We start from the raw sequence: 55,339 nt of genomic DNA, 5'->3' as shown, positions 1-55,339 counted from the left end.
AATGGCATAAGCCCGCCTGACTGCAAGACTGACAAGTCGAGCAGAGACGAAAGTCGGCCATAGTGATCCGGTGGCTCCACGTGGACGGGCCATCGCTCAACGGATAAAAGGTACGCCGGGGATAACAGGCTGATGACTCCCAAGAGTCCATATCGACGGAGTCGTTTGGCACCTCGATGTCGGCTCATCACATCCTGGGGCTGGAGCAGGTCCCAAGGGTTCGGCTGTTCGCCGATTAAAGTGGTACGTGAGCTGGGTTTAGAACGTCGTGAGACAGTTCGGTCCCTATCTGCCGTGGGTGTCGGAGTTTTGCGAGGATCTGTCCCTAGTACGAGAGGACCGGGATGGACATACCTCTGGTGCACCGGTTGTCACGCCAGTGGCATGGCCGGGTAGCTAAGTATGGACGGGATAACCGCTGAAAGCATCTAAGCGGGAAACCCACCTCTAAACCAGAGCTCCCTTGAGAGCCGTGACAGACCATCACGTCGATAGGAGGCATGTGGACGGGCAGCAATGTCTGAAGCTAAGCCTTACTAATCGCTCGATCGGCTTGATCTCGACCCCACTAACCGCGCCATGCGCAGCAGCAAGCCTGCTCAAAACAGCAGCCTTGACAGCACGCACCGCAGTTCGATACATCCTCCCTCACTTGCACTGAACAAGCGAAGCTTTCGGATAAGCGTCGGTCTTGAGCCTTGGTGACCTGGTGGTCATGGCGAGGTGTCAAACACCCGATCCCATCCCGAACTCGGCCGTGAAAAGCCTCCGCGCCAATGGTACTGCGTCTTAAGACGTGGGAGAGTAGGTCGCCGCCAGGTCACTCAGGCTCAAGAGACGCTAATCCATAAGCTCAAGCTTGCATTTTCATCAATTCAGAAACGCCCCGGCTCCAACGAGCCGGGGCGTTTCGGCATTCGGGCCTCATCGCAGCAATTCGAAAGCAAGCGGCGGAGTGTGCCGACCCGCCTGACAGCTCACATTGCTCCCTCATCTCGCCACCGAGCCTGTAAGCTTCATGCAGGGAGAGGGACACATGACCGTTGCACCCGACACGACCATCTTCGCAGCAGGCATCTCCGCAGCGGCCAACTCCGAAATGGATCGCTGGGAAGCGTTGCGCCGCCGCGACCCTGCTGCCGACGGACGCTTCGTTTATGCGGTTCGCAGCACCGGGGTCTATTGCCGGCCGAGCTGCGCCGCGCGCCCAGCCCGTCCCGAGAATGTCGTGTTCTATGCCAGCAATGCCGAGGCGGAGCAGGCGGGGTTCCGACCCTGCAAACGCTGCCGGCCGGATGGGCCGAGCCAGAACGACCGCCGGGCCGAGGCCGTGGCACGCGCCTGCCGCCTGATCGAGGAGGCGGAGGAGGCGCCTTGCCTGGAGGAACTTGCAAATGCGGCGGGGATGAGCCCGCATCACTTCCACCGCATCTTCAAACAGGTGACCGGCGTCACCCCGCGTGCCTATGTCCAGGCCAACCGCGCCGCCCGCGTTGCCGGCGCTTTGCAGCAGGCCGGCAGCGTGACCGAAGCGATCTATGAGGCCGGCTATGGTTCATCCGGACGCTTCTACGAGACTGCGGGGGCACGGCTGGGGATGACGCCGACCAGCTATCGCAAGGGCGCGGCGGGAGAGACGATCCGTTTGGCGGTCGGGGTCTGCTCGCTCGGTTCGATCCTGGTGGCGGCGACGGAGCGTGGGGTGTGCGCGATCCTGCTGGGCGACGATCCCGACTTGCTGCTTCGCGATCTGCAGGACCGCTTTCCCAAAGCGGAGTTGATCGGCGGTGATGCGGCATTCGAGGCGACCGTGGCGCGGGTGGTGGGGTTTGTCGAGGCACCGGGGACGGGGCTCGACCTGCCGTTGGACATCGGCGGGACCGCCTTTCAGCAACGGGTGTGGCAGGCATTGCGTGCCATCCCGGCCGGACGAACCGTCAGCTATGCCGATATTGCCGGCGCCATCGGCGAGCCGGCGGCCGTGCGGGCGGTAGCGCGGGCTTGTGGCGCCAACCCGATCGCCGTGGCGATCCCCTGCCATAGGGTGGTGCGGTCCGATGGCGCCCTGTCCGGCTATCGCTGGGGTGTGGAGCGCAAACGGGACCTGCTGGACCGCGAGCGCAAGGAGGCGGCGCAGTGAGGATGCCGGAGACGCTGGACTGGACGCGCATCGAAGCGGAACTGGATTCGGTCGGGCATGCGGTCGCGGGGCCGCTGCTGGATGGCGAGGCCTGCAACGCGTTGGCGGGACTCTATGAGCAGGACACCCCGTTCCGCAGCCGGGTGGTGATGGAGCGGCACGGCTTCGGCAAAGGGGAATACAAGTACTTTACCCATCCATTGCCGGAGCCGATCACCGCATTGCGCGCACCGCTCTACCGCCGGCTGACGCCGGTCGCCAATCGCTGGGCGGCGGCGATGGGGCTCGACACCCGCTATCCGGCGGATCATGCGGAGTTCCTGGAGCGCTGCCATGCGGCAGGTCAGACGCGACCGACGCCGCTGCTGCTGAAATACGGTCCCGGCGACTATAATTGCCTGCATCAGGACCTGTATGGCGAGACGGTGTTCCCGTTGCAGGTCGCCATCCTGCTGTCGGCGCCGGGATCGGACTTCACCGGCGGCGAATTCGTCCTGACCGAGCAGCGGCCGCGCATGCAGTCGCGGGCCACCGTCGTGCCGCTGGGGCTGGGGGAGGCAGTGATCTTCGCAGTGGATCAGCGTCCGGTGCAGGGGACTCGCGGAACCTACCGAGTCCGCCACCGCCACGGCGTCAGCCCGGTGCGCTCGGGCGCGCGCCACACGCTGGGCATCATCTTCCACGACGCGGCGTGAGGCGTCATCCCGCCGCCGACGGCGCCCGCGATCCCATGCCGCGCGCGGGGGAGTAGCCGCGCACCGCCAAAGCCGCGAACAGCAGTGTGGCGCCGGTGACGACCGCCAGCGACAGCCCATCGATCCGGCCGTAGAGCGCGAAGCGGATCAATTCCACCCCGTGGGTGAAGGGATTGAGATTGCAAAGCCACCACAGCAACTGGCCGGCCTCCTCCATGCGATAGAGCGGATAGAGGGCGGAGGACAGGAAGAAGAGGGGGAAGACCACGAAGTTCATCACCCCGGCGAAATTCTCCAACTGGCGGATGGTGGATGCCAGGACCATGCCGAGCGCCCCCAGCATCAGCCCGTTCAGCAGCAGGGCCGGCAGCACGGTCAGCGGCGCCCAGACCGGAAGGTCGATGCCGTAGAGCCGGACGATCAGCAGGAAGGCCGCCACCTGGAGAACCGACACCACCACCCCGCCCAGCAGTCGTGCCAGCAGCAGGAAGGCGCGGGGCAGCGGGCTGGTCAGCAGGATGCGCATGCTGCCCATCTCGCGGTCATAGACCATCGACAGCGAGCCCTGCATGCCGTTGAACAGCTGTATCATGCCGATCAGCCCCGGCACGATGTAGACCTCGTAGGGGATGTAAGTCTCGTAAGGCGGGATGATGGCGATGCCGAGCGCGGCCCGGAACCCTGCCGCGAAGACGAACAGCCACACCAGCGGTCGGACCAGCGCGCCGAGGAAGCGTTCGCGCTGATGCACGAAGCGCAGCACCTCGCGCGAGACGATGCCCTGGAAGGCGATCCACCATCCCTTGAATTGCCGGCCGATCATGCTGCGGCCTCCACCTCGGCGGTGGGCCTGGCGGCGGTCAGCCGGTCGAAGCTCTCCGCCACGGTGGCGCAGCCGGTCTCTTCATTCACCGCGGCGACCGGCCCATTGGCGCGAACCCGGCCGCGGTGCAGGACCACCACATGGTCGGTGACGGGGTCGATCTCGTCGATCAGATGGGTGGCCCACAGCACGGCGATGCCGTCCTCCGCGCACAGGGCGTGGACGTGCCGGATGAGGGTGCGGCGGGCGGGGATGTCCAGCCCGACCGTCGGCTCGTCCAGCAGCAGCAGGGTGGGGCGGTGCAGCAGGGCGCGGGCGATCTCCACCCGCCGGCGGTGGCCACCATTCAATGCGCGGACTTTCTCCCCGCGCCGTTCGAACAGGGACAGACGGGTGAGTTCCGCCTCGATCCGCCGGTCGGCCTCGCGCCGGCCGATGCCGTGCAGGGCCGCGAAATAGCGGAGATTCTGCACCACCGTCAGGTCGAGGTCGAGGGTCGGTTGCTGGAACACCACGCCGAGATGGGCCAGCGCGTCGCCCGGTGCCTGCGCGATGTCGTGGCCGTGGATGCGCACCCTTCCGGCGGTCGGCCGCAGCAGGCCGGTGGCGAGCGCGAACAGCGTGCTCTTGCCTGCGCCGTTGGGGCCGAGCAGGCAGGTGAAGGCGCCGGGCATCACGCGGAAGCCGACATCCTCCAGCGCGAAGCGGTTTCCGCCATAGCTGTGGCGCAGTCCATCGACCTCCAGTGCCGGCACCGTCATTCCACCGTTCCTTTCCGCATCAATCAGCCCTTGACCGCCACGCCCCAGGGATAGCGGCCGACCTTGACCGACTTGGTCACCTTCAGGGCGTCGACGTCGATCACCGACACGTCGCCGCTGACCCCGTTGGTGGTGTAGAGCGTCTTCTGGTCGGGCGTCAGCGCCAGTTGCCAGACGCGGCGGCCGACCAGCAGGTAATCCTTCACCTCGAAGGTCTTGGCGTCCACCACCGCGACGTGGTTGGCCGGCCCGAGCGCGACGAAGGCATAGCGGCCGTCGTCGGTCAGCTTGACGCCCACCGGCTGGATGCGGTCCTTGGCGATGCCCTTGATGTGGAAATCGACGACCTTCGTGACCTTGCGGGTGCCGGTGTCGATGACGCTGACGGTGCCGCCGATCTCCGACGATACCCACAGCTGCGAGCCGTCCTTGGTGAACTGGGCGTAGCGCGGGCGGGGGCCGACCAGCGTGTTGTCGACCACCTGCCGCTTTTCCATGTCGATCCAGTGGACCATGCTGGTCGTCTCGGACGTGTTGACGCCCCAGCGGCCGTCGGGGCTGACGTCCATTCCCTCCGGCTCCACCCCGACATCGACCTGGAAGGCGACCTTGCGCGAGGGCACGTCGACCACAGTGACGATGTTGCTGTCCTCGTTGGCGATGATCAGGCTCTTGCCGTCGGGGCTGAGGGCGAATTGTTCGGGGTCCTCGCCCGACGGCAGGTTGTGGACGATCTTCCTGCTGGCGAGGTCGAGGACCTGCACCGCGTGGTCGTCGCTGGCGCAGATGAACAGCTGGCTGCCGTCCTTCGACAAGGTGATGCCGCGCGGGCGCTTGCCGACCTTGATCGTGTCGGTGACGGCCATGGTCTTGCCGTCGATCACCGACAGGGTGTTGTCCTTCTCGTTCGACACATAGATGGTCTGGGCCGAGGCGGCCGACGCCAGCAGGGCGGTGGCCAGGGCGGCTAAGGAGATGCCGGTGAAGCGGGCGGCGGTCATGGCGTGGTCTTTCCTCGCGTCTTGCAGAGCGTTTCCGGTTGGTCGTAGCCCAGGCTGTCCAGTTCGGTGCGCGGGTGCAGGAAGCCCTCCTGCGGCGACACCGACACCACCGACCGATCGGTCGCGAGCAGCACCGGCTGGCGCAACTGCCCGTCCCAGGGCCGCAGGCTGAGCGGTGCGCCGCGGAAGGCCGACATGGTGAAGTCGGGCGACTGGATGAAGGCGATCAGGCGGTCGGGATCGGCGGAGCGGGTGCGGGCGGCGGCCTCGCCCACCACGCGGACGGCGGTCCAGTCATTGTGGTCGCGCGCGGTCATCGGGCGCTTGGCCGCGGCCTTGAAGCGGGATTGCAGCTGTGCCGCGCCCCATTGTTCGTGGGTGCGGTGCCAGACGGTGGGGACCAGCCCCTGGGTGCCGGCGACCGGGCGCGGATCGGCGGTGCGGTAGGACAGGTAGTCGCCGAACTCCCCGACCTCGTCGGCGACGATCAGCACGTCGTAGGCCCTGGTCTGGGTAAAGACCGGGATTTCGGATTCGGCGGTGCGGTTGACATCGCTTTCGGCGGTCCATTCCTTTTCCGCCACGATCTGGGCGCCGAAGCGCTTGGCGGTGCGACGGATCGCGTCGGCGTACAGCTTGTCCTCCGGCCGGCGGCCGGTGACCAGGAACCAGCGCGGCCAGCGCTTCTTCACCAGATATTGGCCGAGCGCGTCGGCCAGCATCGCCCGGCTGGGGGCCACATGGACGAGGTTCGCGGCGCAGGCGCTGCCGCGCAGGGCATCGTCGGGCGCGTTGGCGTTCAGCAGCAGCAGGTTGCGGGCCTCCGGCAGCTTCGACAGGGCCTCCACCGTGGCGCCGGGGGCATCGACGATGACGAAGCGGTCGCCGCGGCCGGCCAGCTCGCGCAAGGCTGCGGCGGCATCGCCGTCCGGCGGCACCTCCACGCTGTCGAGCAGGAAGGCCTGCTTGAGGAACTTGCCGGTCGTGTTGTTGTCGGCGATGGCCAGCGTCGCGCCGGCAAGCCCGTCGTCGGCCGCCGGTTCGTCGGGATTGGAGACCGAGGGCGGCGGTTCCGGCGTCTGCGACAGCAGGCCGATGCGGATCTCGGCGATGGAGTCGGCACCGACGGTCTGGGCACCGGCGCCGGGTGCTCCGGCCAGCAGGATTGCGGCGAGGGCGGCCAGCGAGACGCCGTGGAGAAGTCCGGGCAGGCGGGGCTTGGTCATCATATCCGTCGGAATGCCAACTGTTTGGTGTGCAGCCTATCGGGCGAATCGGGACGGCGGAATGCGACTATGGAAGGATGGACAGGCAACGGCAGGGGCGGGACTGCGTCTTGTACGAAAGTCCAATTATTGGCGTGACGGAGCGATGGCTATCCTGGCCGCCCGTTCCATGATGAAACCACCACTGCCGGAACCCGCCATGGCGTATGTGACCCGCCGCCGATTCCTGTCCGGACTTGCCGCAAGCTGCGCGTCTGCCGGAATCGCGTCCGCATTCGGCGTTCCGCGGAGCGCCGTCGCCCGGCCGCTGGACGAGGTGATGGAGCGCGGCCGGCTGCGGGTGGCGGTCTATCGCGATTTTCCACCTTTCTCTTTCCAGCGCGACGGCAAGCTGGTGGGCATCGACGTCGATCTGGCCAGGGCGATCGCGGAAAAGCTGGGCGTCAAGGCCGACATCTACGAGCAGATCCCCGGCGAGACGGTGTCGGACGATCTGCGGGTGGCGGTCTGGCGCGGCAGCCTGTTCGGCGGCGAATTGGCCGACATCATGATGCACATCCCCTATGACAAGCAGTTCGGGCTGATGAATCCGGAAGCGGTGCTGTTCGGCCCCTATCATCACGAGGTGTTCGCGCTCGCCCGCGATCCGCAGCGGGTGCGCTCCGCCGTGCTGGCGACCCTGCCGGACGAACCGATCGCGGTGGAGATCGACAGCGTTCCCGACTTCTTCCTTCTGGGCCTTCAGGGCGGCCGGCTGCGCAGCCGCATCATCCATTGCCCGACGCCCGAGGCCGCCATCGAGAAGCTGACCTCCGGCGAGGCGGCGGCGGTGCTGGCGCCGCTGAGCCAGGTGCAGGCGGCGCTGGGTGCGCGGGCCGAGCAATTCCCGGTCACCACGGTGAGCCTGCCGGGCATGATGACCTCCAACTGGAACATCGGCATGGCAACCAAGGAGAACTCCCGAGACCTCGCCTACAGCATCGGCGACGCGGTGACGGCGCTGACCGAGGACGGGACCATGGGCAGGATCTTCGCCGCCTATGGCGCCACCCACACGCCACCGCCGCTGGTGGAGTGAACGGGACGGAAGGAACTCGGCCGGTCGGGAGGAGATGGATGGGACACGCCCTTTACCAAGCAGGACTTGCCGGCGCGATGATCGTCGTCGCGGGCACCGCGTTCGCCGCGAACTCTCCGTCCGACCCGCTGAACTCAGTGATGTGGGAGGCGCTGCGCGACCAGTATTTCGCCGGCGCGCCGGTCGTGTTCGACGATGCCGTCAGGGTCAACGCCCCGGCGGCGGCCGAGGATACGCGCACGGTGCCGGTTTCGGTCGACGCCACGGCGCTGAACCAAGTGGTGGAGATGGTGGCGATCGCCGACCTCAACCCCTTCCCGCTGGTGCTGCGCTATCACCCCGGCACCGCCGCGCCCTACATCGCCACCCGCATCAAGATTCAGCAGGCCACCGCCGTGCGCGGTGCGGCACGGACCGCCGATGGGGTGTGGCATGTCTCCGGCGTGATGGTGGATGCGGCGGGCGGTGGCTGCAGCGCGCCGCCGACGTCCTATGCCCAGAAGGATTGGGCCGACCATGTCGGCGAGGTGCAGGCCCGGCTGTGGCCGGCGGACACCGATGGGGTGGCGCGGCTGCGGCTGCGCATCCGCCACCCGAATGACACCGGTCTGGTCGACGGCATCCCCGCCTATTTCGTCGAGACCCTGCGGGTCGAGGCGCAGACTCCCGGCGGTTCGGCCGAACTGGCGAAGATCGACAGTCTGGAGCCGGTGTCGGAGAATCCGGTCTATTCGCTGGACGTGCGTCCGCCGCCGGACGCCACGGCGCTGGTGCTGCGCGGCCGGGACAACCAGGGCGGCGAGATTCGCGCGACGATCCCGATGCCGCCGCCCGGCGCCCGCCCCGCGATGAGACCGGCGATGTCCTTGAAGCCGGCTGAGCAGCCCTGGAGTGTCGGGCAATGAGCATGCCGCTTCTGCGCCGGTTGGCGCTGACCACCGCCTTTGCCGCCGCACTGATGGCCGGTGCGGCGACGGGCTCGGCGCGGGCGGCCGGGCCGCTGACCTATGATCTGAAGCCGACGCGCATCGCCCCCGACACCTATGTCTTCGAAGGATCGACCAAGCATTTCACTCGCGCCAATGGCGGCAACATCCTGAATTCCGGCTTCATCGTCACAGCCGACGGGGTGATCGTCATCCAGACCGGCCCGTCCCGCCGCTATGGCGAGGAGATGCGCGCGGCCATCCGCAAGGTCACCGAAAAGCCGATCCGGAAGGTCTTCATCAGCAATCTGCATCCCGACTATTGGCTGGGGTCCCAGGCCTTCGCCGATGTGCCCATCGCCGCCCTGCCCGGCACCATCGCCGGCATTCAGGAGGAAGGGAGCGGCATCGCCGACAACATGTACCGGCTGGTCGGCGACTGGATGCGCGGCACCGAGGTGACGGTGCCGACGGAGCCGGTCTATGGCTCGACCGTGAAGTTCGGCGACCACCGGCTGCGGCTGATCCCGCTGAGCGGCCACACCGCCGCCGACCTGATGATTATGGACGAGACGACGGGCGTGCTGTTCGCCGGCGGCGTGGTCTTCTGCGACCGCACGCCGACGACGCCGCACGCCACCGTCGCCGACTGGCTGAAGGAGCTGGATACGGTCGACGCGCTGGACATCCGGCTGCTGGTGCCCAACCACGGGCACATCCGGTCCGACAAGTCCTGCGTCGCCCAGACGCGCGACTGGCTGACCTGGCTGGACGGCACGCTGCGTCATGCGGTGGACTCCGGACTCGACATGGCGGAAGCGTTGGAACTGCCGATCCCTGCGCGGTTCGAAGTGCTCGACGTGCTTCGCGAAGAGTATCGCCGCTCCGTCGCCCATCTCTGGCCGAAGATCGAACAGGCTGCTCTGCCGCGGGTCAATTAAAGCGCGGGGGGTGAAGCGCGGCCGGCTGACGTTTACGCCTGCTACTATCCGACAATTTATCCAACCGATCATCCGTCTACACTGCCGATATCGTAAAGCGACGCGGTCTCTTCGGCCGTCAAAAGCTTAAAAAGCCGCCCCCGATCCCGCTTTCGCCCGCCGGACCCGCCCGTCCGGCGGCAACGGACGGGTCATGCCCCGGGCGGTGCCGTCTTAATCAGTTTTGGGAGGCAACCGCATATGAAGCGCCTGGTTACAAGTCTCGCCCTGGCAGCCTCGCTGACCGCGTTCAGCGCCACCGGCGTCCTGGCCGCCGACGCTGCCGGCCCGTCCAGCGACGATCTGCTGAAGAGCGCCACCAACACCGAAGCGGTCCTGACCTATGGCATGGGGCCGCAGGCCCAGCGCTTCAGCCCGCTGACCGAGCTGAATGCCGACACCGTGAAGAAGCTGGTACCGGTCTGGTCCTTCTCCTTCGGCGGTGAAAAGCAGCGCGGGCAGGAAGCCCAGCCCATCGTTTATGACGGCACCATCTACGTCACCGGTTCCTACTCCCGCCTCTATGCGGTCGATGCCCGCACCGGCCACAAGAAGTGGGAATACAACCACCGCCTGCCCGATGGCATCATGCCCTGCTGCGACGTGGTCAACCGCGGCGCGGCGATCTACAAGGACAAGATCTATTTCGCCACGCTGGACGCCCGCCTCGTCGCGCTGAACCGCGAGACCGGCAAGGTGGTGTGGAACAAGAAGCTGGCGGAATACAAGGACGGCTATTCCAACACTGCCGCCCCGCTGATCGTCGACGGCAAGATCATCACCGGCAATTCCGGCGGCGAGTTCGGCGTGATCGGCATGGTCGAGGCCCGCGATGCCGAAACGGGCGAGCTGGTGTGGCAGCGCCCGACCATCGAAGGCAACATGGGCAAGCTGAACGGCAAGGATTCGACCGTCACCGGCAAGACCAACGCCAGCTGGCCCGGCGACATGTACAAGACCGGCGGCGGCGCCACCTGGCTGGGCGGCACCTACGATCCGGAGACCAAGACGCTGTTCTTCGGCACCGGCAACCCGGCGCCCTGGAACTCGCATCTGCGTCCCGGAGACAACCTCTATACCTCGTCCACGCTGGCCATCAATCCGGACAACGGCGAGATCAAGTGGCATTACCAGACCACGCCGCATGACGGCTGGGACTTCGATGGCGTCAACGAGTTCGTGTCCTTCGACCTGAAGAAGGACGGCAAGGTCATCAAGGCCGGCGGCAAGGCCGACCGCAACGGCTTCTTCTACGTCATCGACCGCACCAACGGTAAGCTGATCAACGCCTCGCCCTTCGTCACCAAGATCACCTGGGCCAAGGGCATCGACATCGAGACCGGCCGTCCGATCTACAACGACGACAACCGGCCCGGCGCGCCGGCCACCGGCGAGGAGCATGACGCCAAGGGCAAATCGGTCTTCGCGGCTCCCGCCTTCCTGGGCGCCAAGAACTGGATGCCGATGGCCTACAACCCGCAGACCGAGCTGTTCTATGTCCCGGCCAACGAATGGGGCATGGACATCTGGAACGAGCCGATCACCTACAAGAAGGGTGCCGCCTATCTCGGCGCCGGCTTCACGATCAAGCCGCTGTATGACGATTACATCGGTGCGCTGCGCGCCGTCGATCCGAAGACCGGCAAGATCGTCTGGGAATACAAGAACCCGGCCCCGCTGTGGGGCGGCGTCCTGACCACCGCCGGCAATCTGGTCTTCACCGGCACGCCCGAAGGCTATCTGAAGGCTTTCGACGCCAAGTCCGGCAAGGAGGTCTGGAAGTTCCAGACCGGTTCCGGCGTGGTCGGCAGCCCGGTCACCTGGAAGATGGACGGCGAGCAGTATGTCGCCGTCGTCTCCGGCTGGGGCGGTGCGGTGCCGCTGTGGGGCGGCGACGTCGCCAAGCTGGTGAAGGACATCACGCAGGGCGGCTCGCTCTGGGTCTTCAAGCTGCCGAAGGCCTGACATCAGGCGCGGCCAAGCGGGATGGGGCGGGCCGGAGCAATCCGGTCCGCCCATTTCCGTGTCTGTTCTTATTTGGACGTTTCGTCTTCTTTTCAGCGATGTCCTACCATAGTCCAATTATTCGCGGGTCCCACTGCTGATAACGTCTGCTCATGCGAAGCAAAGGCCGCAGGGCGGCTAGAAACAGAGGGAACGTCTTTCTCATGAATGCACGGATTATTCGACTTGCCGCCGCCGTTGGTCTGATCGGTTCCGTCGCTCTCCCCGGTCTGGTCTATGCCCATGGCGATGTCGTTCCCCAGCCGGTCGACACCACCGGTCTGGAGAAGCTGGGCGAGGCCTGGCGGGACAGCAATCCCTACCGCGGCAACGAGCGCGCCATCGAGATCGGCGCGTCGGCCTTCAACCAGAACTGCGCGCGCTGCCACGGCCTGGGTGCAGTGTCCGGCGGCATCGCTCCGGACCTGCGCTATCTGGAAAAGGGCGACGGCGGCGACGAGTGGTTCAAGGAGCGCGTCACCAACGGCTCGATCCGCAACGGCGTGACCTATATGCCCAAGTTCGGCGAGGCGCTGGGCCAGGAGGCTCTGTGGTCGATCCGCTCCTGGCTGGAAACCGTGCACGAGGAATGACCCCTGCCGGATCATTGGCTCTTCCCTTCCACGCTTCACATCCAAGGTGGTCATCCATGATTCGCAGAACCGCATCCCTGGTCGCCGTTGCGGCCGCCCTAATGGCCGCTCCCGCCTTCGCGGCCGATCACGCCACGCCGGAACAGGCCAAGTCGCTGGTCGCCGACGCCGTGGCCTACCTGAAGGCCAAGGGGCCGGATGAGGCAACCAAGGCCTTCCAGGACCCCAAGGGCAGCTTCCGCCGGGGTGAACTGTATGTCTTCGTCTTCGACACCGATGGCCGCTATGTGGCCTCCGGCGCCAACCCGAAGCTGGCCGGTACCGACGCCGCCAATCTGAAGGATGCGGAAGGCAAGCCCATCGTCCAGGCGATGATCACTGAAACCAAGGAAAAGCCGAACGCCGTCATCGACTATGTCTGGCTGAACCGCCAGACCAACAAGGTCGAGCACAAGCATTCCTACATCACCCGGGATGGCCGCTACATCGTCGGGGCGGGAACCTATGACCAGTGAACACCGACCGGTGACCGCGTGACGCGCCGTTCGCGGCCGATGCCCTGAACCCTGTTCTTCCTAAACTCTGCCGCCCGGCTTTCCCACGAAGCACCGTTTCGTGGGAAAGCCGGGCGGAACTGTTTTGGGGTACCGGCGGGGCGCCGCCTCGGAACAACGTCAGAACAGCCCCTGCGCCTCGCGCGCGTAGTCAAGCAGCTTCTCCACCGACCGCGCGCGGTCGGTCGTCTCGGCAAAGCGCGTCCGCGCAGCCTCCGCCGCCTGCGACCTTGCGGCCGGGTCCTGCCCGAGCGCCACGGCGCGCTCCAGAAAGGCCGCCTCGTCGGCGACGGTCATGGACGGCCCGACCACGCCGGCGACGTCGCCCCACGCATAGGTCACCACCGGCAGGCCATCGGCCAATGCGAATGCGGCGCTGCCGCCGCCGCCCTGGCGCGGCGGGTTGAGATAGGCCGTCGCCACGCCGTACAGGCCGCGAATGCCCTCGACATCGCCCAGCGCACGCATCCGCGCCGCGTTGCGGGTGGCGGCGATCCGGCCGGGCAGTTCCGAAACCGCGCCGGCGAAGGCGACCTGCCCATCCGGCACGCGGTCGAGAAGGCGGTCGAGCGTCTCCAGGAACTCCGGCCCGACCTCCTGGTCCAGGCGGTTGCCGACCACGACGTAAAGCGGCCCGTCCGGGGGCAGGCCGAACTCCGCACGGCTGCGTGCGGGACCGGCGGCGGGCAGGTTCCAGCCGAAGGAGAAGGGACGGAAACGCGTCCGCGCCTCCTCCGGCCAGCCGGCGGCACTGTCCTCCGGCGCATAACCCAGCAGGAGGGTGGCGAGCGAAGGCGCCAGGCCGCTGGAGGTCGGCAGGAACACAACCGGCCGGGTGCCGGCGAACAGGTCGGCCACGGTGTTGGACCCGCCGAAGGCGATGATCACGTCGGGATCGAACCGCTCCACCGCGTCGACGATGGCGGTCAACTTCTCCTCGTCGAAGCGCGGCTGTGGGAAGGACAGCATGCGGACGCTCGCGCCCTGGGCGGAGATGGTCTGCTCGCCGTCATATTCCTCGGTGACGTTGTAGCTGTATTCGGGGACGAAGCCGTTCTCCCCCTCCACCGCCATGGCGTTGGGGTTGACGATCAGCACCTCGCAGCCATGGTCGTTCTGCAGCCGGCGGGCGTAATCGAACGCATCGGCCGTGGGCTGGTGGCCTTCGCCCAGCATCTGGTTGGTGATCAGCGCCACCCGCTTCACCGCCGCGCGCGGAGATGCCCGGCGCAGGCGGGTGTCCAGGCCGTAGCGGCGCGCGGTCTCCTCCACCAGAAGCCGGTAGAAACGGCGGAACTCGCCATTGGTGAAGGCGCCGATGTCGCCCTTGCGCGCATCGCCCTGGAACAGCCGCATGGCGATGCCCCAATAGGCGTAATGCATCGAAGGCACGGAGAAGCGCAGGGGGTCTTCCAGCGCGGTGTTCACCAGATTGCGGTAATGGGCGATGTCGCCGCTGAGCAGGAACAGCAGGGACTGGCGCCGCATCACGTCGCCCATCGTGTAACGCGCATCGACCTCCGCGGCGGCGGCGGCGCGGGTGTCGTCGTCATAGCGGCGGATCAGGTTCGCGAGCGCGCCGACATTGCCCCAGCCTTCGCCTTCGTTGGTCAACAGAGTCAGGGCGCGGGCGAAGCTGAGCGCCGCCTCGCGCTGCCGGCCGGAGGCGTGCAGGGCGTGGCCCAGATTGGCGTGGAACAGGGGGGAGCCGTCGTCGCCGGCCACCGCCTGGGCGATTCGGTCGACCGCCTCCTCCGCCCGGCCGGATTGCAGGGCGATGACCCCAAGCAGATGGAGGGCGTCCGGATGGCCGGGCGAAGCGTCCAGCACGTCGCGGTACAGCCGTTCGGCCTCCGCGGTGCGGCCGGCGCGGTGGTGTTCCGTCGCGACGGCCAACGTCTGCTCGATCTGGTCCATGATGCACGTCCTTGCTGTCGGGGCGGCCCCCATCCCCCGGAGACCGTCGTCCCATGCTGTTTACTCTGTTTTAGGGGACACGCGATCAACTTTCCGCATGCGTAGACCTACGACCATTCGGGGAGGCCGCGGCCGCGGCGTCATCCCCCGACCGACAACAGCCGTTGCGGGCATCCTGGCACGGTGTCTTTTCTGGGGCCTGCTCGCCATCGCCGGGGCCACGGCGTGCTCAACCGGGGCTGCCGCGTCCACGCCAGTGGAGGGGACGGCCGGGGACGCCTCCGGCGCGCCGTCGATCGCCATCAGCCTTGCCGACCGCCGGCTGTATCTGACAGGGGCCGGCGGCGAAGTCCGCAGCTTTCCGGTCGCCATCGGCCGTCCCGGCGTACCGATCCCCGTCGGCGACAGCACCATCCTGCGCAAGCGCCGCAACCCGACCTGGCGGCCGACGGCACACCAGCGGCGCGACAAGCCGTCGCTGCCGCGTGCGGTGCCGCCGGGGCCGAACAACCCGTTGGGCAAGTTCGCGCTCGACCTCGGCTGGCCCGCCATCGCCATCCATGGCACCAACGAGCCGGACTCGGTGGGCAGGCGGGCCAGCGGCGGCTGCTTCCGCATGCTGCCCGCGGACATCGAAACGGTCTTCGCGGCGGCGGAGGTCGGCACGCCGGTGCGGGTGGTGCGGGACTCGCTGGGCGGGAGCATGCCGGAACGGCCGGCGCCCCCGACGGTGAGGACGCTGCAGGCTGCGGTCAGGGCTGCGCCGCCGCCCGCAACGCGCCCGCAGCCGGAGGCCGCCGTGCCTGCCTCCACCGCGCCCGCTGTGCCTGCCGTGCAACCGCCGCCGGAGCCGCCGCCCGCGCCGGTCGCCGATCCGCGCTGCGCCACGGTGACGGCGCCGTTGCGGCGGCTGATCTGCGACGTCCCCGTGCTCGCCCTGCTCGACGGCCGCGCCCGTGGGGTGCAGGAGTGGTTCCTGGCCGGCATCGCCGATCCGGCGGCCCGCGCCACGGCGTCCTACGACCTGATCCAGGACGAGCGCCGCTTCCACGAGCGGGTTGCCGCGCTGTGCTGGATTCGCGCCGGGACGGAGGGCGACCCGGCGGTGGCCGCGGCGGCGCAATCCTGCCTGACCACGGCTTTGGAGCGCCGGCTGGCCGATGTGGCGGACCGGATCGCCGGCCTGCGGCGCGGGACGCGGCTGGCCGGACAGCCATAGCCGGAAAGGCCGAATAGCATGGTCCGCGGTCGTTCTGGCTTGCCTGCATGCCCCTTGGACTGCTAACCCGCAGAACCTAACCGTTCGGACAATCCGCCGCCCATGCCGATCGACTATTATTTGAACATCGCGGCCTCCGGCCTGCTGACCGGCCTGGTCTATGGGCTGGCGGCGCTCGGCCTGTCGGTCATCTTCGGCGTTGTGCGCGTCGTCAACTTCGCCCATGGCGAGATGATGGTGGCGGGCATGTACGGCGCCGTGCTGCTGGGCGGCTGGCTCGGGCTGGACCCGCTGCTGTCCGCGCCGATCATGGCGGCGCTGTTGTTCGTCTGCGGCTGGCTTCTGCAGCGCGGGCTGGTGAACAAGTTCGTCGAGCGGCCGGAGCACATGCAGTTCATCCTGCTGCTGGGCGTCGCCACCATCCTGGTCAATGCCATGCTGATGCTGTTCGGCCCCGACGCCCGCAATGTCCAGGTGCCCTACAGCTTCGACACGGTGGAGATCGGGCCGATGCTGCTGGACGCCGTGCGGCTGCGCGCCGGGGCGGCGGCCATCGTGGTGGCGGCGGCGCTGTTCGCCTTCTTCCGCTTCAGCCGGACCGGCAAGGCGATCCGCGCCTGCGCCGACAACCCGCTGGGCGCCCGCGTGGTCGGGCTGAACATCGACGGCCTCTATGCGCTGACCTTCGGCATCGGCGCAGCCGTGGTCGGGGTGGCCGGCGCGCTGATGACCCTGCTGGTCGATGCCCGGCCGCAGCTGGCGCCGGAATACACGCTGCTCAGCTTCATCATCGTCATCGTCGGCGGTCTGGGCAGCCTGCCCGGCGCGCTGCTGGGCGGCGTGCTGATCGGCATGTCGGAGGCGCTGGCCGGCTTCCTGCTGACGCCGTCCCTGAAATCCCTGTTCAGCTACGGGGTGCTGATCGTGGTTCTGCTGCTGCGCCCGCAAGGGCTGTTGGGGAAACGGTCATGAGCGGCTTTGCAGTGGTTACCGGGCGCGGGATGGTGCTGCTGGTGCTGGCGGCGCTGGGGCTGGCGGTGGCGCCCTTCGTCGCCGACCGCTATCTGGTGTCGGTGCTGACCACGGTGCTGTGGTTCGCCTATGTCGGGCAGGCCTGGAACGTGATGATGGGCTTTTCCGGCCTGCTGTCGCTGGGCCACGCGCTGTATGTCGGCCTGGGCGCCTATGTCAGCGCCGCGCTGTTCGTCCATTTCGGCATCGGCCCCTGGGCCGGCATGGTGCTGGCGATGCTGGTGGCGGTGGCCGCCGGCTGCATCATCGGCTTCCTGGGCTTCCGCTTCGGGGTCAAGGGCGTGCATTTCGCCCTGCTGACCATCGCCTTCGCCGAGGTGGCGCGCATCGGCTTCGACCACATCACCTGGGTCGGCGGCTCCGGCGGCTTCTTCCTGCCGGTGGAGGCGGGGGCGAGCGATCCGCTGAACCTGCGCGGCTCGCCCATGCTGTTCTATTACGTGGCGCTGGGGCTGGTCGTCGCGGCGCTGCTGCTGTCGCGGGTGCTGCTGCACAGCCGGCTGGGCTACCAGTGGCTGGCGGTGCGCGAGGAGCCGGACGCGGCGGAGGCGTCGGGCGTCGACCTGTTCCGCGCCCGCATGACGGCGGTGGCGGTGTCGTCCGCCCTGACCGCGCTGGGCGGGGTGTTCCAGGCCTTCTATTTCAACAATCTGTTCCCGGAGCAGGTCTTCTCCATGGGCCGCTCCATCGAGATCATCCTGCCGGCCATCGTCGGCGGCATCGGCACGCTGGTCGGCCCGATCCTGGGCGCCTTCATCCTGACCCCGCTGGGCGAGGCGCTGACCTTCCTGATCGAGGCCGGCGGGCTGGATTTGCCCGGCCTGAAGCAACTGTTCTATGGTGCTGCGCTGGTGGCGATCGTCGTGTTCCGGCCGGAGGGCGTCTGGCCCTGGCTGGCCCGCCGCCTGCGTCTTGTCCGCCAGCCGGGGGAGGGCGCCTGAGATGACCGCATTGCTTGAGGTCGAGGGCCTGTCGAAGCGCTTCCGCGGGCTGAAGGCGGTGTCGGAGGTCAGCTTCACCGTGCCGGAGGAGCGCATCCTCGCGCTGATCGGCCCGAACGGCGCCGGCAAGACCACCACCTTCAACCTGATCGCCGGTGTCTTTCCGCCCGACGAGGGGCGGGTGACGCTGAAGGGCCGCAACCTGACGGGGCTGAAGCCCAATCAGGTCTGCGCCGCCGGGATCGGCCGCACCTTCCAGATCGTCAAGCCGTTCGGCCAGCTGACGGTGGAGGAGAATGTCGTGGTCGGCGCGCTGGCCCGCGAGCGGTCGGTGGAGACGGCACGCATCCAGGCCCGCGCGGTGCTGGAGCGGCTGGAACTGGCCGATCAGGCCAACCGCCCGGCCCGAAGCCTGACATTGCCCGACCGCAAGCGGCTGGAGGTCGCCCGTGCGCTGGCCACCCGTCCGACCCTGCTTCTGCTGGACGAGGTGCTGGCGGGTCTGCGTCCGACCGAGGTCGACCGGATGGTCGAGGTCCTGCGCGACCTGAACCGGCGCGAGGGGCTGACCATCCTGATGATCGAGCATGTCATGCGCGCGGTGATGGCGCTGTCCGACCGCGTGGTGGTGCTGGACCATGGCGAGAAGATCGCCGACGGCGTCCCGGCGGAGGTCGTCGCCGACCCCCGCGTCGTTGAATCCTACCTGGGCGCCGAAGCGCTGGACTGAGCCCGGCCCCTCAGTTGCTGAGGTTCGCCGGGTCCTCGCGGAAGGTGACGGAGGCGACCTCGGCCGTCAGGGGATGGCCGGGATAGGTGAAGCGGTGCAGCCACTGGGTGTCGCCGGACGCGCTCCAGAAACGCAGCATCAGCCGGCCCGGCATGCGCGGCAACTGCTCCGGCCGGCCGGAGACCTCGTGGACCGGCTTGCCGTCGACGGTCCAGACGATGCCGTTGGGCTTCCAGTCGAAGCCGTAGCTGTGAAAGCCCTTGGCGGCGTCGAAGCCCAGATCGATCACCGCATTGCGATGCCCGACGCCGTTGACGACGTAGCTGATCTCCAGCTTGGTGGTGTCCTTGCCGGCGATGCCCAGCGTGATCTCGTCCCACGGATCGCCGAAGGGCGGGCCGGTGTAGTGGGAGACGGAGGTCATCACCCCGTCGGCCTTCACCGCCTTCAGGTTCACCGTGTAGGCGCCGTAGCCGTAGAAGCGGTGCGTCGAGTATTCGCCGCAGGAATAGCGGTCGTAGCCGGTGAGGCGGTCGTCCACCGTCAGGGCGAGGTGGCCCTTGCGGGAGGTGACGTTGGCGCGGCTCCAGGTGCAGTTCATGTGCCCGCCGGCCTTCCAGCCGTCCGACCGCTGCCAGCGCGAGGGATCGAAGGAGCCCGACGTCTCGCTGAAGCTGCCGCCGATGTGGCTGAACAGCGAGTCCGCCAGCGCGGGGCCGGCGGTGGCCAACAGAGCCGCGAGGCCCGCGCCGATCAGGGTGGTCCTCCGCACGCCGCGTCCCGCTGCAATTCTCCGCATGGCCGTTTCCTCCCGCTGCTGCCGGGCCGACCCGAAATATCGGTCGGCCTCCTCCCCGATATCGCGAGAGCAGGGCGGAGAGGCAACCGCGCGGGCGGGGTGCACCTGTGGGCTGGCGGCGTACCTCAGCAGATAAGGATCGGCCCGTCAGACGTCGGTGACGCCGCTTTTGGGGATGCGCACGTCGCGATGGACCGACATGCTCAGCAGCAGGCCGACGCCGATCATCAGCGTCATCATCGCCGAGCCGCCATAGGACACCAGCGGCAGCGGGATGCCGACGACCGGGATCAGCCCCATCACCATCGCCACGTTGACGAAGACGTACAGGAAGAACTGCGCCGTCATGCCGACGGCGACCAGCCGGCCGAACTGGCTTCGGCTGTTCAGCGCGATGACCCAGCCATAGATGAACAGCAGCACATAGAGCGCCAGCAGCGTGGCGGCCCCGACCATGCCGAACTCTTCCGCCAGGACGACGAAGATGAAGTCGGTGTGCTTTTCCGGCAGGAACATCAGCTGGCTTTGCGAGCCTGACATGAAGCCCTTGCCGAACAGCCCGCCGGAGCCGAGCGCGATCTTCGACTGCAGGATGTTGTAGCCGGCGCCGAGCGGATCGGTCTCCGGATCGAGGAAGGTGTAGACGCGCTGCTTCTGGTAGTCGTGCAGGAACTCCCAGGCGACGGGAATGGCGCCGAGGCCGCCGCCGATCACCAGCAGGAACTTCCACACCCGGACGCCGGCGGCGAAGAAGATGGCGCCGCTGCCCATGATGAGCAGAAGCGAGGTGCCGAGGTTCGGCTGCATCAGCACGAAGGCCACCGGTGTGAAGACCAGCAGCAGGGGCGGGATCAGCAGCAGCGGCCGGCCAATCTGGTCCAGCGTCACCCCGTGGAAATAGCGGGCGAGCGCCAGCGTCAGCGCCGGCTTCATCAGCTCCGACGGCTGCAGCTGGAAGAAGCCGAGGTCGATCCAGCGCTGCGCGCCCATGCCGATGCGGCCCATCAGCTCCACCGCGATCAGCAGGCAGAGCACGACGAAGAAGATGACATAGGCCGATTTCATCAGGTGGCGGATATCCACCAACGCGATGCCCAGCATCAGGATCAGGCCGGGAATGGCGCGGACCAGCTGCGGCTGGGCCCAGGGCTTCCAATGGCCGCCGGCGGCGGAATAGAGCAGCCCGACGCCGACCCCGGTGATCGTGCAGATCAGCAGGACCAGCCCCCAGTTGATGAGCCTGATTTTCGTGCCGAGCGTCAGCTGCGACCGCTGCGGCTCCAGGCCGCCGGAGCCGAGATTGGAAAGAACCACGACCTTACGCCGATGTTGCCGGAAGGGAAGGAGCCGGATCGGACCCCGAAGGATCGGGCGGGGCAAACCGTCCGGGGGGACCGGCGCGGATAATGCGGCAAGCGGTCGCGCGGGTAAAGGCGGCCGTGCGCCGGCCGTTTTTTCTAACCGGCCCCGCTTGCCGGACCACAGGCGGGGATCAGGCGGGCATGGGCACCGGATGCGCCGCTTCGGGGAAGAAGCGCACCTGATTGCGCCCGGCATGCTTGGCGTCGTAAAGCGCGCTGTCCGACTGGGCCATCAGGTCGGAAAACTCGCTGTGTGCCCGGGTCAGGCTGACGCCGCCGATGCTGCAGGTGACCGTCACGCCGGCCTCGGCGCCGAGCTGGGCCAGTTGGCGTTCGATAGCGCCGCGCAGACGCTCGGCCAGCATCCGGCCGGCTTCCACTCCGGTTTCGGGCAACAGGATGGCGAACTCCTCCCCGCCGATCCTGCCCAACGCGTCCTCGCGCCGGATCTGGCCGATGCAGCAGTCGACCACCGCCTGGATCACCCGGTCGCCGAAGGGGTGGCCGGCGCGGTCGTTGATCGATTTGAAGCGGTCGATGTCGAGGACCAGCACGGTCAGGTCCCGGCCATAGCGACGGGCCCGGCGGAATTCGACCTCGCCCATTTCGAACAGGCGGCGGCGGTTCAGGGCACCGGTCAGCCCGTCGGTGTGGGCGAGCTTGGACAGCTCGCGGTTGAACTCGTCGCTGGCCATCAGGACATAATTGATTGCCCCGATCACGGTCCCCAACAGCGACAGCAGGAAGGTAATCCGTTCGACCCGGTCATCCAGCATGTGGGCGACCGGCGCCTCCTCCTGCGTCAGGCCGGCGGTCATACGGACCAGATAGACCGTAGCGAGCGCGGCGCACAGCACTCCGGTGACGTAATGGGGGATTCCGCGTCCCTCGTAGCGGACAAGCACCTCGAACGCGATGCCCAACAACACCGCGCAGGTTGCCGCGCTTGTCAGGATGCGGACCGACGCGATGCCGCCGCCGGCAAGCAGAAGCAGCAGACAGAGAGATGCCACCACCAGCCCGACGACCGCCGGCAGATAGGGCTTGGCCGGCCGGCTCTGCAGATGGCGGACACTGGTGTAGTTCATCGTCAGTCCCGCCAGCCCCATGCCGTTGGCGAGTGGAATCAGCAGTTCCGGCGCCTGACCGGTGCGCAGCCCGGCGATGAGGAAAGCGGACCCCAGCAGAAATTTTCCATAAGAATAGGCGCGCAGGGATTCGCGGATATGCCGGGGATAACGGCCGGAGGCTACGACGATCGACAGTCCGACTGCAAAGCCAATGACGGTAATGACCTGCGCGATGAAGGTGGTCTCATAATCCATCGGCCAATCCGTCACGCACCGTTACGCGGGTATGCCTTCGGCACGCTATAGGAAGCCTTTGCCGGTGACAAGCCGAAGGGGCGAATTCTGCGCGCGGATTCCGGGTTAGTGTCTCTCGATTGCCGCTGGCGCCAACCGTGTGTTTTGAACGCTTGCCGTCAACTCCTGTCCGGGGCGTAGCCCTTGGCGAACAGGTCGACGGCGGCGTCGACGTAGCGTTCCAGTTCCTCGTCGCCCGGCCGTTCGCTCAGACACAGCAGCAGCTTCATGTGCATGTTGGCCTTCAGCAGCCCGAAGAACTGGTGGGTGGCGAGATCGCAGTCGGTGATCGCCAGTTCGCCCTTGTCCGCCATATGGGCCATGAACTGGCGGGCACGCTGGAAGGTCTCGGCCGGACCGCTTTCATAGAAGGCCTGGGCGAGCTGGGGCTGGCGCAGCACCTCGCCCAGCACCATCCGGTAGACCCCCAGCGCCTTGGGCGAGGCGATGAAGCGGACGAAGGTGCGGCCGATCAGGCGCAGGCCGTCCGCCGCCGGCAGGTCCATCGCCTCGTCCCAGACGCTGCTCATCACGGAGTTCGCGCATTCGCAGGCGACCATCGCCCGGAACAGCTCCTCCTTGCTGCCGAAATGCGCGTACAGGGTGGCCTTGGACACGTTCGCCTTCTTGGCGACGGCATCCATGCTGACGGCGCTGTAGCCATGTTCCAGGAACAGGGTGCCTGCGGCCTCCATGATCTGGGCCTGCTTCGATCCTGCTTCGGGGGTGGGGGCAACCAAGGTGGTCATGCGTGCCTCGCCAGAGTCCATGTTGCCAGAGTCCATGCTGCCTCGGTCCATGTTCCTGGCCCCTACCGCGTTCCGCATCGCCCGACAAGCCCCCTGACATCAATTGCCAAAAACTAAACCGTTCAGTTCGGTCTTGACAAGAGATAGGCCGTCCGCCATCTTCCGGCAAGACTAAACTGAACGGTTCAGTTTCTTTTCCGTGACGGCGCCGGCAAGAGCGCATCGGCGGGACTGCGAATCGGACCGCGGTGGATTGGGGATAGAGACAATGGCGAATGGCGTACGGAAGATCGTGCTGTCGGGCGTTGCGCTGGCTGTGCTGGCAGGTGGCGCCGTCGCCGGCGAACATTGGTGGACCACGGGGCGGTTCCTCGAGTCGACCGACAATGCCTATGTGCAGAGCGACATCACCGTCGTCAGCCCGAAGATTTCCGCCTATGTCCGCGATGTGAAGGTGGCGGAAAACCAGCTGGTGCGGACGGGCGACGTGCTGGCGGTGCTGGACGACCAGGACTTCCGCGCCAAGGTGGCGGAGGCCGAAGCCGCCGTCACCGCGCAGAAGGCGGCGCTCGGCACGCTGGACAGCAAGCTGGAGCTTCAGCGCACGGTGATCGACCAGGCCGCCGCCACGCTGGCGAGTGCCGAGGCCGAACAGCGCCGCGCCCAGCAGGAGTTCGAGCGCAGCCGGTCGCTGGCCAGCGACAGCTGGACCAGCCGGCAGAAGCTGGAGACCGCCGACGCCGACCTGCGCAAGGCGGTGGCCCAGGTCGCGAAGGCGCGGGCGGCGCTGGCGTCGGAGAACGAGCAGGTCAACGTCCTGCACGCGACCCGGACCGAGACGGAGGCCCATCTGGCCCAGGCCCAGGCAACGCTGCAGACCGCGCGCAACGATCTGGACAACACCGTGATCCGCGCGCCGGTCGATGGCGTGATCGGCAACCGCGGCGTCCAGGTCGGCCAATATGCCCGGCCCGGCGTGCAGCTGCTGTCGCTGGTGCCGCTGCCCGACGTCTATGTGGTCGCCAACTTCAAGGAAACCCAGCTGGCGCACATGCGCCCCGGTCAGCAGGTCAGCATCTCCGTCGATGCCTTCCCCGACCGCCATCTGACCGGCACGGTGGAGAGCTTCGCCCCGGCGTCGGGGTCCAAGTTCTCGCTGCTGCCGCCGGAGAACGCGACCGGCAACTTCACCAAGATCGTGCAGCGGGTGCCGGTGCGGATCGCGCTGCCGCGCGACAACGCGCTGGCCGGCCTGCTGCGTCCCGGCCTGTCGGTGGTGGCGGAGGTCGACACCCGCGGCGCCGATGCCGCGCCGCATGTGGCGAGTGGCGGCGTGTTCGGCGCGCTGTCCGACAAGCAGGCGGTGGCCGCCAAGTAGGCGGTCACGGCTCCGGCGGGGGCGCCGCCCCTTCTCCCCCTTCGGGGGCGGCGTCCCCGCCATCAAACCGAGTGACATTCAGGCCGGAGCCGCGCCCCCTCGCCTGGGGGCGGCAGCCGTTCGGCCGCGACGGAAGGCAGCGGTTCCATGGCGACACCGGCCCAGGGCATGCGCCCGCTCACACCCCGCGACATCGCCGGCTTCTTCGCGATGGTCGTCGGCATGTTCATGGCGATCCTCGACATTCAGATCGTCTCCAGCTCGCTGTCGGAAATCCAGGCGGGGCTGGCGGCCAGCGCCGACGAGATTTCCTGGGTGCAGACCTCCTACCTGATCGCGGAGGTCGTGATGATCCCGCTGTCGGGCATCCTGTCGCGCATCCTGTCGACCCGCGTGCTGTTCACCATGGCCGCCGCCGGCTTCACCCTGACCAGCGTCGCCTGCGCCTTTGCCGGCGGCATCGAATCGATGATCGTCTGGCGCGCGCTGCAGGGCTTCATCGGCGGCGCCATGATCCCGACGGTGTTCGCCACCAGCTTCATGATCTTTCCGCCGGAAAAGCGGGCGGGCGTTTCGGTGATGATGGGGCTGGTCGCCACCATGGCGCCGACCATCGGCCCGACGCTGGGCGGCTATCTGACCCAGCACATGTCCTGGCACTGGCTGTTCCTGGCCAACGTCATCCCCGGTATCCTGGTGACCTCGCTGGTCTGGTTCCTGGTCGATGTCGACCGGCCCAATCCGGAACTGCGCAAGGGCTTCGATTTCGTCGGGCTGGCGCTGATGGCCGCCTTCCTGGGCAGCCTGGAATATGTGGTGGAGGAGGGGCCGCGGAACGACTGGTTCGACGACGAGGTGATCTTCGGGCTGGCCGTGGTGGCGGCTGTCTCCGCCGTGGGGTTCTTCTGGCGGGTGCTGTCCTACCGCAATCCCATCGTGGAACTGCGCGCATTCGCCGACCGCAACTTCGCCATCGGGTCGCTCTACAGCTTCATCCTCGGCATCGGCCTCTACGGGTCGGTCTATCTGCAGCCGCTGTTCCTGGCCCGCGTGCGTGGCTTCAACAGTCTGCAGATCGGCGAGATCATGTTCGTGACCGGCGCCTTCCAGTTCATGTCGGCCCCGATCGCCGGCGCCCTGTCGAAGCGGATGGACCTGCGCGCCATGCTCGCGCTTGGGCTGATCCTGTTCGGCACCGGTGTCTGGCTGAACAGCCACTTCACCGCCGAGACCGGCTTCTGGGAGCTGTTCCTGCCGCAGGCGGTACGCGGCATGTCGCTGATGCTGTGCTTCATCCCGATCAACAGCGTGGCGCTCGGCACCCTGCCGCCGGACAAGCTGAAGAACGCGTCGGGCCTCTATAACCTGATGCGCAACCTGGGCGGCGCCATCGGCCTTGCCGCGATCAACACGGTGCTGACCGACCGCAACGCGCTGCACCTGAACCGGCTCGGCGACAACATGAACCTCGCCCGGCCGGAGGTGCAGCAGATGGTCGACAACCTCAGCCAGCGCTTCGACGGGCTGGTGGCCGATCCCACCGCCGCCGCGATGGCCCGGCTGGTCGGGCTGGTCCAGCGCGAGGCGCTGATCCTGACCTTCAACGACGCCATGCTGCTGATGTCGGCCGTGTTCTTCGGTGCGCTGCTGTTCATGCCGCTGGTGCGCCGGCCGGGCGGGCCGGTGAAGGCGGACCATTGAGCACGGGATAGGTTGCAGCCCATGGGTTGTGCTATAGCTTGACCGATCGTGCTATCGCACGTCCGAATCCCGCCGAGCACCATGAGCAAGCGCCAATACACCCGAGCCGAGGTCAAGGAACTGCTGGGCGCGCTGGAGCGCCAGTGCCGTGAAGCGTCGAAACTGGCCCAGCTGGCCGAGCATGAGGCGAGCAAGCACAGCTTCGGCGCCTATCGCGACTTCCGCGACAAGGTCGGCGAGTTCCAGGCGCTGGTCATCCTGATCGAGCAGCGCATGCGCAATCTGGTCGATGCCCGCTCCGACGACTTGCGCGACCAGTTCGAGAAGCTGGACATGGTGATGCTGGCGCTTCTGGTGCGCGCCAGCATGCGCTTCTTCTTCGTGCTGTCGGCGAATCCGATCCTGCCGATGGGCGCCCGCGAGATTTTCGTGGCCGAGCTGCGCAGCCTGCACGACGCGGCGGAAAAGCTGAAGCGGCCCAACTATGCCGGCAAGCTGGGGCCGGAGCTGGACCGCGATCTGGAAACGGCGTCGCTGATCCTGGAGGAGATCATCGATAAGGCACCGAGCCTGCTGAATTTCCGCGGGACGCCGATCTCGGAGTAGGGGGAGTGCTGCGGGTGCCCCCTCCCTAACCCTCCCCCGCTCTCAGCGGACCTATGGTCCGCCTGTCGCGTCAGCACAAAGCAAAGCTTTGTGCGAGAGCTTCGCGGGAGAGGGGACTGCCGCCGCTCCTATGCCAGCCGTTCACACTGCCAAGCATCCAACCCCCTCCACCGCCGAAGGCGGGGGAGGGATGGGGAGGGGGCATTCGAAGCCAGCCCGGACTCACTTCGCCAGGAACTGTGCGATCGTGTCGCCGGCCTTGCCGATGTTCACCACGCCGTCGAGATGGCCAAGGGTCGAGGTGATCGACTCGGTGTACTCCACCTTGTTGCCTTGCTTTTCCAATCGGTCCTTCAGCGGGCGCATGTTGCGGTCGGGCGGGAAGACGAGGTCGTCGGCCGACGCGATCAGCAGAACCGGCGCCTTGATCTTCGCCAGACCATCCTCCAGCGATCCGCCGTTGCCGGTGACGAAAGTCTGGTTGGCCTTCACCAGATAGAGGAAATGGTTGGCGTCGCTGACCGCCGCGCGGCCGGCGGCCGCCTTGTCCAGCCACGCTTCGATGGCGTACTGGTTGCCCATCGCCGCCTTCGGGTCCTTGCCGTCCTCCGCCCATTTGCGGCCGAAGGCGGCATCCGCCCATTTCCAGTGCCGCGCCTGCAGGGTGACCAGCTTCAGCGCCTCGGTCAGGCCGGCCTTCGGCTCCGCCTTGCCGTAATAGTCGCCGTTGTTCCAGTTGGGATCGAGCTTGATCGGCGCGGCCCACAGGTTCAGCCAGCCGATCAGGAACGGATCGGCTTCCGGCCCGCCGATGGCGGCGATGACGCGCTTGACCATCTCCGGGTGGTCGGCCCCCCATTCGAAGGCCTGGAGCGACCCCATCGAGCCGCCCATCACCGCCTGCAGCGTCTTGATGCCCAGGCTGTCGATCAGCGCCTTCTGGACATTGACGAAGTCCTGGATGGTAACGACGGGGAAGCTCATGCCATAGGGCTTGCCGGTGTCCGGGTTGATGCTGGCCGGGCCGGTGGTGACGACGTTGGGGTCCTTCGGCGACAGGTTCACCAGCGTGTCGGAACTGATGATGAAGTATTTGTCGGTGTCCAGCGGCTTGCCGGGGCCGATGATGCTGTCCCAATAGCCGGGAGCCGCATCGTCGGCCTTGTATTTCCCGGCGGCGTGGCTGCTGCCGCTGAAGAAATGGGTGATGAGGATGACGTTGTCCTTGGCCTCGTTCAGCTTGCCGTAGCTTTCCCAGCCGATGCGGACGTTCTTGATCGTCCCGCCGCCGGTGGTGGTGTAGGACGGCATCTCGAAGACCTTCTTCTCGACGATGCCGTCCAAGGCCAGCGCCGGCAGGGCGCCGAAAAGGCAAGCCGCCATGGCGAGGCCGCCGAGGCAGCCGGACCAGATGGAACCGCGGACAACCCCACGCATGAGCATCCCCCTCCCGATTGTTTGCTGGAGCGGCAGTCTACCCATACGGTTGTGTCTGTCCAGACGCCTTCGGTGACGCTTACGGTTAGGGGATGTCTTTACCGCAGCCGGACGGCGGTCCCGTTCACCGACACCATCAGCATGCCGTTCTCCTTGCCCAGCACTTCGTAATCGACATCCACGCCGACCACGGCATCGGCACCCAGCGCGCGGGCCGACTCCTCCAGATCGGCGAAGGCCGCCTCGCGGGCGTCGCGCAGGGCCGCCTGATAGCCGCCGGCTCGGCCGCCGACGATGTCCCGCACCGACGAGAACAGGTCGCGGAACACGTTGACGCCCATGATCGCCTCGCCTGCGACGATGCCGAGATAGTGGGTGATCTGGCGGCCTTCGATGGAGTCGGTGCTGGTGACGATCATGGTCGCATCTCCCAAGGTGGTTTCGCTGCCGCACAGATGGGGCCGCCAAGGCAGAGTCCAAGGCGGCACTGCGAAATCGCAGGGCGTTCTAGTCCATCGCGCCTTCCCCCACCCCGTCGGTACCGTGTAGGACAAGGTGGGGCAGGCGAGGGGGAAAGCGATGGACGACACGCGGCGAGCCATCCTGCGCTGGATGACCGGCGTCATGGAGGCGAAGGGCTGGAGCGCCGGCGGCTGGGCGCGGCTGGCCGGCGTCACCGCCACCAACCTGACCCGCTTCCTGCGCGATCCGGTGATGGGCAGCGTTCCCAGCGCCGACACGCTGGCCCGGCTGGCCCGCGTCGCCGGGTCGGAGCCGCGATTCCTCGACGATCACGCCTATGCGCCGGTCTCCCGTGTGCCGGTGCTGACGCTGGAACAGGCGCACATCTTCCTCGATCTCGGCCGCCGGGCGGGGGAGGCGTTCCTGGCCGGGGCGCTGAAGGACGGTGCCGCGTCGGTGGCGATGGACGGCCGCACCTCCCGCCGAGCCTTCGCGCTTCGCATTCTGTCCAAGAGCCTGGATGCCGCCGGCGTGCTGCCGCGCGACTGCGTGGTGCTGGAGCCGCTGGACGTGCTGACGCCGCAGGCTGGCGACGTGGTGGTGACTGTGGGCGAGGGCACGATCTGCGGCTATCGCTTTTTTCCGCCCCATCTGATGCCGGTTTCGACCGATCCCGACTGCCGTCCCACCGCCTATGACAGCGCCCAGGTGGCCGGAGTCGCCGTCCATGTGGTGCGAGCGCTTCGCATGTAAAAGGCTGCTGCGGTGCGAGTCGCGGCGTGCGTTCCGATTTCCCTCGACTCGCAAAAACGGACGTTCCTACTCCATCCGTTTTGACTTGTGACGACTCTCGGCAGAAGACACCAAATATAGCGTGTTTCCAGGACTTTGGGTTGGTCTACGGCCAAGTCATAGGTTCACGTTTTGTTCTTGAAAGCTGCGTGTTCGCATCCCATATTCAGGGTCCGGTGAGGCTGCTCGAAAACATGCTGCGAAGTCGCAGCAGCGGTCTCGCTTCGGGGTTCGGGAAGTCGGGAAAAGCATGGCGATCACTCAGGCACAGCGGGACTTGCGGGCGGGGCGGATCGGGTCGTCGGATGCGACGCGCGTGATGGCCGGCGACTGGCTGTCGCTGTGGCGCGAGAAGACCGGCCGGATCGAGCCCGAAAATCTGGATCTCGTCGCCGCCGTGCAGATCGGCATCGCGACCGAGCATCTGCACCCGCGTTTCGTCGCCCATGCCACCGGCCGCGCTTGCGTGGAGGCGCCCGACACCTATCGCCATGCCGAGCATGACTGGATGGTCGCCCACCCCGACTTCCTGACCAGCAGCGTGGCCGACGGTGCGCTCGACACCATCGTGGAGGCGAAATTCAACAGCGGCTTCCAGACCGATGCCGACCTCGCCCGCCGCTATCACTGGCAGGTCCAGCATCAGCTGGCGGTGGTCGGGCTGGACCGCGCGCTGCTGTCGATCCTGCGCCCGACCGGCCACAGCCTGATGACGGTGGATCGGCGCCCTGATGACGTCGAGCGGCTGGTGGAGACGCTGGAGGCCTTCTGGTGGCACGTCGTCAACGATGTCGAGCCGGCGGACCCGCTGCCGATGGAGGGCCCGTCCTATGAGAACGGCCGGGTCTTCGACATGGGGCGGCACAACCGCTTCCGCGCGCTTGCCGACCGGCTGGTCGCCAACCGTGCGGCGGCGCTGGCGGTGAAGGAGGACGAGGCCGCCCTGAAGGCGCTGATGCCGGATGACGCCCGCATCGCCTTCGTTGCGGTCGATCAGGCTGATGGCCGCTCCGGCGGTCTCTATCTCGCGCGCGACCGCGAGGGCCGGCTCAGCCTGCGCTATGGCGCACCGCCGCGCCGTTCCTTGGCAGAGGCGCAATCCTGGGGACCCTCCGCTGACCCGAACGCGGTGGAACTCAGTCTGGAAACAGTGCTGACCGCCGGCTGGGGTGAGGGGAGAGCCGAAACGTTTGGACAAGAAGGACCCAAAGCATGGGACGCATGAGCAAGACCGACCACGTCGTTGCCGATACTGAAGCTGTGGAATCCAGCGTAGCCGAGTCCAACGTGACGGAGACCACCCCGGCCCAGCCGAAGACCGGCGGCAGCCGCGGCTCCCATGGTTCCAAGGGGTCTACCGGCGGAGCCAAGCCGGCCGAGCCGCAGCGCATCGACACCATGTTCCTGTGGAACCGGCTGAAGCGCACCGATCCGAAGGCGACCAAGCCCTTCACCCGCTCCGGCGGCTTCCGTGGGACGCAGATCGACCCGACCTGGCGCTTCCAGATGATGACGGAGGTGTTCGGGCCGATCGGCAAGGGCTGGGGTTACGAGCAGGTCGATTGGACCATTGCGGAACGGATGATCTTCATCTGCGCCCGCGTCTGGTACATCGACCCGGAAAGCAAGGAGAAGTGCTTCACCGGCCCGCAGTGGGGCGGGACCGAGATGGTCCGCCGCCGCAACGGCATGGAGATGCCGGACGACGAGTGTTTCAAGATGTCGATGACCGACGCGGTCGGCAAATGCCTGCTGCAACTGGGCTTGGCCGCCGATGTCTATATGGGCCAGTTCGACGACAGCAAGTACCGGGAGGAGTCGGAGGCCTTCTATGCCGCCAAGTCCAATCCGGACCTGCAGCCCTCCGCCGTCGAAGCCTTCGAGTCGGAGGTGAAGCGCCGCCTGGGGTCCTGCCTGGACCTGGATGACCTGGAAGAAGTCTGGCGGTCTGGCGTCGGCACCCGGCTGCGCGAGATCGGCGCAGTGGACCGCGCCGCCCAGCACCGCATCACCGGCCTGTTCGCCCAGAAGAAGGCCGAGATTCTGAAGCGCGAGGAAGAGGACGGGCGGGAAGCCGCCTGACGGACGCCCCATGACCCAGACGACCATCCATACGACTCACAGCACCGGCGACCGGTCGCCCAGCGGACTGTTCCGCATGAGCGCCTGGGAAGGCGAATTCGAGCGGGCCAACGCCCATCTGCCGCGCTGGTACTGGAATCGCGACCAGCGCCGCCGCCACTACGCCCGTTGGGTGGAGGCGGAGGCCGAAACGCTGGCGATGCGGCTGTCGGGACTGTTGCGGTCCGACACCCCGGCGGAAACCGCAGGCGCGGCCCGCGTCCTGGTCGATTCGTTGTCGCGTGACATCGACTGGGCTCGACGGTTGGAAGACTCGGAATCGGAAGACGGGCAATCGAAAGACAGGACATTCGCCCACGCTGCCTGACCGCAGGCGGACATCAAGGGAAGGATATCATCCCATGACGATAGAAGAGGTCCAGGCGCGTCTGCGCGCCGCTCAAGCCCGCATCGGGCGTGAGGGCCGCTTCGCCCTCACCCTCAGCCTGGATGGGCGCGAGGAATGCTACATCACCCATTGGTTCCGCCCCGAACCGCACGCCTTCGAGGACTGCCGCGCGGTCGGTTCCGGAACCCTGGCCGAATGCCTGGACGCGCTGGACCGCTATGTCGCGGTGAACCGGCTGCGCGACGAGGCTCCGGTGCTGATGGCGGCCGAATGACATCCCCGTAACGGCCAAGCCATCGGCCTTCGTCCCCTCGTTCCCCCCGCGGACGAGGGGACTTTTTTTGGGAGTGGTTGCGACGGTTGCCCCTTCCCTAACCCTCCCCCACCTTCGGTGGGAGAGGGGACTGCCGCCGTCCTGCGAATCTCCCCTCTCCCGCGAAGCCGTGGGAGGGAAGGGGCATCACCCTACCCAAACCTCACTTCTTCTTGCCCGCCTGCGCCCTGGCGAACGCCTCGGCGAAGGCGTTGTTGACCGGCTCCGGCGCCTTGGCAGGCTTCGGTGCAGCCTTCGGCGCGGGGGCCGCCGGACGGCGATCCTGCTGCTGCGGCTGACGGGACGGTCCCCGGTCCTCGCGGCGCTCTTCCCGGCGGGCCGGACGCGGGGCTTCCTCGCCCATGCGCATGGTCAGGGCGATGCGCTTGCGGGGGATGTCCACCTCCAGCACCTTCACCTTCACCACGTCGCCGGCCTTCACCACTGTGTGAGGATCCTTCACGAAGCTGTTGGCAAGCTGGGAAATATGCACCAGCCCGTCCTGATGGACGCCGATGTCGACGAAGGCGCCGAAGGCGGTGACGTTGGTGACGACTCCCTCCAGCATCATCCCCGGCTGAAGGTGCTTCAGCTCCTCCACACCCTCCTTGAAGGTGGCGGTCTTGAACTCCGGACGCGGGTCGCGGCCGGGCTTCTCCAGCTCCTTGATGATGTCCTCGATGGTGGGCAGGCCGAAGCGCTCGTCGGTGAACTCCTCCGCATTCAGGCCGCGCAGGAAACGGGCGTCGCCGATGACGCTGCCGAGGTCGCGGCCCGTCGTCTTCACGATGCGCTGGACCACCGGATAGGCTTCCGGATGGACGGCCGAGCCGTCGAGCGGATTCTCGCCGTCGCGGATGCGCAGGAAGCCGGCGGCCTGCTCGAACGTCTTCGGACCCAGCCGCGCCACGTCGAGCAACTGCTTGCGCGAGCGGAAGGCGCCGTTGCGGTCGCGATGCTCGACGATGTTGCGGGCGATGGTCTCGTTCAGGCCCGACACGCGGGTCAGCAGCGGGATCGACGCGGTGTTGAGATCGACGCCGACCGCGTTCACGCAATCCTCGACCACGGCGTCCAGCGAACGCGCCAGCTTGCCGCCGGCGACATCGTGCTGGTACTGGCCGACGCCGATCGACTTCGGCTCGATCTTCACCAGCTCGGCCAGCGGGTCCTGCAGGCGGCGGGCGATGGAGACGGCGCCGCGCAGGCTGACGTCCAGGCCGGGGAACTCATGCGCCGCGGTTTCCGACGCCGAATAGACCGAGGCGCCGGCCTCGCTGACCACCAGCTTGGTCAGGGACAGTTCCGGATGGCGCTTCATCAGGTCGGCGGCGAGCTTGTCGGTCTCGCGCGAAGCGGTGCCGTTGCCGATGGAGATCAGCTCCACCTTGTGCCGCGCCGCCAGCACCGCCAGCACGGCGATGGAGCCGTCCCAGTCGTTGCGCGGCGGGTGCGGATAGATGGTCGTCGTCTCCACCAGCTTGCCGGTGGAATCGACGACGGCGACCTTCACGCCGGTGCGGATGCCGGGATCGAGCCCGATGGTGGCGCGCTGGCCGGCCGGGGCGGCCAGCAGCAGGTCGTGCAGGTTGCGGGCGAAGACGCGGATCGCTTCATCCTCCGCCCGTTCGCGCAAGCTCCCCATCAGGTCGGTCTCGATATGCGGGCCGATCTTCAGCTTCCAGGTCCAGCGCACCACGTCCGACAGCCACTTGTCGGCCGGGCGGCCCTGGTCGCGGATGCCGGTGTGGACGGCGATGGTACCCTCCGCCGGGTGGGGCTGGCCTTCTTCGACCGGCAAATCCAGGCGGATGTCGAGCACGCCCTGTGCCCGGCCGCGGAACAGCGCCAAAGCCCGGTGCGACGGCAGTTTCGACCAGTTCTCCGAGAAGTCGAAATAGTCGGAGAATTTGGCGCCCTCCGCCTTCTTCTCCTCGATCACCTTGGAGGTGACGACGCCCTTGTCCGCCATGGCGGTGCGCAGGCGGCCGACCAGTTCGGCATCTTCGCCGAAACGCTCGACAAGGATGTGGCGGGCGCCATCCAGCGCCGCCTTCACGTCGGCGACACCCTTGTCGGCGCTGACGAAGGCGGCGGCCTCGGCATCCGGCTGCTTCTTCGGATCGGCCAGCAGCGCGTCGGCCAACGGCTCCAGCCCGGCCTCGCGGGCGATCTGGGCCTTGGTGCGGCGCTTCTGCTTGTAGGGGAGGTAGAGGTCCTCGAGCCGGGTCTTGGTGTCGGCCTGTTTGATCTGCCGTTCCAGTTCGGGCGTCAGCTTGCCCTGCTCCTGGATGGTCGACAGGATGCTGGCGCGGCGGTCCTCCAACTCCCGCAGGTAGCCCAGCCGTTCCTCCAGGGTGCGGAGCTGGGTGTCGTCCAGGCCGCCGGTCGCCTCCTTGCGGTAGCGGGCGATGAAGGGGACGGTCGACCCCTCGTCGAGCATGGCGATGGCGGAAGCGACCTGGGACTCGCGGACCGACAGTTCGTCGGCGATGCGCTGGCTGATGGACAGCATGAGGCAGGGATCCTGCGGACTTGTGACGAACAAAAGGGTGTCTGTCATAGCGCGTCCAGGCGGGGGGACGCCACCCCGGCCTTTCGGCAGAGGGATGGGCAGCCTAAGCGGAAGCGCAACCATTTGCGGCGGATTTTCGCAAAAAAGTGGTAGGGGCCCTTTTCTTTCCGCCATTCATCGGCCGTTAACCATATCGGCCCTATACCTCTGCGTGCAACTTGGTTGCGTTTCCTCCCGAACCAACTAGAGGGTGGCCCGGCGGTGATACCGTCAGGCCGCCCTTTCTTTTTCCGGCAAAGAAAAAGGGCCGGGACGGACATGCCATCCCGGCCGGACCCCGGAAGTGTCTGCCACCGGTCGAAACCGAAAGGATCAGGGAAGGCGGCTTTCGGCCAGACGCAGGCGGCCTTCGGGGGAAAGGCGGGACAGGGTATCGACGACACGCGCCTCGATCTCGCTGCGCAATGCCGCGTCGTTGGCGTGGACGCTGTCGAACAGGGCTTTGAGCCCTGCCGGATCGAAGGGTCGAGCCATCAGGGCCATGCGCAGGCGCGGCGCGAATTCCTCGCGGCTGACATGCATGCGGACGAACAGAGGGCGGGCATCGTCCATCGCCTTGCGCAGGATCGCGGCATCGGCCGGCGACAGGCGTGGCGACACGTCGTCGACGAAGCGCTCCAGCAGATGCTCGGGGCCACCGGGCGGGGGAGGCGGCGGACGGAAGGCGTGGGCGACGACGAAGCCGCCGGCCAGCATGTTGAGCGCAAGGGACCCGACCAGAAGGAACCAGGGCCAGCGGCGCCGAATGGCCGGCGTCATCTCACGTCTCCCAGATAGCTGACGATCATCACGCCGGACAGGGCGGGCGTGCTCGTCTTTTCGAAGGAAATCAGGCCCTGGCTGTAGATGAGGAAGCCGACCAGCGCCATGCCGGCCAGGAAGCCGGCGAGCGGGGCAGGGCGGAAGGGTGGCCGCGACAGGAACCATGGTACGAATTCCGGCACGATCCGCTGTGCCAGACAGTCGGCGATGCGGTCATAGACCTGCGCCTCGCGCCGGGCGGAGACCTGCGGAGTCGAGGAGGCGTCCAGCAGAGCGTCGGTGATGGCGGCGTCGGCCAGCAGGTCGCGGGCCTCGGCGCTGGCGTCCAGCAGGGCCAGCGCATCCACCCTGGCAGAGCGCGGCCAGCGGTCCAGATCGGCGCCGTAGGCGGCGGCATAGCGTTTGAACTCTTTGAGCGTCATGACCGTACACCGTCCTTCTGACGGATCAGGGGTTGAAGCCGGGCCCGCACGACGCGGCGCGCCCGGACCAGCAGACTTTCCATAGCCGAAACAGACACCTGCAATATTTCCGAAGCCTCAGCGCACGTCATCTCCTCATGGTAGCAGAGACTGAGCGCCGCCCGTTGCCGTTCGGGCAAGGCGGCGATCGCCGCATCCACTGCGGCGCCGATCCGGATGCCGTCGATCACCGTCTCGGCGCTCCAGGCCGGATCGGCGATCTCGCCGGCATCGTCCAGGGGGGCGAAGCTGCGCCGCCGCTTGTAGTCGATGGCGCGGTTCACCACGATCCTGTACAGCCAGGTGGTGAAGCGGGTTCCATCGCCGCGCCAGCGGTCGGCATTGGCCCAGATCTGCAGGAAGGCGTCCTGCGCGACCTCTTCGGCGTCGGCGGCGTTGCCGACAACCCGTTGGGCCAAGGCGATGCTGCGGCGCAGATGCCGGCGCGTGAGTGTTCCAAACGCTTTCCGGTCACCGGCCGCGGCGTCCGCCATCAACGCCTCGTCGGTCACCGTTTCCTCGGTAGGCTCCACGCCGTATTCCGCCCGCTCCCGGTTGCTGTCGAGGATTTATACGCGGATGGAGGTGGAAGTCCTGCGCCGGGAGCGGCGATTTTCAGATCAGGGGTTTCCCCAATGCCCAGCCCTTCCCTCGATATAATTTCCATAAGAATGCTTATGTGTTTTTCGTTTGCTGCCGAGGCAGGCGTTCCATCGGCACGGTACCCGCCGAACATCTTCGCCCGTCCTGCGGGAACCGCTTTGCCGCAGATCGGTTGATCCAAGCATGACCGTGGCGTCACCGGGGGACCGGCAGCGTCATGAACGAAGCGATCGAAGGACCGACATCATGCTCAAGATTCTCGGCTGGGCCATCCTGATCATCTTCATCATCGGCCTGCTGGTCGTCACCGGAATCCTGAAGCTGATCTTCTGACCGATTTCCGCCCCCTGCTGCCCCACCCTGCCCGCTCATTCCTCGGCCATTGCCAGGGCGCTGCGCAGGTGGGCGCGGCAGTCGGCGACCATGCGGCGGATCAGGTCGTCGCAGGTCGGGATGTCGTCGATCAGGCCGATCACCATGCCGGCCGACACCACACCATCCTGGACATTGCCGGACTGGAGAGCGGTTCGGCCGCGCTGGCCGGCGACGAGCGGCCGCACCTCTTCGAACTGAGCGCCGCCGGGCCGCTTTTCCAGCGCGACGACCTCGTCCGACACGGCGTTTTTGAACACGCGGGCGGTGTTGCGCATGCTGCGCAGGATCAGGTTGGTGTCGCGTTCGCCCGCCGCGACCAGCGCCTGCTTGATGCTGTCATGCACCGGCGCCTCGCGGGTGCAGAGAAAGCGCGTGCCCATGTTGACGCCCTGGGCGCCGAGGGCCAGCGCGGCGGCCATGCCACGCCCGTCGGCGATTCCACCCGAGGCGATCACCGGAATGCGAAGAGCCCGCACCGCGGCCGGGATCAGGATCAGGCCGGGAATGTCGTCCTCTCCCGGATGGCCTGCGCATTCGAACCCGTCGATGCTGATGATGTCCACCCCTGCCCGCTCGGCGCTCAGCGCGTGGCGGACGCTGGTGCATTTGTGCAGGACGCGGATGTCGTGCGCCTTCATCCGCTCGACGAAAGCGCGCGGGCTGTTGCCGGCGGTCTCCACGATGGTGATGCCGCTGTCGATGATGACATCGAGATAGCGTTCGTAGGGCGGCGGTGTCACCGCCGGCAGCATGGTCAGGTTGACGCCGAAGGGACGGTCGGTCATCGCGCGGCAGCGCTCGATCTCGCGCGCCAGATCCTCCGGCGTCGGCTGGGTCAGCGCGGTCAGGATGCCCAGCCCTCCCGCATTCGACACGGCAGCAGCCAGTTCGGCCAGTCCGACCCACTGCATTCCGCCCTGCACGATCGGGTAATCGATGCCGAGCAGGCGCGTCACCTCGGTTTTCATGGCGTCCCCTTCCCCACCCTTGTCGTTGGCCGCGGAGGGGCCCGATTCCCCTGCGGCATACGATCTTATAAGCGAATCCAAGCCCGATTGCGGTATATGATCTTCGGCGTATGATAAAAGAGCCGAGCGCTGGAAAAATCCAAGGACGAGCGCAAAACGTATCCTATGATAATGAAAGGATAGGGTCTAAAGGGCCATGCTGTCGCTTCGTTCACCTCAAGGCGGTGCACGCGGCCGACGCGGGGTTTCTATACCGCTGATTATGTTGAATGCCGCTGAAAGCTATCGACATATGTCAGTGGAGCCCGATTGTAGCGGGTCCGCTTCGGGAAGAGCCCGTCGGACGCGTGACCGAGATGAGCAAAGGACGACTGTGACGCCTGCAACCGGACCTGAACCGTGGCCCCCGACCATGGCGGGCACTCTCGACCTCGACGCCTGCGCGCGCGAACCGATTCACATCCCCGGCAGCATCCAGCCGCACGGCCATCTCTTGGGCATGGAGGTGGACAGTCTTCGTCTCGTCTGCGCCAGCGCGGAAGCCGGCGCGGTTCTGAACCGGCCGCCCGGCGAGGCGTTCGGCACCCCGGTCGACCAGCTGATCGCCGCGGCGTCCACGGCCTCGCTGCTGCGCGGGCTGCGTGCCGCGCCGGCCGAACCGGTGCAGCTGGACATCCTGCACCTGCGCGGCGGCGACGAATTCCAGGCGATCGGTCACCGCTCCGGCGATCTGGTGATCCTGGAGCTGGAAGAACTTCCGGCCAATGGCGTCGGCACGCTGGAGGCGCTCTATCCGCAGATGCGCGAAGGCATCCGCCGCATGCAGGCAGCCCATGACTTCGAGGCACTGCTGGCCATCACCGCGCAGGAGGTGCGGGCGCTGACCGGCTTCGACCGCGTGCTGATCTACCGGTTCGACGAGCAATGGAACGGCACCGTCATCGCGGAGGACGGCAACGACCGCCTGCCCTCCTATCGCGGCCTGCGCTTTCCGGCCTCCGACATCCCGCAGCAGGCGCGGCGGCTCTATGCCCTGAACCGGCTGCGGCTGATCGCCGACGCCCGCTACCAGCCGGTTCCGATCCTGTCCGACAGGCGGGATCTGCCGCCGCTCGACCTCAGCTTTTCCGTGCTGCGCAGCGTGTCGCCGGTTCATCTGGAATATATGCGCAACATGGGCACGCCGGCCTCCATGTCGATCTCGGTCATGGACGGCGACCGGCTGTGGGGACTGATCTCCTGCCACCATGCCGAGCCGCGGCAGGTCTCCTTCGCGGTGCGCACCGCCTGCGATCTTCTGGGGCAGATGCTGTCCAGCCAGATGATCGCGCTGGAACGGGCGCTGGACGCCGATCACCGCATCCGTTCGAAGAGCACCCAGGCGCGGCTGCTCGCCCACATGGCGGCGGCGGATCATTTCATCGACGGGCTGGGCGAGGACCGCGAGGACCTGCTGGCCTTGGTCAATGCCGACGGCGCCGCGATCCTGTTCGACGGCGATTGCCGGCTGATCGGGCGCACCCCGCCGCAGGAGGTGGTCGAGGCCATCGGCGCGGACCTGGCCGGACAGGGCATCAAGGACCTGTTCGCCAGCCACCAGCTTCCGGTCGAGAGCCCGGCTGCCGCCGGGATGGAGCGGACCGCCAGCGGGCTGCTGGCAATCTCCATTTCGCAGCTCCATCCCAGCTACCTGCTGTGGTTCCGGCCGGAGATCGTGCAGACCATCGACTGGGCCGGCGATCCCAACAAGCCGCTCGACGCCAGCGGCGGGCTTTCCCCCCGCAACTCCTTCGAAGCCTGGAAGGAGACGGTGCGCGGCCAGTCCCTGCCCTGGAGCCATGGCGAGATCGAGGCGGCCGGCGATTTCCGCAACGCCATCGTCAGCATCGTGCTGCGCAAGGCCGAGGAGATGGCCGCCCTGAACGAGGAGCTTCGCCGCAGCAACAGCGAGCTGGCCGCCTTCTCCTATTCGGTGTCGCACGACCTGCGGGCGCCCTTCCGCCACGTCTCCAGCTATGCCGAGCTTCTGCGTTCCCGCACTGCCGACAAGCTGAACGAGCGGGAACGCCATTACCTGGACAGCATCATCGAGGCGGCGAGTTCGGCCGGCCGGCTGGTCGACGGGCTTCTGCATTTCTCGCAGCTGGGCCGCGCCACGTTGGCACGGGTGGAGGTCGACGTCGGCCGGCTGGTGGAGGAGGTGCGCCATCTGCTGGAGCCGGACCTGCAGGGCCGCGACGTGCGCTGGACCGTGCATCCGCTGCCCAACGTCAACGGCGACCCGACCATGCTGCGGCTGGTGGTGCAGAACCTGCTGTCGAACGCCATCAAATACACGCGCGACCGTGCCGCATCGGAAATCGAGGTCGGCTGCCGCTCCACGGCCGACGCGTACGAGTTCTACGTGCGCGATAATGGCCGTGGATTCGACATGGCCTATGCCGGTAAGCTGTTCGGCGTCTTCCAGCGCCTGCACCGCGAGGAGGAGTTCGAGGGCATCGGCATCGGACTCGCCAATGTCCGCCGCATCGTCGAGCGCCACGGCGGACGGGTCTGGGCGGACGGCAGGCTGGACCACGGTGCGACCTTCCATTTCTCCCTGCCGCGGTCCGTAGCCGCCGAATCGAGGTAGCCCAATGGCCACGCTGAAACCGATCCTGCTGGTCGAGGACAACCCGAAGGACCTGGAGCTGACGCTGGAGGCCTTCGCCGAGGCGCAGCTCGCCAACGACATCGTCGTCGCCCGCGACGGGGCGGAGGCGCTGTCCTATCTGTTCCATGCGGACGGGCAAGCGGTGTCGAAGCCGACCGACCCGAAATACCCGGCCGTCATCATCCTGGACATCAAGTTGCCGAAGGTGGACGGGATCGAGGTGCTGCATCGGATCAAGGCCAACGACAGCACCCGCGCCATTCCCGTCGTCATGCTGACCTCGTCAAAGGAGGAGCAGGATCTCGTCCGCAGCTACCGGCTGGGGGTGAACGCCTTCGTGGTCAAGCCGGTCGGCTTCAAGGAGTTCTTCGACGCGATCCGCGACATCGGCAGTTTCTGGGCGATTTTGAACGAACCGCCGCCCGGCTGTCATCCACGCCGGCCGCGCGGCAGCTGATGGCGCAGGTGATGGAACCTTCCGCCGGCCAGCCCGCCGACTCTCCCTCGGCCGGTTCCCCTATGACGGACGGCGGGCCGGCCGATCCGGGCCGGCCGATTCCGTGCCGCGTCCTGCTGCTGGAGGACAGCGGCATGGACGCCGATCTGGTGCGCGAACATCTGACGATGATCGACGACCACGCGTTCGACATCCACCGGGTGGAGACGCGGCAGGCCTTCATCGATGCCATCGCCGACGGCGGTCCCTACGATCTGATCCTGTCGGACTTCGACCTGCCTGATTTCGACGGCATGTCGGCTCTGGCGATCGCGCGCGACCGGCTGCCCCGCGTCCCCTTCATCTTCGTGTCCGGCATGCTGGGCGAGGAGAACGCCATCGAGGCGCTGAAGAAGGGCGCCACCGACTATGTGGTGAAGCTGCGCATGGAGCGCCTGCAGGTCGTGGTCCGCCGCGCCCTGGTGGAGGCGCGCGACCGCAACGAGCTGGCCGACAAACGGGCCGCCCTGGCCGAGAGCGAGGCGCGCCTGCGCTTCGCGCTGGAGGCCGGGCGGCTGGGGTCGTGGGAGCTGACCCTGGCGACCAACCGGCTGCGCGTCTCGTCGATCTGTGCCGCCAATCTGGGGCTTTCCGATCCGTCGGAGATTTCGACCTATGACCGGCTGCTGGAACGGGTCCATCCCGACGACCGCGCGCATAAGCAGGCGATGGTCCGGCAGGCGGTGAGCAGCGGTTCGCCGCTGGACCTGGAATACCGGACGATATGGCCGGACGGCAGCATCCATTGGGTTCAGGTGCGCGGCCGCGCCGTCTATGACAAGGACGGAACGCCGACCGGTCTGGCCGGCGTCTCGCTCAACATCACCGACCGCAAGAAGGCCGAGGATCGGCAACTCCTGCTGCTGGAAGAATTGAACCACCGGGTCAAGAACACGCTGGCGATGGTTCAGTCGATCGCCAAGCAGACCCTGCGCGCCGCCCCGTCGGTGGAAGCCTTTCCCGATGCCTTCCAGTCGCGGCTGCGCGCGCTCGCCCAGGCCCACGACCTGCTGACCCGCCGTCATTGGCAAGGCGCCTCGCTGAGCGAGATCGCCGCCCTGACGCTGGAGCCCCATGTCGATGCCGGCCGTGTCAGGGTCGGCGGCCCGCCGGTCAACCTGACCACCGGCGTGGCGGTGTCGCTGCATCTCGCCTTCCATGAACTTGCCACCAACGCCGCGAAATACGGCGCCCTGTCGGCGGAGAGCGGCCGCATCGAATTGGATTGGGAGATCATGCCGCCGGCCGGTGCAGCGGCACGGGATGGGGCGGGCCATGCCGGCCCCACGCCTTCCCGCGCCGCCACGGGCGCGCTGGTGCTGCGCTGGCGCGAGAGCGGTGGTCCGCCGGTGGTGCCGCCGACCCGTCGCGGTTTCGGCTCCCGCCTGATCGAGCGCGGCCTTGCGCATGAGTTGGAGGGCGATGTTGCCCTTGCCTTCGACCCCGCCGGCGTGCGATGCCGGCTGGTAATCCCATTGTCGTCGCGAGTGAACCCGCAGTGACTGACGCCAATCTGTCGAACCTGACCGTCCTGATCGTCGAGGACGAACCGCTGATCGCCATGAGCCTGGAGGATGCCCTGCTCGACCAGGGCGTCGCCTGCCTCGGCCCGGCCGGTTCGGTTTCCGCGGCCTTGGAGATGATCGAGGCCGGCGGCTTCGACATCGCGCTGCTGGACGTCAACCTGCGTGGCGAGCGGGTCGATGCGGTGGCCGACCGTCTGGCCTCCGCCGGCATCCCCTTCATTTTCACCACCGGCCATGGGGCAGAGGGGCTGCCCGATGCCCACCGCGCGCGGCCGGTGATCGGAAAGCCGTTCCGCGACCTGGACATCACCGACGCCCTGGCCCGCCACCGCCCGCGCTGACGGGGCTGAGAGTGGCACAGCGCTGACCAAAGGCCGCCGGCGGTGGAAACACCGGCGGCCTTTTGCATCACTGCTTCTTGGCCGGTTCGGCATTGTGGCCGTGGCCGGCGCCGCCCATGGCGCCCATATGGCCCTCGGCCTGGGGCGCGCTCTGTCCGGCGGCCTCGACCGCGATCTCGACATCGACTGTGCCGGCCTTCTCGAAGTGCAGGGTCATGGGGATGCGGGCGCCCTTCTCCAGCGGCTTCTTGAGGCCCAGCAGCATGATGTGCAGCCCGCCCGGCGCCAGCTTCACCTGCTCGCCCGGCGCCACGGGAATGGCTGGAACCTCCCGCATTTTCATCACGCCATTCTCGTTCAGATGGGTGTGCAGCTCCGCCTTCTCGGCGGCCGGGGTGGAGGCGGAGACCAGACGGTCTTCCGTGCTGCCGGTGTTGGTCAGCGACAGATAGGCACCGCCGTTCGGGGCGGACGGCGCGGTGGCGCGCGCCCAGGGATGGCCGATCTCGATCGGGCCGGCCTTGTAGCTGTGGGCCATGGCGGGGATGGCACCGAACAGGGCCAGGGCGGCGGCGATGCCGAGAATGCGCTTCATGGACTCTTCTCCTGGAATGCGGATGTGAACAGCAGGGGGGAGGCGCCGCGGCGAGTGCTGCCGCGGGGCGTGGATTGGAAGGTTGCGCGTTGGAATGCGTGGACAGCCCGCCGGACGCACCGATCCGGACAGGGAGCGGGCGTGGCGACGCGCGCGGCGGCTATGGCTGAGCAGCCGCGAAGATCAGGCGAAGGACGGTGGTGCGCGGGCCTGGAGGGTCGACAGGAACCAGCCGGCGGCGATGCGTTCTGCCGGCAGCAGGCGGGTGTCGCTGGCCATGGCGAGAGGCGGGCCGACCGTCAGTGGCGGCGGCGGCAGGGCCAGCCCGGCCACCAGCGGGCAGAGCGGGCAATGGCCGGTGCCGGGGCCGGTGCTGGACGGCGCGTGATCCGGTGATTTGTCAGGGTCGCCGTCATCGGACGCGAGCCCGAACTCGCCGATTCCATAAAGGGGGGCATCGAGCTGGATGGTGGTCAGGCCGCCGGAGGAGCAGATCGGCAGCGAGGCGGTCTCTCCGGCCCGGGCGGCCCCCGGAACCATCGGCATCCAGCCCCAGGCGATGACCTGCAGCAACAGCGCGACCATCCCGGCCACAAGGCCGAGCCTCCGCATCCGCCGCACTGTCGATCGACCGAAGAACATCCGCCACCCGCAATCGCCGGACCTTCCCGGCAGCGAGGCAAGATAGCGCAGCATCCGTGAACGGACGAGCGGCAAATGGACCCACACGCCGCGAAGGTTCAGGCCAGCAGCCGGAAGGCCGGGTCCGGCCGGGACAGCAGGTCGCGGCGCAACGCCTCGATGGTGGCGTCGTCGCGAGCGGCGCGGGGGATGGTCACCGGCACCTCCGCCACCACACGGCCGGGCGAGGGCGCCAGCAGAATCAGCCGGTCGGCCAAAGCCAGAGCCTCGCGCAGATTGTGGGTGACCAGCAGCACGGTGGCCGGCCGCCGGTCCAGCAGTTGCGACAGCAGCGTGCGCAGCCGGAGCGCCGTCGGCTCGTCCAGCGAGACGAAGGGTTCGTCCATCAGCAGCAGGTCCGGCTCCACCAGGAAGGCGCGGGCCAGCGCCACCCGCCGCGCCATCCCAAGCGACAGCTGGGTCGGGAAACGGTCGGCGAAGGGCAACAGCTCCAACGCGTCGAGCATGGCATCGACCGCCGGGCCGCGGCGCTGCGCACGCGGCAGGACCAGCGCCAGATTCTGCCGCACGGTTCGCCAGGGCAGCAGGCGCGGCTCCTGGAAGACATAGCCGAGCCGGGCCGGCCCGCCGTCCGGCCGCGCCCCGACCTCCACCACGCCGTCGAAGGCGCGGTCCAGACCGGCGACGATGCCGAGCGCGGTCGTCTTGCCGCAGCCGCTGGGGCCGACCAGGGCCACGACCTCCCCCGCCGCGGCGGACAGGGTCAGGCCGCGCACCGCCTCCACCGCGCCGAAGCGCTTGGAGCGGATCTCAAGCTTCAGCGGGCATCCGCCGCCAGCGCTGGCAATGGCGCTCGACCGGCTGCAGGACGCCGTATTCCAGAAGCTGGACCACGGCCACGAACGCGATGGTGTAAGCCAGGATTCCTGCGACATCGAAGGTCTGAAATAGGAGGTTGATCTGGAATCCGACACCATCGCTGCGGCCCAGCAGTTCGACCACCAGCACGATCTTCCAGATCAGCGCCAGGCCGGACCGCGCAGCCGCGGCGATGGTGGGAGTGAGTTGCGGCAGCAGCACATGGCGAAGCCGATCCGCGGGCGACAGGCGGTAGACGCGGGCCATGTCGATCAGCCCCTCGTCGATGGCGCGGGCACCGGCCCGCACCAGGACCACCGTGTTGGGAATCTTGTTGACGGCGACGGCGCCGATGGCCGCCGCCTCGGTCAGGCCGAACCAGACATAGGCCAGCACGATGACCACGAGCGCCGGCAGGTTCAGGAAGAAGACCAGCCAGGGACCGAACAGCCGGTCGATGAAGGGGGAGCGCCCCATCGGCAGGCCCATCCCGACCCCGATGGACATGGCGAGCGCGAAGGCCGCCAGCACCCGCAGCAGCGTGACGCCCATGTGATGGAACAGCGCCCCGCTCTCCGCCTCGCGCAGCAGGGCCTCGGCCACCACGACCGGTCCCGGCAACAGGCGCCCGCCGATGGACAGCGCCGCGCCCTGCCAGACGGCCAAAAGCAGCAGGATCGACGCGACCGGCATCAGGGCGGGCATCAGGGCGCTGCGCACCGGTCAGGCCCCACCGGTCCAGAAGGTGCCGGGGGCGATGGCGGGCGCGTCACCGACCAGTTCCCGTCCGCCCAGCCGCGCCAGCAGCGCGTAGAGCTTGGCAGCCCCTGCCCGCTCCTCCTCGGTCCAGCGGCGCGGGATGCCGTCACGGTAGCGGTCGCGCAGGGTGCGGAAGGTGGCGTCGTCCTCCGCCTGCATCAGCGGGGCGAGGCGGTCCCAGGCGGCATCGGACTCCGCCAACAGGGCCTTCGCCTTGTTGGTCGCCGCCTGGAATCCGGCGAGGGCGGCCGGGTTGGCGCGCGCCCATTCCTCGCGGAAGACATAGCCGATGGAGGGCACCGTCGCCGGCTGGCCCAGCGCATCCAGCATGTCGGACACCGTCATGGTCACGCGCATGCCCTTCGCCTCCAGCCGGGCGGCGAAGGGCCAGAAGGTCAGCACGGCATCCAGGTCGCCATCGGCGATCTTGCTGTTCAGCAGGGGCGGTGCGGCGAAAAAGGGCTGGGCGTCACGGTCGAGCGACAGCCCGTGCCGGTCGGCGGCGAGCGCCCTCAGCAACAGCCAGCTCTTGTCGAGCGGGCTGCCGGCCACCCCGATGCGCTTGCCCCGCAGGTCGCCGATCCCGCCGATGGCGGAGCCGGCCGGAACCACCAGCGCGCCGAGGGCGGTCGAATAGGGGATGAAGCACAGCGCCTCCCCCTTGCTGCGCATCCGCGACACCCACAGCCAGTCGGAAACGATGATCTCCACGCCGCCGGCCTGGAGCGCCACCTGGGTGGCGGGGTTGCCGGCCAGTTCCACCAGTTGCAGGTCGATGCCCGCCTGCTTGTCGAAGCCGTTGGCGCGGACGGTGTCGAGTTCCCAGCTGACCGTGCCGAATTTCAGCACCCCGGCGCGGACGACGGGCCGGTCGGCGGCAGCCGCGTGCCGCAGCGTCGCCGACGCCAGCAGCGCACCGGCCGCCAGCAATGTCGTCCGTCTGGTGCAGCCTGCCGCCATGGTCCCCGTCCGGTGTTGGTTGGACTGCCAGCTTAGGGGGACTGTAGATGGTTCGTATATTCAACGATAGGAGGATAAGGGTGGTATCGCCGGTGGAGCCGTGCCGGACTCACAGCCCCAGATAGGCCTGCTTCACCGCCGGGTCGGCCAGCAGCGCCTCCCCCGTTCCCGACAGGACCACGCGGCCATTCTCCAGCACGTAGGCCGTCTGGGCGATGCGCAGCGAAGCGGCGACATTCTGTTCGACCAGGATGATCGTCATGCCGTCGGCCGCCAGGGCCCGGATGATGCGGAACAGTTCCTGCACAAGGGCAGGCGACAGGCCGAGCGACGGCTCGTCGAACATGATGAGGTCCGGCTTGCCCATCAGGCAGCGGCCGATCGCCAGCATCTGCTGCTCGCCGCCGGACAGGGTGCCGGCCGCCTGATCCAGCCGTTCGCGCAGGCGCGGGAACAGGTCCAGCACCCGGTCGTAGGTCTGGCGCGCGCCGGCGCGGGCGCGCGGGATGACGGCGCCCATCTCCAGATTTTCCCGCACGCTCAGCGTCGGGAAGATCTGCCGCCCCTCCGCCACCTGCCCGATGCCGAGATCGCAGACGACATGGCTGGGCAGTCCGGCGATCTCTCGGTCCTTGAAGCGGATGCTGCCGCGCGCCGGCTTCAGGATGCCGGAGATGGCGCGGATCAGCGAGGTCTTGCCGGCCCCGTTGGCACCGACGATGGCGGTGGTCTGCCCTGCCGCCACCTGCAGCGTGACGCCGTCGAGCGCCTGGGCGTCGCCGTAATACAGGTCGAGATCGGATACGGTCAGCATGGCGGCGGTTCCAAACAGCGGGGAGCGCCCTCTATAGCGCGATCATTTCAGGAAGAACACCGCACTCATCACCAGCCCGACGGCGATGATGCCGGCGCGCAGCACCGGCTTCGGGATCTTGCGGCCCAGCCGGGCGCCGACATAGCCGCCGGCGACCGCAGCGACAACCATCAGCAGCGCCTTCGGCCATTCCACCGCCCCGCCCGCGGCATAAGCCACCACCGCGATGGCGGTCAGCACTGCGGAGAACAAGTTTTTCAGCCCGTTCATGGCGTTGAGGTCGGTCATGCCGAACAGGCTCAACTGCGCCAGCAGGAGGATGCCGAGCCCGCCGTTGAAATAGCCGCCATAGACCGAGACGACGAACAGCGTGCCCAGCATCGCCCCATTGCCGTGCAGGCCCAGGCTGCGCAGCCGCTGTGCCAGCATGTTGCCGAAGGCGAACAGCCCGGTCGCCAGCAGCAGCAGCCAGGGCACGATGCCGCGGAACACCGAATCCGGCGTCACAAGCAGCAGACCGGCCCCGGCCAGCCCGCCGACCAGACTGACCGCCGACAGCAGCGGCAGGCTGAGCGTGCCGACCGGCGTCAAGTCCTGGCGATAGCCATAGACGCCGCTGGCATAGCCGGGCAGCAGGGCCACCGTGCCGGTGGCGTTGGCGGCGACCGGCGGCACCCCGGCGTAGATCAGGGCCGGCAGGGTCAGGAAGCTTCCCCCGCCGGCAACGGCATTCATCGCCCCGGCCAAAAAGGCCGCAGCCAATAAAATCAATTCCATCATGATATTACGAGCGGTTCCTCAACTCCCGGCGAATGATTTTGCCGGTGGTGGTCATGGGCAGGCTTTCAAGAAATTCGATGGAGCGCGGATATTCGTGGGCGGCCAGCCGGGTCTTGACATGCTCCTGGATCGAGGCAACGAGGGCGTCGTCCGGCGTCACCCCCTCCTGCAACACGACGAAGGCCTTGACGATCTCCGTGCGCAGCGGGTCGGGCACGCCGACCACCGCCGCCATGCGGACGGCGGGATGGCCGATCAGGCAGTCCTCGATCTCGCCGGGGCCGATGCGGTAACCGGCGGACGTGATGACGTCGTCGTCCCGCCCGACGAAGCCGATGTAGCCGTCCTCGTCCAACTCCCCCTGATCGCCGGTGACCAGCCAGTCGCCGACAAACTTGGCCGCGGTGGCGTCGGGATTGTTCCAATAGCCGAGGAACATCACCGGATCCGGCCGATGCACTGCGATCAGGCCGAGCTTGCCCGGCGGCAGGCGGTTGCCCTGCCCGTCGATCACCGCCACGTCATGGCCGGGGACCGGGCGTCCCATGATGCCGGGCTTCGGCGCCATCAGCGTCGCGGCCGACGACACGATCATGTTGCATTCGGTCTGGCCGTAGAATTCGTTGATCGTCACGCCGAAGGTCTCGCGCCCCCAGTCGAGCAGCCCGGCGCCCAGCGTCTCGCCGCCGCTGGCGACGGAGCGCATGTCGATGCGATGGCGCGGCCGCGGGTTCTTCACCGCCCGCATCATCTTCAGCGCCGTCGGCGGCAGGAAGGCGTTGCGGACCTGGAATTCGGCCAGCAGGGCGAAGGCGGCCTCCGCGTCGAACTTCTCGAAGCGGTGGGAGACCACCGTCACCCCGTGATGCCAGGCCGGCAGCAGCACGTCGAGCAGCCCGCCGATCCATGCCCAGTCGGCCGGCGTCCAGATGCGGTCGCCCGGTTGCGGGAACAGGTCGTGCGACATCTCCACGCCCGGCAGATGGCCCAGCAGCACCCGGTGCGCATGCAGCGCGCCCTTGGGCTGGCCGGTGGTGCCGGAGGTGTAGATGATCAACGCCGGATCGTCCGCCCCGGTATCGGCCGGGGTGAAGCTGTCGGACGCCGCATCGCACAGCCCATGCCAGTCCAGACAGCCGGGACCGGACCCGTCGACGCGGAAGACGGCGCGCAGTTCCGGCAGCCGGTCGCGGATCTGGGCGATCTTGGCGGCCCCGGCGGCGTCGGTGACCACGGCGCGGGCGCCGCAGTTGGCCAGCCGGTATTCCAGCGCCTCCACCCCGAACAGCGAGAACAGCGGCACGGCGATGCCGCCCATCTTGTAGACCGCGACATGGCTGATCGCGGTCTCCGGCGCCTGGGGCAGCAGGATGCCGACCCGGTCGCCGCGGGCGACGCCTTGCGCCGCCAGCGCATTGGCGAAGCGGTTGGACAGGGCACGGATGTCGGAGAAGCGGTATTCCTCGGTCCCGCCGTCGCGCCGCTTGTGGATCAGGGCGATGCGGCCGGGGTCCGTCTCCGCCCAGCGGTCGCAGACGTCGACACCGATGTTGTAGCGGTCTGGCACGTGCCAGGCGAAGGCGCGGGACACACCTTCCCAGCTGTCCGCGTTGGGCAGCATGTTCGTTCCCTCCCAAAGGCTTGTCGTCGATTCCTTTGAGGAACCGTTGGCACGATCATAGGGGCAAGCGAGGCACCGCGTCACGCACCGGGAATAAGATGCGGGTCAGCCATGTTGATGGCGTCAGGAACGAACTGTTTCGTGCCGATCCAAACAGGACCCAACAGGACGAGAGCCACCATGAAAGCCAGCCCCTTCCTCGCCGCCGCGCTGTCCGCCAGCCTGCTCGCGGCCCCGCTTGCCGGCTGCGCCCAGCCGGGCTACGGCGATTCCTATGGCGGCGTCAGCGCCAACAAGCAGACGGCCGGCACGGTGCTGGGCGGCGTGGTCGGCGGCCTGGCCGGATCGCGTTTCGGCGGCGGCAGCGGCAAGCTGGTGGCAGTTGGCGTCGGCACGCTGCTTGGTGCAGCGCTGGGCAATGCGGCCGGCGCCTCCCTCGACCGTGCCGACCAGAATTATGCCCAGCAGGCGGCGGTCAACGCCTACAGCGCGCCGACGGGCAGCACCATCCGCTGGAACAACCCGGAAACCGGCAATTACGGCAGCTACACGCCCGTGCGCGAGGGCACCGGGCCGCAGGGCCAGCTGTGCCGGGAATACCAGACCACCATCGTGGTCCAGGGCCGTACCCAGCAGGGCTTTGGCACCGCCTGCCAGCAGGCGGACGGCAGCTGGCGCGTGGTCAGCTGACGGGAGCGGCCGAGAACGGCCTCAGGCAAGCGCCGTCCGCCGCCGGGCGGCGTTGCCGGATCTGGGGGCCGGGTCGGTCAGGGCGCTGGCGATGCGCACGGCCCCGTCGCCGTCCAGCGGCAGCGCCGCGGCGGCATCCTGCATGCGCTGGCGTTGTCCCGCATCGGCCCACAGGGAGAGCGCCCGCCCGGCGATGACCGCCGCCGCCTTGGCGGGATCGCAGCCGCGGGCGTCCACGGCGGTGCACCAGCCGAGTTCGGCGGCGTCGCCGCTCGCCACAGCCTGATTGTCGGCGGTGACCACCAGCAGGGTCGGCACCGCCAGCGCGGCGAGTTCCCCCATGGTGCCGCCGCCGGCGGAGACCGCCAGACCGCAGTCGGCCATCAGCGCGCCCATGCGCGGGCAGTCGATCTCCACGGAAACGCCATCGGCGGCGAGCGCCGCCAGTTCGGCCGCCACCATGGTGGCTTGGGGATTGCTGCCGCCGACGACGGCGACGATGCGGCAGCCGTCGGGCCGCTCCTTCGCCAGCGCCTGCACGACCGGCCCGGTCAGGGTGAGCGGGTCGGAGCCGCCGAAGGTCACCAGCAGAACCGGCCGGTCGGCGATGGTCCGCCGCGGTTCCTGCGCCGCCAGCCGAACCTCCCGCCGCAAGGGCGCATAGCCGGGGCCGAGCAGCAGGACGGCGCCAGGTGCCATCGCCTCATAAGGCAGGGCCGCCGCCTGCGGTGCGGCGTTGACGACGAAGTCGGCATGCAGCGGCGTGCCGTCGCCCAGATCGTCCCAGGCCAGCACCCGCGCACCGGCGGCCTGCAGCCCGACGCGGTAGGCTTCGCCGAAACGGTAGCCGTCGAGCATCACGGCCGTGCCATGCTCCCGGCGCAGGAGCGAACGGGTGGCGGCCAGATCCGCCGCCTGCCCCACCGGCCCGGCGATGGAGACATGGCGGAAGCCGTCCGCCGACAGCCGGCGTTCGATGGCGGGGGTGGATTCGACAGCGGCGAACAGCGCCTCGTGCCCCTGGTCGCGCAGGGCTTCGGCCACGGCGAGACAGCGCATGACATGGCCGGTGCCGATGGTCGGCGACGCGTCGGCGCGGATGAGGATGACGGCCATGGCACGGGTCCGGAGAAATCGGCGTGGCGGCCCGGCCCCGGCGCAAGAACTTCTGCGCACGGTGCCGAGTCGGTGCGCATCTTGGCCCGGCACTTTGCCCGAGTCCAGTGGCAGACGGTCGCGTGCGCGGGGGTAAATTGCGGCCGGACGGGACTCCCGACCGGCCTCCCCGTCAGGACTCGCGGCCGGCGATGACGCTGGCGGCGGTTGCGAGGCTTTCCGGCGTGCCGATGTCGAGAAAGCGGGCCTTGGCGACATGGGCGTTCAGCGTGCCGGGCGGCAGCTTCTCCAGCACGTCGCGTTCCAGCGATACCGCACCCGCCGCGATGAAGCGGTCGAGGAAGGCGGCGGAGAAAAGATAGACGCCGGCATTGATGGTGCCCGCCCCCGGCGCCTTGTCCAGGAAACGGCGGACGCGGCTGTCGGGACCGATCTCCACCCGCACGAAGCGGGAGGCGTCCTCCACCGTCACGCACAGCACCGACGCCTCCGCCCCCGACAGGCGGTGCGAGGCGATGAAGGCGCGCAGGTCGGCGTCGAGGAAGGTATCGCCGTTCACCACCAGGATGGTGCTGCTGCGCAGTTCCTTGCGGACATAGCCGAGCGCACCCGCCGTGCCGAGCGGGCGCGGCTCAATCTGGCAGACCACGTCGATGGTGCCGGCGGAATCGCCGCGGGCGAGCCATGCGGTCACCCGGTCGGCCAGATGGCCCAGGCACAGAACCACCCGGCGCGATCCGTAGGTCGACAGGTAATCCAGGAGATGGCCGAGGAAGGCGCGGCCCGCAATCGGGGCCAGGACCTTCGGCGTGTCACCCAGAACGCCCCGGATGCGCGTGCCCAACCCGCCGGCAAGCACCGCGACGTCTATGTTGGCAAGAGCGTCCTCAGACCGCACCGACCGTCCTTTCCCTCAAACCCAGCTCCGAAACCCCGTCCTGAACCCATCCGTCACCGTCAGGCAGGAAACAGCTTACGACGGCGCGGGCGCCGGGTCATCCACCCTGCGTGGCGCCCGGCGGCCATAGTCGATAAAGGGGCGGCTCCGGAATCGCAATGCGGAATTGCGTGGGCCTCCCCATCCGTTGGTCAGGGGCGATGGTCATGGGCAATGGCCAGGGGCCCCTTCGGCGAGGCGCTGCAGGCGTTGCGCGACCGCCGCCAGGGTCACGTCATGGTCATCGGCATGGCCGGCCAGCGCCATGGATGGAAACCAGGGCCGCACCGCCGTCCCCAGGGCCGACCAGTCGCCGGCCCCTGCGATCCGCCAGACCGGGATTCCGAGGGCGGCGGCCAGTTCTCCCACCGCGGTCGGGGCGGAGATCACGAGGTCGAGACCGGACATCAGCGCCGCCACCCCCTCCAGATCGTTGCGCTGATCCAGATCGGGCCAATGGTGCAACACGGTGCCGAAGCGGTGCAGGGCCTCCTCGCGCTCCGCCGCCTTCCCGTCATATTGCAGGCTGACGAAGGTTACGCCGGGCAGGGCGAGGACCGGTCCCCATTGGTCGATCCGGCTGTATGCGCCCGCCCGGTCAGCGGTCATGCGGCTGCTTCGCCAGCAGATGCCGACACGCAGGCCGGGACCGAGGGCCGCCAGCCGGCCGCGCCATTCCGCCGCCAACCGCGGATCGGCGGTGAAGAGCGGAGCGGCTGAGGGAAATTGCCGCAGGGTCGAGCGCAGCCGCGCGGCGATGCTGCCCATGGGCGCATGGCAGTCGGCGTCACGCGGGTCCGCCGTCGGCGCGCGAACCTCCGCCCCAGGAAGGGCGCGGGCGAACAGGCCGGTCAGGCGCGGATCGCATTCGACGATCAGCCGGCCGGATTGGCGGAGCAGGTCGGGCAGCGCCGTTCCGAACATGATTTCGTCGCCCACCCCCTGCTCACCCCACACCAGGATACGGCGGCCGGCCAGAGGCTCCCCCTGCCATTCCGGGACGGTGAGGCGGCGGGATACGGTATCGCCGGTGGCGAAGCGGCGGGCGTAGTCGTCCCAGCCGCCGGTCAGGTCGCCCTCGGCCAGGCGCAGCAGGGCGCGGTTCATCCGGGCATCGGCCCTGCCCGGCGCCAGCCGCAGGCTCCGTTCGGTCCAGTCGCGGGCGAGCCGACGCTCTCCCCGCATCAGCAGCGTGTGGCCGTGGTTGACCAGCACGTCCGGCAGGTCGGGAGCGAGCGCCAGTGCGCACTGGTGGGCGTTGAGGGCGTCGTTCCGGCGACCAAGCCCGGCCAGGGCCATGCCGAGGTTCGACCAGCCCTTGGCCGAAGCCGGCGCGATGCGCAATGCGTGGCGACACTGGCGGGCAGCCTCGGCGAAACGCCCTTGCCCCTTCATTGCGGCGCCGGCGGTGGTCAGCAGGCCGGCAAGGCTCGGCGCCAGGACTGCGCCGCGGATGCAGGCGGTCTCCGCCTCGGCGAAGCGCCGGGCGGCGAGCAGGGCGGCGGCGAGGTTGCCCCAGCCTTCGGCCAGCAGAGGACGCAGCCGTACGACCCGGCGGTGCAGCGTCGCGGCCTCTGCCGGAGACCCGCCGGCCTGGAGCGCCACGCCGAGGTTGGCCCAGGCTTCCGCAAAGGCCGGGTTCAGTGCCACCGCGCGCCGGTGCCACTGGATGGCGGCGTCGACGCGGCCAAGCCGGAGCAGGGTGAGCCCGCCGTTGGTCCAGGCGGCCGGGTGGGTCGGAGAGGCTGCCACGGCCCTGCAGTGGAGGGCTTCGGCATCCGGCAGGCGGCCTTGCCGGTGCAGGGCGACCGCCTGTGCCGCCAACCTCTCCGCCTCCGCGGATACCCTCTCCTCCTCGGGGAGAGGGTCGGGTGAGGGGGGCGCATGGCGTGACGCGCCCGATAATCGGGAGAGGGATCGCAGCGCACAGGCCATGTCGGCCATCGTCGCCGACAGCGGCTCGCCGGGGCGGGGCTGGAAGACGCGCATCGACGGGTACCAGGGGCGGACCCCTGCCCCCAACTGCGTCCAGTCGCGGGTGCCGAAGCGCCAGACCGGGGTGCCGAGCGCGCCGGCCAGTTCGCCGACCGACATGGCGGGTGAAATGACGAGGTCCAGCCCGGCGATCAGGGCGGCGACGCCGTCGAAATCGTCCTTGCGGTCGAGATCGTCCCAGCGGTGCAGGCGGATGCCGAAGCGCTGTTCCGCCTGCCGGACCTCCGCCTCCACATCGCCATATTGCAGCACCACCCACTGGATGCCGGGCAATGCGAACAGCGGCGCCCAGGCATCCAGCGGCAGATAGGCGGCGCGGCGCTCCGCCGTCATCATCTGGCTGCGCCAGCCGATGCCGACGCGCAATCCGGGGCCCAGCGCCGCAAGGCGTCCGCGCCAGCGCTCCACCAGCCCGGCGTCGGGCACCAGCCAGGACGGGCGCGGCGGAAAATCGGTCAGCCGGCGGCGCAGGACGCGGGGCAAGGAGCCCATCGGCACATGGCGGTCGTAGTCGGGGATCGCCATCGCCTCCCGCCCCTGCGCGTCCAGCGCCTCCGCCCGCACCCGCAGGGTCGGGAAGGAGCGGGCGAACAGCGGCACCAGCCGGCGGTCGACCTCCAGGATGGTGGAAACGGCGCGGCCGGCCAATTCCGGGCAGAGGGCGGAGAACAGGATGCTGTCGCCCACCCCCTGCTCGCCCCAGATCATCAGGCGGCGGCCGGTCAAATCCTCCCCGCGCCACGCCTGGGTGCGCGGATGG

Annotated in this window: 53 protein-coding genes and 2 rRNA genes (2 of these 55 cut by a window edge); 28 read left to right on the top strand and 27 right to left on the bottom strand. The window is 68.0% G+C overall.

Features of this window, described 5'->3' with window-relative positions; translation table 11 throughout:
- From PWS46_RS19695 to PWS46_RS19680, 4 genes are all read left to right on the top strand, one after another.
- A 23S ribosomal RNA gene (locus PWS46_RS19695) occupies window positions 1-561 on the top strand; it begins 2,185 nt to the left of the window's first position.
- Window positions 562-705: 144 nt separating this feature from the next.
- Window positions 706-821 (top strand): 5S ribosomal RNA (rrf, locus tag PWS46_RS19690).
- Between the two features lie 215 nt (window positions 822-1,036).
- The gene (gene ada, locus PWS46_RS19685) at window positions 1,037-2,140 is read left to right on the top strand and encodes a bifunctional DNA-binding transcriptional regulator/O6-methylguanine-DNA methyltransferase Ada (RefSeq protein ID WP_434622215.1); all 1,104 of its coding nucleotides are present in this window, start codon (window positions 1,037-1,039) and stop codon (window positions 2,138-2,140) included.
- Window positions 2,141-2,142: 2 nt separating this feature from the next.
- On the top strand, window positions 2,143-2,835 hold the full coding sequence (locus tag PWS46_RS19680) for a 2OG-Fe(II) oxygenase (RefSeq protein ID WP_434623025.1): 693 nt from the start codon (window positions 2,143-2,145) through the stop codon (window positions 2,833-2,835).
- A gap of 4 nt (window positions 2,836-2,839) precedes the next feature.
- Here PWS46_RS19680 and PWS46_RS19675 read toward each other — a convergent pair whose 3' ends face one another.
- The 4 genes from PWS46_RS19675 to PWS46_RS19660 are packed head-to-tail and all read right to left on the bottom strand — an operon-like array spanning window position 2,840 to window position 6,649.
- Window positions 2,840-3,658 carry an ABC transporter permease gene (locus PWS46_RS19675; protein WP_434622213.1) on the bottom strand — a complete coding sequence of 273 codons (819 nt, stop codon included), beginning with the start codon at window positions 3,656-3,658 and terminating at the stop codon, window positions 2,840-2,842.
- Window positions 3,655-4,419, bottom strand: coding sequence for an ABC transporter ATP-binding protein (locus tag PWS46_RS19670; RefSeq protein ID WP_434622211.1), 765 nt, complete (start codon window positions 4,417-4,419; stop codon window positions 3,655-3,657). The genes PWS46_RS19675 and PWS46_RS19670 overlap by 4 nt, the downstream gene beginning before the upstream one ends.
- 23 nt (window positions 4,420-4,442) lie before the next feature.
- Window positions 4,443-5,420: a YVTN family beta-propeller repeat protein gene (locus PWS46_RS19665; protein WP_434622209.1), complete on the bottom strand. Its 978-nt coding sequence runs from the start codon at window positions 5,418-5,420 to the stop codon at window positions 4,443-4,445.
- Window positions 5,417-6,649 (bottom strand): ABC transporter substrate-binding protein, encoded by a 1,233-nt coding sequence (locus PWS46_RS19660; protein WP_434622207.1) that lies wholly within the window; start codon window positions 6,647-6,649, stop codon window positions 5,417-5,419. Before PWS46_RS19660 ends, PWS46_RS19665 begins: the two co-directional genes overlap by 4 nt.
- A gap of 196 nt (window positions 6,650-6,845) precedes the next feature.
- Between PWS46_RS19660 and PWS46_RS19655 the strand changes: the two genes are divergently transcribed.
- The 6 genes from PWS46_RS19655 to PWS46_RS19630 all read left to right on the top strand — a co-directional run bounded on the left by PWS46_RS19655 (window position 6,846) and on the right by PWS46_RS19630 (window position 12,742).
- Complete coding sequence (locus PWS46_RS19655) at window positions 6,846-7,724, top strand: transporter substrate-binding domain-containing protein (RefSeq protein ID WP_434622205.1); 879 nt, start codon at window positions 6,846-6,848, stop codon at window positions 7,722-7,724.
- Window positions 7,725-7,762: 38 nt separating this feature from the next.
- Window positions 7,763-8,629, top strand: a complete 867-nt coding sequence (locus PWS46_RS19650) for a quinoprotein dehydrogenase-associated SoxYZ-like carrier (RefSeq protein WP_434622203.1) — start codon at window positions 7,763-7,765, stop codon at window positions 8,627-8,629.
- Window positions 8,626-9,591, top strand: coding sequence for a quinoprotein relay system zinc metallohydrolase 1 (locus PWS46_RS19645; protein ID WP_434622202.1), 966 nt, complete (start codon window positions 8,626-8,628; stop codon window positions 9,589-9,591). Before PWS46_RS19650 ends, PWS46_RS19645 begins: the two co-directional genes overlap by 4 nt.
- A gap of 240 nt (window positions 9,592-9,831) precedes the next feature.
- Window positions 9,832-11,595, top strand: coding sequence for a methanol/ethanol family PQQ-dependent dehydrogenase (locus tag PWS46_RS19640; protein ID WP_434622201.1), 1,764 nt, complete (start codon window positions 9,832-9,834; stop codon window positions 11,593-11,595).
- Between the two features lie 203 nt (window positions 11,596-11,798).
- Window positions 11,799-12,227 (top strand): cytochrome c-550 PedF, encoded by a 429-nt coding sequence (gene pedF, locus PWS46_RS19635; RefSeq protein WP_434622200.1) that lies wholly within the window; start codon window positions 11,799-11,801, stop codon window positions 12,225-12,227.
- 56 nt (window positions 12,228-12,283) lie between these two features.
- Window positions 12,284-12,742: a cache domain-containing protein gene (locus PWS46_RS19630; RefSeq protein WP_434622199.1), complete on the top strand. Its 459-nt coding sequence runs from the start codon at window positions 12,284-12,286 to the stop codon at window positions 12,740-12,742.
- Between the two features lie 159 nt (window positions 12,743-12,901).
- On the opposite strand, the gene PWS46_RS19625 is transcribed toward PWS46_RS19630, so the two are convergent.
- Window positions 12,902-14,698, bottom strand: coding sequence for a tetratricopeptide repeat protein (locus PWS46_RS19625; RefSeq protein WP_434622198.1), 1,797 nt, complete (start codon window positions 14,696-14,698; stop codon window positions 12,902-12,904).
- A 256-nt stretch (window positions 14,699-14,954) separates the two neighbouring features.
- On the opposite strand from PWS46_RS19625, the gene PWS46_RS19620 reads away from it, so the two are divergent.
- From PWS46_RS19620 to PWS46_RS19605, 4 genes are all read left to right on the top strand, one after another.
- Window positions 14,955-15,917, top strand: a complete 963-nt coding sequence (locus PWS46_RS19620; protein ID WP_434622197.1) for a L,D-transpeptidase — start codon at window positions 14,955-14,957, stop codon at window positions 15,915-15,917.
- Between the two features lie 102 nt (window positions 15,918-16,019).
- Complete coding sequence (locus PWS46_RS19615) at window positions 16,020-16,889, top strand: branched-chain amino acid ABC transporter permease (protein ID WP_109156151.1); 870 nt, start codon at window positions 16,020-16,022, stop codon at window positions 16,887-16,889.
- On the top strand, window positions 16,886-17,890 hold the full coding sequence (locus PWS46_RS19610) for a branched-chain amino acid ABC transporter permease (RefSeq protein ID WP_434622196.1): 1,005 nt from the start codon (window positions 16,886-16,888) through the stop codon (window positions 17,888-17,890). Before PWS46_RS19615 ends, PWS46_RS19610 begins: the two co-directional genes overlap by 4 nt.
- A gap of 1 nt (window position 17,891) precedes the next feature.
- Window positions 17,892-18,620, top strand: coding sequence for an ABC transporter ATP-binding protein (locus PWS46_RS19605; RefSeq protein WP_109153759.1), 729 nt, complete (start codon window positions 17,892-17,894; stop codon window positions 18,618-18,620).
- Between the two features lie 10 nt (window positions 18,621-18,630).
- Here PWS46_RS19605 and PWS46_RS19600 read toward each other — a convergent pair whose 3' ends face one another.
- From PWS46_RS19600 to PWS46_RS19585, 4 genes are all read right to left on the bottom strand, one after another.
- Window positions 18,631-19,392: a family 16 glycosylhydrolase gene (locus PWS46_RS19600; RefSeq protein WP_434622195.1), complete on the bottom strand. Its 762-nt coding sequence runs from the start codon at window positions 19,390-19,392 to the stop codon at window positions 18,631-18,633.
- A 174-nt stretch (window positions 19,393-19,566) separates the two neighbouring features.
- The gene (rodA, locus tag PWS46_RS19595; protein ID WP_434622194.1) at window positions 19,567-20,733 is read right to left on the bottom strand and encodes a rod shape-determining protein RodA; all 1,167 of its coding nucleotides are present in this window, start codon (window positions 20,731-20,733) and stop codon (window positions 19,567-19,569) included.
- A 178-nt stretch (window positions 20,734-20,911) separates the two neighbouring features.
- Window positions 20,912-22,105 carry a GGDEF domain-containing protein gene (locus PWS46_RS19590; RefSeq protein ID WP_434622193.1) on the bottom strand — a complete coding sequence of 398 codons (1,194 nt, stop codon included), beginning with the start codon at window positions 22,103-22,105 and terminating at the stop codon, window positions 20,912-20,914.
- Between the two features lie 158 nt (window positions 22,106-22,263).
- Window positions 22,264-22,893, bottom strand: a complete 630-nt coding sequence (locus PWS46_RS19585; RefSeq protein WP_434622192.1) for a TetR/AcrR family transcriptional regulator — start codon at window positions 22,891-22,893, stop codon at window positions 22,264-22,266.
- Between the two features lie 268 nt (window positions 22,894-23,161).
- Between PWS46_RS19585 and PWS46_RS19580 the strand changes: the two genes are divergently transcribed.
- The 3 genes from PWS46_RS19580 (at window position 23,162) to PWS46_RS19570 (ending at window position 26,578) form a co-directional block, all read left to right on the top strand.
- The gene (locus PWS46_RS19580) at window positions 23,162-24,271 is read left to right on the top strand and encodes an HlyD family secretion protein (RefSeq protein ID WP_434622190.1); all 1,110 of its coding nucleotides are present in this window, start codon (window positions 23,162-23,164) and stop codon (window positions 24,269-24,271) included.
- A gap of 147 nt (window positions 24,272-24,418) precedes the next feature.
- A complete protein-coding gene (locus PWS46_RS19575; protein WP_434622188.1) occupies window positions 24,419-25,972 on the top strand; it encodes a DHA2 family efflux MFS transporter permease subunit in 1,554 nt (517 codons plus the stop codon).
- A gap of 81 nt (window positions 25,973-26,053) precedes the next feature.
- Entirely contained in the window at window positions 26,054-26,578 is a 525-nt protein-coding gene (locus tag PWS46_RS19570; RefSeq protein ID WP_434622186.1) for a hypothetical protein, read from the top strand.
- A gap of 222 nt (window positions 26,579-26,800) precedes the next feature.
- Here PWS46_RS19570 and PWS46_RS19565 read toward each other — a convergent pair whose 3' ends face one another.
- Both PWS46_RS19565 and PWS46_RS19560 read right to left on the bottom strand, forming a co-directional pair.
- A complete protein-coding gene (locus PWS46_RS19565) occupies window positions 26,801-28,015 on the bottom strand; it encodes an E22 family MetX-like putative esterase (protein WP_434622184.1) in 1,215 nt (404 codons plus the stop codon).
- Between the two features lie 98 nt (window positions 28,016-28,113).
- On the bottom strand, window positions 28,114-28,434 hold the full coding sequence (locus tag PWS46_RS19560) for a heavy metal-binding domain-containing protein (protein WP_434622182.1): 321 nt from the start codon (window positions 28,432-28,434) through the stop codon (window positions 28,114-28,116).
- Between the two features lie 160 nt (window positions 28,435-28,594).
- Here PWS46_RS19560 and PWS46_RS19555 point away from each other — a divergent pair, with 160 nt between their 5' ends.
- From PWS46_RS19555 to PWS46_RS19535, 5 genes are all read left to right on the top strand, one after another.
- Window positions 28,595-29,230 (top strand): XRE family transcriptional regulator, encoded by a 636-nt coding sequence (locus PWS46_RS19555; protein WP_434622180.1) that lies wholly within the window; start codon window positions 28,595-28,597, stop codon window positions 29,228-29,230.
- A 289-nt stretch (window positions 29,231-29,519) separates the two neighbouring features.
- Window positions 29,520-30,494: a YqaJ viral recombinase family protein gene (locus PWS46_RS19550; RefSeq protein WP_434622178.1), complete on the top strand. Its 975-nt coding sequence runs from the start codon at window positions 29,520-29,522 to the stop codon at window positions 30,492-30,494.
- The gene (locus tag PWS46_RS19545) at window positions 30,491-31,351 is read left to right on the top strand and encodes a hypothetical protein (RefSeq protein ID WP_434622176.1); all 861 of its coding nucleotides are present in this window, start codon (window positions 30,491-30,493) and stop codon (window positions 31,349-31,351) included. The genes PWS46_RS19550 and PWS46_RS19545 overlap by 4 nt, the downstream gene beginning before the upstream one ends.
- A 10-nt stretch (window positions 31,352-31,361) precedes the next feature.
- Entirely contained in the window at window positions 31,362-31,718 is a 357-nt protein-coding gene (locus PWS46_RS19540) for a hypothetical protein (RefSeq protein WP_434622174.1), read from the top strand.
- Between the two features lie 34 nt (window positions 31,719-31,752).
- Window positions 31,753-32,013 carry a hypothetical protein gene (locus PWS46_RS19535; RefSeq protein WP_434622172.1) on the top strand — a complete coding sequence of 87 codons (261 nt, stop codon included), beginning with the start codon at window positions 31,753-31,755 and terminating at the stop codon, window positions 32,011-32,013.
- Between the two features lie 202 nt (window positions 32,014-32,215).
- Here PWS46_RS19535 and PWS46_RS19530 read toward each other — a convergent pair whose 3' ends face one another.
- The 4 genes from PWS46_RS19530 to PWS46_RS19515 all read right to left on the bottom strand — a co-directional run bounded on the left by PWS46_RS19530 (window position 32,216) and on the right by PWS46_RS19515 (window position 36,362).
- Window positions 32,216-34,567 carry a Tex family protein gene (locus PWS46_RS19530; protein ID WP_434622170.1) on the bottom strand — a complete coding sequence of 784 codons (2,352 nt, stop codon included), beginning with the start codon at window positions 34,565-34,567 and terminating at the stop codon, window positions 32,216-32,218.
- A gap of 372 nt (window positions 34,568-34,939) precedes the next feature.
- Window positions 34,940-35,386 (bottom strand): periplasmic heavy metal sensor, encoded by a 447-nt coding sequence (locus PWS46_RS19525; protein ID WP_434622168.1) that lies wholly within the window; start codon window positions 35,384-35,386, stop codon window positions 34,940-34,942.
- Entirely contained in the window at window positions 35,383-35,811 is a 429-nt protein-coding gene (locus tag PWS46_RS19520; RefSeq protein WP_434622166.1) for a hypothetical protein, read from the bottom strand. Before PWS46_RS19520 ends, PWS46_RS19525 begins: the two co-directional genes overlap by 4 nt.
- Window positions 35,808-36,362, bottom strand: coding sequence for a sigma-70 family RNA polymerase sigma factor (locus tag PWS46_RS19515; RefSeq protein ID WP_434622164.1), 555 nt, complete (start codon window positions 36,360-36,362; stop codon window positions 35,808-35,810). Before PWS46_RS19515 ends, PWS46_RS19520 begins: the two co-directional genes overlap by 4 nt.
- Before the next feature lie 274 nt (window positions 36,363-36,636).
- Here PWS46_RS19515 and PWS46_RS19510 point away from each other — a divergent pair, with 274 nt between their 5' ends.
- Complete coding sequence (locus PWS46_RS19510; RefSeq protein ID WP_434622162.1) at window positions 36,637-36,786, top strand: hypothetical protein; 150 nt, start codon at window positions 36,637-36,639, stop codon at window positions 36,784-36,786.
- 35 nt (window positions 36,787-36,821) lie between these two features.
- Here the strand turns inward: PWS46_RS19510 and PWS46_RS19505 are convergent, their stop codons facing one another.
- Complete coding sequence (locus PWS46_RS19505) at window positions 36,822-37,796, bottom strand: NAD(P)H-dependent flavin oxidoreductase (protein ID WP_434622160.1); 975 nt, start codon at window positions 37,794-37,796, stop codon at window positions 36,822-36,824.
- A 412-nt stretch (window positions 37,797-38,208) separates the two neighbouring features.
- Between PWS46_RS19505 and PWS46_RS19500 the strand changes: the two genes are divergently transcribed.
- The 4 genes from PWS46_RS19500 to PWS46_RS19485 are packed head-to-tail and all read left to right on the top strand — an operon-like array spanning window position 38,209 to window position 42,812.
- On the top strand, window positions 38,209-40,428 hold the full coding sequence (locus tag PWS46_RS19500; protein WP_434622158.1) for an ATP-binding protein: 2,220 nt from the start codon (window positions 38,209-38,211) through the stop codon (window positions 40,426-40,428).
- Window positions 40,429-40,432: 4 nt separating this feature from the next.
- Complete coding sequence (locus tag PWS46_RS19495) at window positions 40,433-40,906, top strand: response regulator (RefSeq protein WP_434622156.1); 474 nt, start codon at window positions 40,433-40,435, stop codon at window positions 40,904-40,906.
- An 11-nt stretch (window positions 40,907-40,917) separates the two neighbouring features.
- The gene (locus tag PWS46_RS19490) at window positions 40,918-42,447 is read left to right on the top strand and encodes a sensor histidine kinase (protein WP_434622151.1); all 1,530 of its coding nucleotides are present in this window, start codon (window positions 40,918-40,920) and stop codon (window positions 42,445-42,447) included.
- Window positions 42,444-42,812, top strand: a complete 369-nt coding sequence (locus PWS46_RS19485; protein ID WP_434622149.1) for a response regulator — start codon at window positions 42,444-42,446, stop codon at window positions 42,810-42,812. Before PWS46_RS19490 ends, PWS46_RS19485 begins: the two co-directional genes overlap by 4 nt.
- A gap of 67 nt (window positions 42,813-42,879) precedes the next feature.
- Here PWS46_RS19485 and PWS46_RS19480 read toward each other — a convergent pair whose 3' ends face one another.
- From PWS46_RS19480 to PWS46_RS19445, 8 genes are all read right to left on the bottom strand, one after another.
- Window positions 42,880-43,407 carry a copper chaperone PCu(A)C gene (locus tag PWS46_RS19480; RefSeq protein WP_434622147.1) on the bottom strand — a complete coding sequence of 176 codons (528 nt, stop codon included), beginning with the start codon at window positions 43,405-43,407 and terminating at the stop codon, window positions 42,880-42,882.
- A 183-nt stretch (window positions 43,408-43,590) separates the two neighbouring features.
- Window positions 43,591-43,992, bottom strand: a complete 402-nt coding sequence (locus tag PWS46_RS19475; protein WP_434623024.1) for a DUF2946 family protein — start codon at window positions 43,990-43,992, stop codon at window positions 43,591-43,593.
- A 155-nt stretch (window positions 43,993-44,147) separates the two neighbouring features.
- Window positions 44,148-44,825 (bottom strand): ABC transporter ATP-binding protein, encoded by a 678-nt coding sequence (locus tag PWS46_RS19470; protein ID WP_434622145.1) that lies wholly within the window; start codon window positions 44,823-44,825, stop codon window positions 44,148-44,150.
- Between the two features lie 34 nt (window positions 44,826-44,859).
- Complete coding sequence (locus tag PWS46_RS19465) at window positions 44,860-45,612, bottom strand: ABC transporter permease (protein ID WP_434622143.1); 753 nt, start codon at window positions 45,610-45,612, stop codon at window positions 44,860-44,862.
- Between the two features lie 18 nt (window positions 45,613-45,630).
- A complete protein-coding gene (locus tag PWS46_RS19460) occupies window positions 45,631-46,626 on the bottom strand; it encodes an ABC transporter substrate-binding protein (protein WP_434622141.1) in 996 nt (331 codons plus the stop codon).
- A gap of 109 nt (window positions 46,627-46,735) precedes the next feature.
- Window positions 46,736-47,440 (bottom strand): ABC transporter ATP-binding protein, encoded by a 705-nt coding sequence (locus PWS46_RS19455; protein WP_149270316.1) that lies wholly within the window; start codon window positions 47,438-47,440, stop codon window positions 46,736-46,738.
- Window positions 47,441-47,482: 42 nt separating this feature from the next.
- Window positions 47,483-48,220, bottom strand: coding sequence for a sulfite exporter TauE/SafE family protein (locus PWS46_RS19450; RefSeq protein ID WP_434622138.1), 738 nt, complete (start codon window positions 48,218-48,220; stop codon window positions 47,483-47,485).
- A 4-nt stretch (window positions 48,221-48,224) separates the two neighbouring features.
- Window positions 48,225-49,841: an acyl-CoA synthetase gene (locus PWS46_RS19445; protein ID WP_434622136.1), complete on the bottom strand. Its 1,617-nt coding sequence runs from the start codon at window positions 49,839-49,841 to the stop codon at window positions 48,225-48,227.
- Window positions 49,842-50,021: 180 nt separating this feature from the next.
- Here PWS46_RS19445 and PWS46_RS19440 point away from each other — a divergent pair, with 180 nt between their 5' ends.
- Window positions 50,022-50,531, top strand: coding sequence for an RT0821/Lpp0805 family surface protein (locus PWS46_RS19440; protein ID WP_434622134.1), 510 nt, complete (start codon window positions 50,022-50,024; stop codon window positions 50,529-50,531).
- Window positions 50,532-50,552: 21 nt separating this feature from the next.
- Here PWS46_RS19440 and pseG read toward each other — a convergent pair whose 3' ends face one another.
- From pseG to PWS46_RS19425, 3 genes are all read right to left on the bottom strand, one after another.
- A complete protein-coding gene (gene pseG, locus PWS46_RS19435; RefSeq protein WP_434622132.1) occupies window positions 50,553-51,647 on the bottom strand; it encodes a UDP-2,4-diacetamido-2,4,6-trideoxy-beta-L-altropyranose hydrolase in 1,095 nt (364 codons plus the stop codon).
- Between the two features lie 172 nt (window positions 51,648-51,819).
- Window positions 51,820-52,545 carry a nucleotidyltransferase family protein gene (locus PWS46_RS19430; RefSeq protein ID WP_085083645.1) on the bottom strand — a complete coding sequence of 242 codons (726 nt, stop codon included), beginning with the start codon at window positions 52,543-52,545 and terminating at the stop codon, window positions 51,820-51,822.
- Window positions 52,546-52,749: 204 nt separating this feature from the next.
- A protein-coding gene (locus PWS46_RS19425) for a tetratricopeptide repeat protein (protein WP_434622130.1) crosses the window boundary here: on the bottom strand, window positions 52,750-55,339 show its 3' portion. Its footprint extends 1,442 nt past the window's final position; the window shows 2,590 of its 4,032 coding nt (coding positions 1,443-4,032); the start codon falls outside the window, past its right edge — the gene reads right to left on this strand; the stop codon is at window positions 52,750-52,752.

The organism is Azospirillum sp. B2RO_4, from assembly GCF_051124815.1.
In the GTDB taxonomy this organism is placed as follows: Bacteria; Pseudomonadota; Alphaproteobacteria; order Azospirillales; family Azospirillaceae; genus Azospirillum.
This window is presented reverse-complemented; position numbering and strand designations above follow the sequence as displayed.

What these genes read in the sequence shown, in the direction of transcription:
- ada (WP_434622215.1), top strand. Translation starts at nt 1,037, where the DNA reads ATGACCGTTGCACCCGACACGACCATCTTCGCAGCAGGCATCTCCGCA.
- PWS46_RS19680 (WP_434623025.1), top strand. Translation starts at nt 2,143, where the DNA reads ATGCCGGAGACGCTGGACTGGACGCGCATCGAAGCGGAACTGGATTCG.
- PWS46_RS19675 (WP_434622213.1), bottom strand. Translation starts at nt 3,658, where the DNA reads ATGATCGGCCGGCAATTCAAGGGATGGTGGATCGCCTTCCAGGGCATC.
- PWS46_RS19670 (WP_434622211.1), bottom strand. Translation starts at nt 4,419, where the DNA reads ATGACGGTGCCGGCACTGGAGGTCGATGGACTGCGCCACAGCTATGGC.
- PWS46_RS19665 (WP_434622209.1), bottom strand. Translation starts at nt 5,420, where the DNA reads ATGACCGCCGCCCGCTTCACCGGCATCTCCTTAGCCGCCCTGGCCACC.
- PWS46_RS19660 (WP_434622207.1), bottom strand. Translation starts at nt 6,649, where the DNA reads ATGATGACCAAGCCCCGCCTGCCCGGACTTCTCCACGGCGTCTCGCTG.
- PWS46_RS19655 (WP_434622205.1), top strand. Translation starts at nt 6,846, where the DNA reads ATGGCGTATGTGACCCGCCGCCGATTCCTGTCCGGACTTGCCGCAAGC.
- PWS46_RS19650 (WP_434622203.1), top strand. Translation starts at nt 7,763, where the DNA reads ATGGGACACGCCCTTTACCAAGCAGGACTTGCCGGCGCGATGATCGTC.
- PWS46_RS19645 (WP_434622202.1), top strand. Translation starts at nt 8,626, where the DNA reads ATGAGCATGCCGCTTCTGCGCCGGTTGGCGCTGACCACCGCCTTTGCC.
- PWS46_RS19640 (WP_434622201.1), top strand. Translation starts at nt 9,832, where the DNA reads ATGAAGCGCCTGGTTACAAGTCTCGCCCTGGCAGCCTCGCTGACCGCG.
- pedF (WP_434622200.1), top strand. Translation starts at nt 11,799, where the DNA reads ATGAATGCACGGATTATTCGACTTGCCGCCGCCGTTGGTCTGATCGGT.
- PWS46_RS19630 (WP_434622199.1), top strand. Translation starts at nt 12,284, where the DNA reads ATGATTCGCAGAACCGCATCCCTGGTCGCCGTTGCGGCCGCCCTAATG.
- PWS46_RS19625 (WP_434622198.1), bottom strand. Translation starts at nt 14,698, where the DNA reads ATGGACCAGATCGAGCAGACGTTGGCCGTCGCGACGGAACACCACCGC.
- PWS46_RS19615 (WP_109156151.1), top strand. Translation starts at nt 16,020, where the DNA reads ATGCCGATCGACTATTATTTGAACATCGCGGCCTCCGGCCTGCTGACC.
- PWS46_RS19610 (WP_434622196.1), top strand. Translation starts at nt 16,886, where the DNA reads ATGAGCGGCTTTGCAGTGGTTACCGGGCGCGGGATGGTGCTGCTGGTG.
- PWS46_RS19605 (WP_109153759.1), top strand. Translation starts at nt 17,892, where the DNA reads ATGACCGCATTGCTTGAGGTCGAGGGCCTGTCGAAGCGCTTCCGCGGG.
- PWS46_RS19590 (WP_434622193.1), bottom strand. Translation starts at nt 22,105, where the DNA reads ATGGATTATGAGACCACCTTCATCGCGCAGGTCATTACCGTCATTGGC.
- PWS46_RS19585 (WP_434622192.1), bottom strand. Translation starts at nt 22,893, where the DNA reads ATGACCACCTTGGTTGCCCCCACCCCCGAAGCAGGATCGAAGCAGGCC.
- PWS46_RS19580 (WP_434622190.1), top strand. Translation starts at nt 23,162, where the DNA reads ATGGCGAATGGCGTACGGAAGATCGTGCTGTCGGGCGTTGCGCTGGCT.
- PWS46_RS19575 (WP_434622188.1), top strand. Translation starts at nt 24,419, where the DNA reads ATGGCGACACCGGCCCAGGGCATGCGCCCGCTCACACCCCGCGACATC.
- PWS46_RS19570 (WP_434622186.1), top strand. Translation starts at nt 26,054, where the DNA reads ATGAGCAAGCGCCAATACACCCGAGCCGAGGTCAAGGAACTGCTGGGC.
- PWS46_RS19565 (WP_434622184.1), bottom strand. Translation starts at nt 28,015, where the DNA reads ATGCGTGGGGTTGTCCGCGGTTCCATCTGGTCCGGCTGCCTCGGCGGC.
- PWS46_RS19560 (WP_434622182.1), bottom strand. Translation starts at nt 28,434, where the DNA reads ATGATCGTCACCAGCACCGACTCCATCGAAGGCCGCCAGATCACCCAC.
- PWS46_RS19555 (WP_434622180.1), top strand. Translation starts at nt 28,595, where the DNA reads ATGGACGACACGCGGCGAGCCATCCTGCGCTGGATGACCGGCGTCATG.
- PWS46_RS19550 (WP_434622178.1), top strand. Translation starts at nt 29,520, where the DNA reads ATGGCGATCACTCAGGCACAGCGGGACTTGCGGGCGGGGCGGATCGGG.
- PWS46_RS19545 (WP_434622176.1), top strand. Translation starts at nt 30,491, where the DNA reads ATGAGCAAGACCGACCACGTCGTTGCCGATACTGAAGCTGTGGAATCC.
- PWS46_RS19540 (WP_434622174.1), top strand. Translation starts at nt 31,362, where the DNA reads ATGACCCAGACGACCATCCATACGACTCACAGCACCGGCGACCGGTCG.
- PWS46_RS19535 (WP_434622172.1), top strand. Translation starts at nt 31,753, where the DNA reads ATGACGATAGAAGAGGTCCAGGCGCGTCTGCGCGCCGCTCAAGCCCGC.
- PWS46_RS19530 (WP_434622170.1), bottom strand. Translation starts at nt 34,567, where the DNA reads ATGCTGTCCATCAGCCAGCGCATCGCCGACGAACTGTCGGTCCGCGAG.
- PWS46_RS19525 (WP_434622168.1), bottom strand. Translation starts at nt 35,386, where the DNA reads ATGACGCCGGCCATTCGGCGCCGCTGGCCCTGGTTCCTTCTGGTCGGG.
- PWS46_RS19520 (WP_434622166.1), bottom strand. Translation starts at nt 35,811, where the DNA reads ATGACGCTCAAAGAGTTCAAACGCTATGCCGCCGCCTACGGCGCCGAT.
- PWS46_RS19510 (WP_434622162.1), top strand. Translation starts at nt 36,637, where the DNA reads ATGACCGTGGCGTCACCGGGGGACCGGCAGCGTCATGAACGAAGCGAT.
- PWS46_RS19505 (WP_434622160.1), bottom strand. Translation starts at nt 37,796, where the DNA reads ATGAAAACCGAGGTGACGCGCCTGCTCGGCATCGATTACCCGATCGTG.
- PWS46_RS19500 (WP_434622158.1), top strand. Translation starts at nt 38,209, where the DNA reads ATGGCGGGCACTCTCGACCTCGACGCCTGCGCGCGCGAACCGATTCAC.
- PWS46_RS19495 (WP_434622156.1), top strand. Translation starts at nt 40,433, where the DNA reads ATGGCCACGCTGAAACCGATCCTGCTGGTCGAGGACAACCCGAAGGAC.
- PWS46_RS19490 (WP_434622151.1), top strand. Translation starts at nt 40,918, where the DNA reads ATGGAACCTTCCGCCGGCCAGCCCGCCGACTCTCCCTCGGCCGGTTCC.
- PWS46_RS19480 (WP_434622147.1), bottom strand. Translation starts at nt 43,407, where the DNA reads ATGAAGCGCATTCTCGGCATCGCCGCCGCCCTGGCCCTGTTCGGTGCC.
- PWS46_RS19475 (WP_434623024.1), bottom strand. Translation starts at nt 43,992, where the DNA reads ATGGTCGCGCTGTTGCTGCAGGTCATCGCCTGGGGCTGGATGCCGATG.
- PWS46_RS19465 (WP_434622143.1), bottom strand. Translation starts at nt 45,612, where the DNA reads ATGCCCGCCCTGATGCCGGTCGCGTCGATCCTGCTGCTTTTGGCCGTC.
- PWS46_RS19460 (WP_434622141.1), bottom strand. Translation starts at nt 46,626, where the DNA reads ATGGCGGCAGGCTGCACCAGACGGACGACATTGCTGGCGGCCGGTGCG.
- PWS46_RS19455 (WP_149270316.1), bottom strand. Translation starts at nt 47,440, where the DNA reads ATGCTGACCGTATCCGATCTCGACCTGTATTACGGCGACGCCCAGGCG.
- PWS46_RS19450 (WP_434622138.1), bottom strand. Translation starts at nt 48,220, where the DNA reads ATGATGGAATTGATTTTATTGGCTGCGGCCTTTTTGGCCGGGGCGATG.
- PWS46_RS19445 (WP_434622136.1), bottom strand. Translation starts at nt 49,841, where the DNA reads ATGCTGCCCAACGCGGACAGCTGGGAAGGTGTGTCCCGCGCCTTCGCC.
- PWS46_RS19440 (WP_434622134.1), top strand. Translation starts at nt 50,022, where the DNA reads ATGAAAGCCAGCCCCTTCCTCGCCGCCGCGCTGTCCGCCAGCCTGCTC.
- pseG (WP_434622132.1), bottom strand. Translation starts at nt 51,647, where the DNA reads ATGGCCGTCATCCTCATCCGCGCCGACGCGTCGCCGACCATCGGCACC.